The organism is Roseateles sp. P5_E4, assembly GCF_054049255.1.
Genome location: NZ_JBFUMS010000005.1, coordinates 222858 through 277795, shown reverse-complemented (window position 1 = coordinate 277795; position 54938 = coordinate 222858). Strand labels below are relative to the sequence as shown.

The window sequence follows — 54938 nt, the reverse complement described above, 5'->3', positions numbered from 1 at the left end:
TTCCTGAACGCCAGCCAGACGCTGGCCAGCGGCCTGGTGGCGGTCGTGTTTTCCAGCGCGGCGCTGTGGAACGCGCTGCTGGCGCGTCTTGTTCATGGCCGCGCCATCGTGCCCCAGGTCCTGGCGGGTGGCTCGCTCGGCCTGACGGGGCTGGTGCTGCTGTTCTGGCCCGAGATCCGTGGTGGCCACGCCAGCCTGGCCGGCCTGGCCTGGGCGCTGGGTGGCACGCTGTGCTTCTCGACCGGCAACCTGCTGTCGGCCGCGCTGCAGCAGCAGGGCCTGAAACCGGTGCAGACCAACGCCTGGGGCATGGCGGTGGGCACGGCGATCCTGACGGGCTATGCGCTGTTGGCCGGAGTGCCTTTCGCGTTCGACGCGAGCACCCGCTACCTCGGCGCGCTGCTGTACCTGGCTATCCCGGGTTCGGTCATCGGCTTCACGGCCTACCTGACGCTGGTGGGCCGCCTCGGTCCCGAGCGGGCCGCCTACAGCACGGTGCTGTTCCCGGTCGTCGCGCTGAACGTGTCGGCCTGGGTGGAGGGCTACGAGTGGACGGCGCCGGCGCTCGCCGGGCTGGTGCTGGTGATGGCGGGCAATGTGCTGGTGTTCAGGAAGCGGGTTGTTTCGGCTTGCGCTCCAGCAGCGCCATCGCCTCGCCCACCAGTCCGCGCCTGAAGGCCAGCACGCAGACGATGAAGATCAGCCCGGTGACGAGGCTGACAGATTCGCCCAGGCTGTTGAACCAGGCCACGCCGGTCAGCTCGCCCAGCCAATTGCCGAAGTCGCCGATCTTGTTCTCCAGCGCGATGATGACCAGCGCCCCCACCATGGGGCCGACCAGCGTGCCCATGCCGCCCACCAGCGTCATCAGGATGACGAGGCCTGAGGTGGTCCAGATCGCGTCGGTCAGCGTGGCGAAGCCCAGCACCAGCGTCTTGGTGGAACCGGCCAGGCCAGCCAGCGCGGCCGATAGCACGAAGGCCAGCAGCTTGAAGTGGCCGGTGTCGTAGCCCAGCGACGTGGCGCGGGCCTCGTTCTCGCGGATGGACGTCAGCACCTGGCCGAACGGCGAGTGGACGATGCGGTAGATCAGCCAGAAGGCGGCGATGAAGATGGCCAGAACGACGTAGAACAGCACCAGGTCGTTTTCCAGGTGCAGGCCCAGGAAGCTGCCGCGCGGCACCGACTGCAGGCCGTCTTCCCCGCCGGTGAAGGGGGTCTGCAGGAAGAAGAAGTACAGCATCTGCGCCAGGGCCAGCGTGATCATCGAGAAATAGATGCCCGAGCGGCGGATGGCCAGCAGACCGAACAGCAGGCCCACACCGGCCGCGCCCGCCATGCCGACGAGGATGCCCACCGGCGTCGGCAGGCCCCAGACCTTGAGCGCATGGCCGGTCACATAGGCCGCGGTGCCCAGGAAGGCCGCATGGCCAAAGGACAGCAGGCCCGTGAAGCCGACGAGCAGGTTGAAGGCGCAGGCGAACAGCGCGTAGCAGAGCACCTTCATCACGAAGACGGGGTAGACGCCGAACGCTGGCAGCAGTGCGATAGCGACGAAGAGCGCGGCGTAGCCGAGGACTTTCTTGTTCATTTTTCTTTGCCGAACAGGCCGGCCGGGCGAACGAGCAGCACGATGGCCATGACGACGAACACCACCGTGTTGGACGCCTCGGGATAGAAGACCTTGGTCAGCCCTTCAACGATGCCCAACCCAAGCCCGGTCAGGATGGAGCCGAGGATGGAGCCCATGCCGCCGATCACCACCACCGCGAACACCACGATGATGAGGTTGGTGCCCATCAGCGCCGACACCTGCAGGATGGGCGCAGCCAGCACGCCCGCGAATGCCGCGAGGGCCACGCCACCGGCATAGGTCAGCGTGACCATCAGCGGCACATTGATGCCGAACGCCTGCACGAGCTTGGGGTTCTCGGTGCCGGCGCGCAGCTTGGCGCCCAGCGACGTCTTCTCGATCAGCGCCCACACCGCGAAGCACACGATCAGCGACGCGACGACGACCCAGGCCCGGTAGTTGGGCAGGATCATGAAGCCCAGGTTGGTGGCGCCCTGCAGCGCGTCGGGCACCTGATAAGGCTGGCCCGACACACCGTAGACGCTGCGGAACACGCCCTCGATGACGAGGGTGATGCCGAAGGTCAGCAGCAGGCCGTAGAGGTGGTCCAGCTTGTAGAGCCACTGCAGCATCGTGCGCTCGATGACGATGCCGATGAGGCCGACCGCGAGCGGCGCGAGACCGAGCATGAGCCAGTAGTTCAGCCCCAGGTATTCCAGCCCCATCCAGGCGAAGAAAGCTCCCATCATGTACAGCGCCCCGTGTGCGAAGTTGATGATGTTGAGCATGCCGAAGATGACCGCCAGGCCCAGGGACAGCATCGCGTAGAACGAGCCGTTGACCAGGCCGAGCAGCAGCTGGCCCAAGAGGGCCGGCAGCGGAATACCGAAGATTTCTGTCATGGCAATCGTGTTCAGACCCTGGACGCCCGCCGGGCCGCTCCCAAGGGCGGCCAGGGCCGATGTCGATGCCGGCTCTCGCCGGCATCGATCGGCGTCCCCTCGGGGGACCGACCAGAAACGCGCGCGTCCAGCAGCGCGGGGCTGGGCGAGGGGTTCACGTTCACTTCTTCACCAGCGGGCACTTGCTGTCCGCGAGCTTGGTGAAAGCCTCGTCGCCCGGGATGCGCGTCACGACCTTGTAGTAGTCCCAGGGCTCGGTCGATTCCTTCACCGACTTGACCTGCATCAGGAACATGTCGTGGATGCCGCGGCCGTCTTCCTTGCGGATGGTGCCCTTGGTGTAGAAGTCATTGATCGGCGTGTCCTTCATCTTGGCCATGACCTTGTCGGCGTCGTCGGTCTTGGCGGCGTCGACGGCCTTCAGGTAGTGGGTCACAGCCGAGTAGTCCGCGGCCTGCAGCGACGAGGGCATGCGCTTCATCTTGTCGAAGAAGCGGCGGCTCCAGGCGCGGGCCTCGGGGCTCTGATTCCAGTACCAGGAGTCGGTCAGGTACATGCCCTCGGTCGTCTTCAGGCCCAGCGAGTGCACGTCGTTGATGAACATCAGCAGGCCGGCGAGCTTCATACCCTTGGTGATGCCGAACTCGTTGGCGGCCTTGATCGTGTTGATGGTGTCGCCACCCGCGTTGGCCAGGCCGAGGATCTGCGCGCCGGAGCCCTGTGCCTGCAGCAGGAAGCTGGAGAAGTCGTTGGCGTTCAGCGGGTGCTTGACGCTGCCCTTGACCGTGCCGCCGCTCTTCTGCACGACGGCGGCCGTGTCGGCCTGCAGGGCCGCGCCGAAGGCGTAGTCGGCGGTCAGGAAGAACCAGGTTTTGCCGCCGGCCTTGGTCACCGCGGCGCCCGTGCCGTTGGCCAGGGCCACGGTGTCGTAGGCGTAGTGGATGGTGTAGGGCGTGCAATTGGCATTCGTCAGGGCCGAGCTGCCGGCGCCGATGGAGATGAAGGGCTTCTTCTTCTCGGCGGCTACGGTGGCAATGGCCAGGTTGACGCCCGAGTTGGTGCCGCCCACCAGCAGGTCGAGCCCTTGCGTGTCCATCCACTCGCGCGCCTTGGCGGAGGCGACGTCGGCCTTGTTCTGGTGGTCGGCAAAGATCAGCTCGACCTTCTTGCCCGCGGCCACACCCTTGAGGTCGGCGATGGCCATCTTGATCGCCTCGACACCGCCGGCACCGTCGATGTCGGCATAGACGCTGGACATGTCGGTCAGGAAACCGATCTTGATGACGTCGCCCGAGATCTGGGCCTGGGCGGTAAAGCCGCAGGTGGCGAGCGCGGCGGCAATGAGGGTCTTTTTCATGGTTGTCTCCGGTGGGTTGTTTGGATTCAAACGCTGAGCAGCTCGTCCATCTGGGCCTGGTGGGCCGGCAGGTCGGCTGCGGGGAAGGACAGCACGACTTCGCCGTGCTCGATGACTAGAAAATGGTCGGCCAGGGGCGCGGCGAAGCGGAAGTTCTGCTCCACCATGACGATGGTGAAGCCCTGGCTCTTCAGCGTGCGGATCATGCGGGCCAGGGCCTGGACGATGACGGGGGCCAGGCCTTCCGAGATCTCGTCCAACAAGAGGATGTCGGCGCCCGTGCGCAGGATGCGGGCGACGGCCAGCATCTGCTGCTCGCCGCCGGACAGGCGCGTGCCGGGGCTGTTCTTGCGCTCGGCGAGGTTGGGGAACATCGCGTAGATCTCGGTCTCGCTCATGACCTTGCCGCGCTTGGTTTTCAGCGGCGGCGGCAGGCGCAGGTTCTCTTCGGTCGACAGGCTGGCGAAGATGCCGCGCTCTTCGGGGCAGTAGCCGATGCCGAGGTTGGCGATGCGGTGCGTGGACAGGCCGATGGTCTCTTCGCCGTGGATCTTGATGGAGCCTTTTCTTGCTCCCGTCAAACCCATGATGGCCCGCAGCGTGGTGGTGCGGCCGGCGCCGTTGCGGCCGAGCAGGGTGATGACCTGGCCGGGTTGGACTGACAGGTTGATGCCGTGGAGGATGTGGCTTTCGCCGTACCAGGCGTGGAGGTTTTGGATTTCGAGTGCGGGCGTTGCCATGGGTGTCACCTCGCTCGGTGCGGCAGGTTGCTCTTGCGAAGAGCGCGTGTGCTCGGTGGAATGCAGCGAGCAACCACGCTCTCAGCCAAGCAACCAACAACAGCGCGCAGCAGCACCATCAATGCGCCCCCTGCAACTCAGCAGCATCCGTGCCCATATAAGCCTCCAACACCGCCGGATGCTTCGACACCGTCGCGTAATCACCTTCGGCCAGAACAGCGCCACGAGCCAGCACCGTAATCCGGTCCGCAATGCTCGCCACCACCTTCATGTTGTGCTCCACCATCAGCACGGTCCGGCCCTCCGCCACGCGCTTGATCAACGCCGTCACACGGTCCACATCCTCGTGCCCCATGCCCTGCGTCGGTTCGTCCAGCAGCATCAGCTGCGGCTCCATCGCCATCGTCGTGGCGATCTCCAACGCACGCTTGCGGCCATAAGGCAGGTCGGCGGCCTTCACGGCGGCCATGTCGCGCAGGTCCACCAGCTCCAGCAGCGACAGCACCTTGGCGTCCAGCGTCTTCAGCCCTGTCAGCCCCTTCCAGAAATGAAAGCTCGTGCCGGTGAAGCGCTGCAAGCCGATGCGCACGTTCTCCAGCACCGTGAGATGCGGGAACACGGCGGAGATCTGGAAAGACCGGATGACACCGCGCCGCGCGATCTGCGCCGAGGTCTCGCCAGTGATGTCGGTGCCGGCGAAGACGATGCGCCCACGCGTCGGCGTCAGGAACTTGGTCAGCAGGTTGAAGCAGGTGGTCTTGCCGGCGCCGTTGGGGCCAAGCAGCGCGTGGATGTGGCCACGCTGCACTTGCAGGTTCACGGAGTCCACGGCGGTGAAGCCTTTGAACTCCTTGGTCAGATCCTGGGTCTCGAGGATGAATTCGCTCATGGACTTCCGGGTTAGCGGCCCGACTCTAGGCCTTGAGGCCGGGGGCAGGGTTACGGGCATTCACGGGGTCTGGTCCGCCGACAGGAAGCGTTCGATCAGGCCGATCTGTTCGGGCGTGTTCAAGGCCGGCGCATGGCCGCAGCCGGGGATGAGCGCCACCGCAGCACGCGGGCCGCGCTCGCGCATGGCCTGCGCCGTTTCGGCGGTCAACAGCGTCGAGTCCTCGCCGCGCAGGCAGAGCACGGGCAGGTCGAGCTGGTCCCAGGCCGCCCACAACTCGTAGTCGTCGGGATGGTGATCGAACTGCTGCACCAGGGCCGGGTCGTAATGCGTTGTCACGCGGCCATCGGGCAGGCGGCGCAGCGAGGTTTCGGTGAGGTGGCGCCATTGCGTGTCGGACAGATCACCAAAGCTCGCGTAGATCTCTCTGAAATAGACCTCCAGCTCAGTCACCGTTGCAAAGCTGGGCGGCTGCCCGGCGTAGGCCTTGATGCGTGTCAGCGCCGAGGCTGCCAGCTCGGGGCCGTTGTCGTTCAGCACAAGGCGCTTGATGCGGCCGCGCAGCTGGGTGGCTGCGCCGAGCGTGCCGATGGCGCCACCCATGGACGTGCCCACCCAATGCACCTTCTGCAAGCCCAACTGATCCAGCAGCGCTTCGGCTTGTTCGACATAGAACTCCAGGCAGTATTCGCGGGCCGGGTCCACCGCCCATTGCGAAAGACCACGACCCGGGGTGTCGGGGCAAACGACGTGCCAGCGGGCGCTCAGAGCGGCGGCGAGGTCGTCGAAGTCACGACTGCTGCGCGCGAGGCCGTGCCAGGCAACGACGGTGGGCGAGCTCGCGTCACCCCACTCGGTGACGTGCATCTCGCGACCCAGGCAGTTGACATAGCGCGATCTCATTTTTTGGCCCTCCCATGCGTCCAGGCCGCCAGCCGCAGCCGCCCGACGATGCCGCCGGGGAAGTGGTAGACGGCCAGTACGAAGAGCAGGCCCAACCACAGCAGCCAGCGGTCGGGCGAAATCAGCGTGCTCAAGACCGGCACGCCGTCGACCAGCGAGCCGGCGATCTTCAGCAGGGCCTGCAGGTAGTTCTGCGCGACGATGAAGAGCACGCTGCCAATGACGGCACCGTAGACCGTGCCCATGCCGCCGATGACGACGATGAGCAGCAGGTCCAGCATGATCTCCATGCTCATGGCCGTCTCGGGGCCGGTGTAGCGCAGCCACAGCGCCAGCAACGCGCCGCCGCAGCAGGCCAGCAGCGCGGCGATGACGTTGGCGCCGGTGCGGTAGACGACCGTGCGGTAGCCGATCGCCTCGGCGCGGAACTCGTTCTCGCGGATGGCCTGCAGCACGCGGCCGAAGGGCGAATTGACGATGCGCAGCAGCAGCGCGATCAACAGCGTCACCGCGACAAAGAGAACGTAGTAGGTCAGCAGTCGGCCGTCGAGCATGATGCCCAGCACGGGCTCTTCCATGAACTCGGTCGAGGGCCGCAGCGCTGAAGGCAGTTGGAAGTTCAGGCCGTCCTCGCCGCCGGTGAAGTCGCTCAGCTGCGAGGCCAGCGTCATGAAGGCCGAGGCGACGGCCAGCGTGATCATGGCGAAGAAGATGGCCTTCACGCGCAGGCTGGCCAGGCCCATCGCCAACGCCAGCACGGCGCTCAGCGCCAGCGCCGCGACGAAGCCGATGCCCAGCGACGTCCAGTCCGACCCCAACCGCGTCGACGCGATGGCGATGCCATAGGCGCCGATGCCGACGAACATCGTGTGCGCGAAGCTGACGATGCCGGTGTAACCCAGCAGCAGGTCGTAGCTGGCGACAAGCAGGACAAAGACGAGGATCTTGGCTGCAACGTTGAGCGCCTGCGTGCCGGGGAAGATGAAGGGTGCACCGAGCAGGCCGACGAAGCAGGCGATCAACAGCGCGCCGAGGATGCGGCTGCGCGGCAGGTCGTGTGAAAGCAGAGAACGAAAAACGGATGTCATCGGAAACCCCTCGCTTCGTTGCACGTGATCAACGATGCGAACGCCGAATGAAAAACCAAGCGACTGCCGTGGAACTGGCTTCGCCAGGTCACTGGCAGTGCCTCCTTGAGGGGGAGCGCGAAGCGCAACGGGGGTGGGCTCATTTCGCCCCCACCGGGTAGAGGCCTTGCGGGCGCCACAGCAGGATGGCGACCATCAGCCCGATGTTGGAGAACAGCGCCGCCTTGGGCGCAATGAAGCCGGCGTAGTTAGCGACGAGGCCCACCAGCAGCGCGCCGACCAGGCAACCCACCGTCGAGCCGAGGCCGCCGATGATGATGACGATGAACAGCAGCAGGTTGACCTGCGCGCCGATCTGCGGCGTGACGCCCTGCTGCACCAGGCCCCACAGCACGCCGCCCAGGCCCGCGAGCGCGGAGCCGGCGACGAACACGCCGACGAAGAGGCGTTTGATGCGATAGCCCAGCGCTTCGACCATCTCGCGGTCCTGCACACCGGCGCGGATCAGCAGGCCGATCTTGGTGCGGTTCAGCACGAGCAGCAGCGCGATGAGGACTGCCAGGCCGATGAGCATGGACAGCACGCGGAACTTCTCGACCGCCACATCACCGAACAGGAAGATGCCGCGCAGTGCGTCGGGCATGGGCAGCGGGATCAGCTGGGCGCCCCAGGTCGCCTTGATCAGCTCCTCGCCAATGATCATGCCGCCCATGGTGATGAGGATCTGCTTCAGGTGCTGGCCGTAAACGGGTCTGACCAATACGCGCTCAAACACCACGCCCACGGCAGCGGCGATGGCCATGCCGGCGAGGCAGGCGGCGGCGAGTGCGGCGAGGTTGCTTGCCACATCCGGTGAAGTGGCCCAAGGGGCGAGAGCTGCCAACACCGTGGTCGCCGTGAAGGCACCGAGGGCGATGAAGACGCCGTGGCCGAAGTTGAGGACGTCCATCAGGCCGAAGACCAGGGTCAGGCCGGAAGCGATGACGAAGATGATGAGGCCCATGGCGATGCCGGCCAGGGTCAGGTTGAGCCAGGTGCTGGGGCTGCCGGTGAGGGGGAGGGCGAGCAGCATGATGGCTGCCAGCAAGGCGAGTGGTCGTGGGTCGAGTTTCATGGGCTCGCGCGATGGGTTGGGTTGGCGCTGAGGCCCATGCCGGGAGTTCGCCCCGGCGGGCGACCTTCTTTTTGAGCGACCAAAAAGAAGGCAAAAAGTCGCCCCCGATCCGCCCGGCCCTTAGCTTCGCAGCGGGCTGCCCTGTGCTGCTCAGGCCTTGAGGGCCCGCGCAAAACTCGCGCCGCTACGCTCTGCTCAAACAGTTGCGCGGAATCAGTTCTTGAAGCGAGCTGCGCTCGCGCCCTCAATCCCTTGCGCTGCTCGGCGGGCTCAGAGGGGGGGTGATTGAACAGCCCGGTGGCGTCGGGCTTTCGGGTTTGGCTGTTGCGGTTGTTCGGAGCCTCCCCTTCTAAACCGCCGAGAAGCGCAGGAGCCCGGGGCGCGAGCGCAGCGAGCCTCAAGCTCTGACTTCGCGCCCCTTTGTCTGAACGCAGCGTAGCGAAGTGAGTTGGGCGCGGCCCCGGGCTGCGAGCATCGCAGGGGACCCCGACAGGGGCGGTTTTGCAGGGGAGAGCTTTTTGCCTACTTTTTGGCGGCGCAAAAAGTAGGTCGGCCGCCGGGACGAAATCCCGGCTGGGCGTGGGCGTCAACCAGAAGGTGGATCTCACTGATGCGCCCCCAACGACAACCCGAGAAGCCTCTGCTGCAACCCAGCGTCCTCGATCAACTCACGCATCGCACCACGATGCACGATCTTTCCGTCATCCATGACGGCAACCGAATCGCCCAACTCAGCCGCCACCCGAAAGTTCTGCTCCACCAGCAACACTGTCGTCTGCGAGGTCTTCTTGAGCTCGCGCAGCGCCGTGATGAGGTTCTGCACGATGGCCGGTGCCAGCCCCTTGCTGGGCTCGTCGATGACGAGCAACTCGCGCGGCTCGATCATGGCGCGGGCAATCGCCAGCATCTGCTTCTGCCCACCCGACAACTTGCCCGCCGGGTGCTGCCAGAACGTCTTCAGCGCCGGGAACAAGCCAAACAGCCAGTCCAGCCGCTGAGCATCCAAATCCGCCAACCGCTTGGCCGAGCGGGCCGCCAGCAGCAGGTTCTCCGCCACGCTCAGCTCGCCAAAGATGCCCATGGTCTCCGGCACGTAGGCGACGCCGCGCGACGCAATGTCCGGCGTCGCCAGCTTGGTGATGTCCTCGCCCTTGAAGTGCACCGAGCCCGCGCTCGCCGTCCACAGCCCCATCAAGGTCCGCAGCGTGCTCGTCTTGCCGGCGCCATTGCGGCCTAACAGCATCGTGACTTGACCAGCCGGCACGGCAAGATCCACGCCATGCAGGATGTGATACGCCCCGACGTGGGTATGAACCCCGCGCAACTCCAGAAGGTTCATGCCGCCACCCCCAGATAAGCCTCTTGCACGATGGGCGAGGCAATCACCGTGGCCGGGTCACCATCGGCCACCAGCTTGCCCTGGTGCAGCACGATGATGCGGTCCGCCAGCTCGCGCACGACGTCCATCTTGTGCTCCACCAGCAGCAGCGTGTGCTTCTTCTCCGCCTTCAGTGCGCGGATCAGGTCCAGCACCACAGGCACCTCGTCCACGCTCATGCCGGCCGTCGGTTCGTCGAAGAGATAGACCTTGGGGTCGAGTGCAATCAGCATGGCCACTTCGAGCTTGCGCTGGTCGCCATGCGGCAGGCTGGCGGCCAGATCGTCGGCGCGTGAGGCGAGCCGCACGCGGTCAAGAATGGCGCGCGCCTCGGCTATCAGCTCCTTGTGCGACAACCACACCGACAGCATGTGCAAGCCTTTGCCATGTCGCGCCTGCACAGCCAGGCGCACGTTCTCCAGCACGGTCAAGTGCGCGAACAGCTGTGTCAGCTGGAACGCCCGGCCCAGGCCACGGCGCGTGCGCACCGGCGCCGGCAGCTTGGTCAGGTCCTCGCCATCCAGCCAGACCTCGCCACTGCTCGCGGGCAGCTGACCCGAGATCAGATTGAAGTAGGTCGTCTTGCCCGCACCGTTCGGTCCGACGATGGCCGTCAATGTGCCGGGCTGGAAGGCGCACGACACGCCGTCGACGGCCACGTGGCCACCGAAGCGGATCGTCAGGTTCTTGGTTTCGAGCACAGGCCGCCCGCGTTCAACGCTTGTTGCGGATGGGCACGGCCATTTCTTCGGGTTTGATTTCCCTGACCAGCTCCGGCACGCCCCACGGGAACGCCGGGTCCACCTTGATCTTGAAGTGGTACATCGACTGCATCGCCTGGTGGTCTTCGGCGCGGAAGGTCATCTTGCCCTTGGGCGTCTCGAAGCTCATGCCTTCCATCGTCTTGATGAGCTTGTTGGTCGCCGTGTCGCCGCCCGTCTTCTTCAGCGCTTCCACCAGCGCAATCGCCGCGCTCATGCCGCCGGCCGTGAAGAAGTCAGGCGGGTTCTTGAACTGCTTGTAGTGGTTGGCCACCAGCCACTCGTTGACCGGGTTCTTCGGGATTCCGAAGTAGTAGTACGTCGCGCCCTCCATGCCCGGGAACTGCTTGTAGGCGGTCATGGCCGGCAGGATGTTGCCGCCCGAGCCGACGCCGATGCCGTAGCGCCTTTGCAGGTCCAGCGCTGCCAGCGCGCCGAAGGGCGGCGTGGCGCCGGCCCACACGACGGCGATGACCTTGGGACCTTGCTTGTCCTTCAGCGCGTCCACCAGGCGCTGGATGCCGGCGGTGAAGTCCGTCGTCGCCGTGGGCAGGTATTCCTCGTGGACGATCTTGGCCTTCTTCAGCGCTTCCTTGTAGGCCTTCACGGCGTCACGGCCAAAGGCGTAGTCCTGGGCCAGGATGCCGATGTTCAGGCCCTGGATGTCGGAGGCGACTGCGTTGCCGATGGCGTCTTGCGACGAGTTGCGGCCGGTGCGGAAGATGTATTTGTTCCATTTGTCGCCGGTGATCGAATCGGCCACGGCCGGCTCCACCAGCAGGATCTTCTTGTACTCCTCGGCCACGGGCAGCATGGCCAGGGCCACGCCGCTGGACGACGGCCCGACGGCGATGTCGGCCTTGTCATCCCCATAGGCGGCGGCCAGCAGGCTCTTGCCCACGTCGGGCTTGCCCTGGTCGTCCTTCTCGATGACGACGAGCTTCTTGCCCGCCACCGTCATGGTGCCGCCGGTGGCGTAGTCCAGGCCCATCATGAAGCCGGTCTGCGTCTGCTTGCCGTAGGCCTCCAGGGGGCCGGTCTTGCTGTAGACGTGGGCGATGCGGATTTCGTTGCCGGCAGCGAAGGCCAGGGTGGGCATCGCGAGGGTAGCGGCAGCGGCGAGGGCAAAGCGGCGCGTGGTGAGGCGCATGGGGCTTGTCTCCTGAAGTTCGGGTCTGCTCTGTCGGCAGACGGTGTCTTCCCTTTTTGCAAGGGCCGTGCCCGGCGGGGAAGGGTCGCCGGGGCGGTTTTCTCTTCGGGTTGCTACCAGGTTTTTGGTCGAAACCGCCAAGTTGAGTGTCCAGGATTTGGACGTCGCCTGAGATTCAGACTCTCCAGATCGAGCGTCAGAGCCTGGACAGGTCCACCTCGAATCGCTGCTTGTCGCGTCGCGTGGAATTCGCTGGCAACCCAAGCACGCTGTTGGCCCAGGCAATCAGCTGCGGTATGACCGTGGTTTCGAGGCGCTCGCGGGTCTCACGCGCACGAGCCGCGGGAACGATGCCGGCCGAGACGTGGAACCGTTCGTGAGCCACATTCGGATTCGGCAGCACGAAACGTGCAATGACGAAGCTGTTGGAGCTGGTGTGCCAGAGCGAGGTTTCGGTGCGAATTCCCGCGGCTTCGAACGCGCGTTCGAGCTGGCTGGAGCGAAGCACGAAGCTGTAGCCCTTCGGAAGCGGATCCTTGTGGATGTGCATGGCCGGGTCCGCGAAGCGCCTGTGTCAGGCCTCCTTACCTTCCAGCTCCGGCCACCTCGCCAGCCTTTCGTACAGCGACGCCCGCGAGATCTGCAGCAGCCGGGCTGCCGCCATGCGGTTGCCGCCAGTGGCCTGCAGCGCGCGGGCGATGGCGTCGCGTTCCAGGGCTTCGATCAGCTCGGGCAGAGGCGCAACGGCCTGGGCCGTGGTCATGACCGGGGCGGCGGGCTGAGGTACCGGCGCGGGCACGGAGGTCGGCAACGCCGAGCCGCCCTGGAAAGTGGCCGCCGTCAGCTGCATGTCGTCGCTCATGAGGCTGACCTGCTCCAGCGTGTTGCGCAGCTCGCGGATGTTGCCGGGCCAGGCTTGCTGCATCAGCCACTCGATGGCATCGGGGCTCAGCAGCTTCTGCGGCATGCCGCTGCGGCGGGCGATGTCTTCGCCCAGGGCCTCGGCCAGCGCCTCGATGTCGTCCAGGCGCTCGCGCAGCGCCGGCACGCGGATGGGCAGCACGTTGAGGCGGTAGTACAGGTCGGCGCGGAACTGGCCGGTGGCGACCATGCTTGCCAGGTCGCGGCTGGTGGCGGCAATCACGCGCACATCCACACGCAGCACGGTGTTGGACCCCAGCGGCTCGACCTCCTGCTCCTGCAGCACGCGCAGCAGCTTGCTTTGCAACGCCAGCGGCATGTCGCCGATCTCGTCGAGGAACAGCGTGCCGCCATCCGCCAGCTTGAACTTGCCGTCGCGGCCCTTGCGGTCGGCGCCCGTGTAGGCACCGGGCGCGACGCCGAAGAACTCGGCCTCCAGCAGCGTCTCGGGCACGGCGGCGATGTTGACGCCCACCAGCGGCCGGTGCGCGCGGCGCGACGCCGAGTGGATGGCGTGGGCCATCAGCTCCTTGCCGGTGCCGGTCTCGCCGAGCAGCAGCACCGTCGAGTCGGTCTGCGCCACGCGGCGGGCCTGGCGCTTGACCTCCAGCGCTGCGGGGCTGGTGCCGATGAAGCTGGCAATCGTGTACTTGGGCCGGCGCTGCGCGGCGAGCTGGCGGCGCGTGTCCTCCAGTTCCTGCTGCATCCGCGCGAACTTCTGGATCAGCGGCTGCATGGTCGTCTCGGGGTGATCCAGCAGCACCAGGCCCAGCGCGCCGATGACCTCGCCGGCGTCGTTGCGCAGCGGCAGGCGGCTGACGAGGAAGGTGCCGGCCTTGTTGGTCAGCAGATCCACCAGCACCGGTTTGCCGGTCTCCAGCACCTGCAGCATCTGCGTGTTGGGGACCACGTCCTCCACGCGCTTGCCGACGAACTCATGCTCGTCGGTGAACCCCAGCGCCGGCAGGAAGCGCTTGTAGCCGTCGCTGATCCAGACGACCCGGTGGTTGCGGTCGACGACCATCATCCCTTCGGTCGACCGGGCCAGCACGTCGAACATCGACTGGGCGGCCAGGCGCAACAGCCCGTCGACATCCTGCGGGATGCCAGCGGGCGCGGGTGTCTGGTTTTTGGACAGGGGCATGACGGCGGGAATGTAGCGCGGTGGCGCTGGTAGGTGCCATGACATGCTGGGTGCGGTCTGATGCGGTGGGTTGCGTTTGCGAAGCGTGCCGCTGATCGCTGCATTGCCGGGAGTCCGTCCCGGCGGCCGGGTAACTTTCTTCTGCGGGGCCAGAAGAAAGTCACCAAAGAAGAGGCCCTGAACCGCACACGAGCGCGACGCCGCCATCAGTGGCGCGCGAAAACAACCACCGACATTGCGACAAGAAGCGAGCCGCTGCGCTCTCGCACACGACTTGTCACCCGCGCAGCTCATCGCATCAGCGGCCCGTTCGACGCGCGGCTGCACGCCGGGCTCATCAAAACAGCCCAATGCAGCGTCGCTCGGGCGACGCGGCTGTTCGGTATTTCCTGATGAGCCCGGCGTGCAGCCGGCGTTAACTGGCTTGACGATCCGATCGCTGGCGCTCTTCACAAGTCGTGTGCGAGAGCGCAGCGGCTCGCTTCGTGGTGTGGCCCGGTTCGAGCAAAGCGAGCGCCTGATCCCGCTCGAGTGCGGATTGCATTGAGCGCTCCTCTTTTGGTGACTTTGCTCTGGCGCGTCAGAGAAAAGTTACCCGCCCTCGCGGGGCGGACTCCCGCGGCACTGCAACGAGTCGAAAGGCTCGTCGCAAGAGCAACCCAGCCCACCCCCTTCAGAACTTCAAGGTGCCACCCAACGTGAACGTGCGCGGCGGGCCGTAGTAGGCATTCAAAACGCTGAGTGCGGCGATGTTGTAGCCGTCGGTCTTGTAGGCCTTGTTGGTCAGGTTGCTGCCCTGCAGGAAGAAGCTCAGCTTGGGGTCCTTCTCCCAGATCAGGCCGGCGTTGACCAGCGTGTAGGCATCCTGTGCGAGCGCTTCGGACAGGTCGGTCGTCGGGTAGACCTTGCTGCGATGGGTGACGCCCAGCCGCGAGCGCAGCGTGCCCATGGCCAGCTTTGCGTTGTGCTCGATGTTCAGGCCCGCTTGGTATTTGGGCGTGTTGGTGAACTTCTTCTGGTCGGCCACGTTGACGCCGCGGTCGATGTATTCGTCGTACTTGGCGTCCAGCGTGGCCAGGTTGCCGCTGATGCGCCAGGCGGGGGTCGGCATCCACAGGAACTCGACCTCGGCGCCCTGCACGGTCGCCTTGCCGGCATTGGTGAAGTCGCCGAAGAAGCCGGGCTGGCCGTTGGCCTGGGTGTAGCTCGTGAACACCGAGAGCTGCACGTTCTTGTACTTGTTGTGGAACACGGCCGTGTTCAGCTCCAGGCGGCCGCCGTCCAGGATCATCTTGGCGCCCAGTTCCAGCGAGTCGAGCTTCTCGTCGGCGAAGGGCCTGCCCGAAGACGGGAACGCCACGGTGTTGGCGCGGATGTTGTAGCCGCCGCTCTTGAAGCCGCGCGAGGCTGTCGTGTAGAGCTTGATCTCCTTGCTGGCCCTGTATTCAAGGGACAGGCGCGGTGAGGTGTTGCTGACCGAGAGGCTCTTGTCGAAATTGGCCGGCACGGCGATGGGCGTGCCGCTGAACTGATCGTTGGCGAAGGCCTGGTTCAGCACGACGGCGCGCTTGTCCTCCTTGGTGTAGCGCAGGCCGGTGCTGACGCTGAAGGCCGGGCTCAGGCGCCAGCTCCAGTCGCCGAAGACGGCCTTGCCCTCGGTGTAGACCAGGCCGTTGGTCGTACCGAATGAGAGGTTGAAGAAATTGTTGCGCACCGTGCCGCCGGCGCGTCCGTCGAAGTAATAGACACCGACAACGCCCGAGCTGTTCTGGCCTTCGTAGATGGCCTGCAGCTCATGGCTCTGCGAGCTGTCGTGGTACTCGGCGCGCACGTCGGCTGTTCTGTTGGGCAGGCCGTCGAAGTCGATGGAGGTGCTGGTGTCAGAAGCGCGATGCGCCAGGATGTACTTCAGGCTCCAGGCCTCGCTGGCGCCCCAGTTCAACGTCAGTGATTCGCCCTCGCTGCTGGTGCCGTTGGCATTGGGCATGCCTGTCGCGATGTCGTAGCGGCCCGGGGTGGGCGGTGTCTTGGCGGGGTCGAAGGCGCTGACGTTCAGGCGCTGGAAGCCGCGCATGTGCGAGTCGTCGCCTGTGCGGTCCACCGAAACCTGGGCGTTGAAGCTCGAGCCGGTCGGGAACCAACCCAGGGACACGCGGCCGCTGGTCGTGGCCTGGTCGCTGACGGGGCTGCCGTCGGTCAGGTTCTTGCCGTAGCCCTCGCGGTTCAGGCTGGCGCCGGCGACACGGAAACGGATCTGGCCGTCATTGACGGCCGTGCCCACGCCGCCCTTGGCCGTCACCTGGCCATAGCTGCCGACCGCCAGCGTCACCGAGCCTTCGGTCGTCGTGGGGAGCGGCTTGGACACGTACTTCACCGCGCCGCCAATCGTGTTCTTGCCGTACAGCGTGCCCTGCGGGCCGCGCAGCACCTCCACGCGCTGCACGTCGTACACATCCAGCAGCGCGCCCTGCGGTCGGGCGATGTAGACGTCGTCGAAATAGATGCCCACGCCGGGGTCCACACCCCACAGCGGGTCGGCCTGGCCGACGCCGCGGATGAAGGTCGTGATGGTCGTGTTGCTGCCGCGTGCGGCGTAGATGGTCAGGTTGGGCACCTGGCCCTGCAGGTCGCCGAGATCCTTGATGGCCAGCTTGTCGAGTTGGTCGGCGGTCAGCGCCGTGACCGCCACCGGCACGTCCTGCAGCGACTCCTCCCGCTTGCGCGCCGTGACCTTGACGACCTCCAGCGTCGTCACCGCCGGCTCGACTGCGCTTTGTGCGGCTGCCGGCAGAGCGATCGTGGCGCCGAGTGCGGCGAGGATGGCGAAATGCAGCGGCGAGGGCGCCGGCAGGCGTCGGGTCATGGCTTGTCTCCTGGTTGTTGTGTTCGGAACCAGGAGAGAAAGCGCAAAAGCCATGCCCGCGCCAAGTCGGGGCGAGTTACAGGCAAACCCTTGCGAGCTAACCCGCGAATTTGCCGTCCGTGGCGCTGAGGCCGTCCGGATTCCAGTCGTTTGCCGGCGCGGACGGTGTCCAGTTTGCAGACAACGACCCTTGGGGCTGCAAGGGACGAAACCCGCAGCTATCCTGCGCCGCTTGCCCCAAATCCCTCGGAGACGACCCATGCTCAAACGCCTGCTTCCCGCCGCCATCGCCATTGGTTTCAGTGCCACCACAGCCTTCGCCGCCGGCCCGCAGCTCAAGGGCCAGGCGCCGGGCTGGTACCGCATGCAGCTTGGCGATTTCGAGGTCACGGCCCTGTCCGACGGCACGCTGGACCTGCCCGTCGACAAGCTGCTGCAGCAGCCCGTGCCCAACACGGTCAAGGCCCTGCAGCACGCCTACCTCGGCGTGCCGCTGGAGACATCCTTCAACGCCTACCTGATCAACACCGGGGCCAAGATCGTCCTCGTCGATACCGGCGCCGCTGGCCTGTACGGCCCGACGTTGGGCCGGGTATTGGCCAACCTCAAGGCTGCGGGCTATGCGCCTGAGCAGGTCGACGAAGTGGTCATCACGCATATGCACGGCGACCACATCGGCGGCACTGCCGTCGACGGCAAGGCCAACTTTCCCAACGCGACGCTGCGCGTGGACAAGCGCGACGCCGACTTCTGGCTGGCACCCGAACAGGTCGCCAAGGGCGACGGTGCCAAGGCCATCGCGGCCAACGTGAAGGCGTATGCCGACGCGGGCCGCTTCAAGCCCTTCGAGGGCAGCGCTGCGGGTGTGGAGATCGTGCCTGGCGTGAAGGCCTATCCGGCCTATGGCCACACGCCCGGCCACAGCAACTATGTCGCCGAGAGCAAGGGCCAGAAGATCATGTTCTGGGGTGACCTGATGCACGTCGCCGCCGTGCAGTTCCCGGAGCCGGCCGTGACCATGAGCTTCGACTCCGACCCCAAGGCCGCCGCGCCCGCCCGCGAGAAGGCCTATGCGGCTGCGGCCAAAGACGGCTACTACGTGGCGGTCACGCACGTGTCATTCCCCGGCATCGGCAAGCTGCGCGCCGACGGCAAGGGCTATGACTGGCTGCCGGTGAACTACTCGGCCAACCGTTGAGCCTGCACCAGCACCGGCGCGCGGGTCAGGTAGTTCTCGCGCCAGCCGGCGGCCCCTCGATCGCGAGCCAGGCCAACCGCGCCGCATCTCTGGCGGCCAGCGGCTGCTGCAACCCGCCCAACTCCACGCGCTGCGCCGCGTCGGCCAGACGCCGCAGGACTCGATCAGGGCAGGCGCGCGACATGAGCCGCATGGTGCCCCAAATGAAACGACTTGCGGCCTCAGCGAGGGTGGCGGCGCTTCCCAACGAAGCCCGCCAGCACCAGCAGGCCGGCCGCCATCAGCGCAGGCGACGGCAGCTCGGGCACCGGGGCCGACCAGGCGCTCAGGTAATTGAAGCCCGACGATGACATGACCTGCAGGTCGGCCAGCGCGAGCGGGTTGCCGGCGGCATCGAGGGCCCCTTGGATACCGTTCCAGGCGAAGGTGTGACTGAAGTCGGCGTAGGAGTTTCCCTCGGCATATAGCGCGGCGAAGCCACAACCGCGGCAACTCACGCCACCCTGCGCCGAGGCGCCCACCGAGGCCTCCATGGTCAGCACCGTCGGCACGCCGTTGCCGACCGTCGCCACGAAGCTCCTGAGGCCAGTAGCCACCGCGCTGCGGTCGATCAGGCCGTTGCTGTTGTATTCGCTTTCGCTGCGGCCGTCGGAGAGGTTGCCCAGCGAGACATGCCAGCGCATGTCGGTGACCGTGCCGTAGCCCGACAGGCCCTGGGCGAACTGGCCCATGCTGGAGATGCTGCCGGTGACATTGATCCCGAAGGTCAAGGTCAGCGGTGCGCCGACCGCCAGCCCGGGCACGGAGAAGGTCAGGCCGTCGCTGAAGCTGGCACCGGCGTAAGCGGTGCCGCGGCCGAGGATGCGCGCAAACCAGGCGTCGCCGGGCGACAGGAACAGCCCGTTGCCGGTGCCGGTGGCCTGCAGTTGAATGCCCCCCGCCGCCACCTGCGCCCAGCTGCTGGCGCCCCCGCCGGCATCGGCCGTACCCACCTGGGCATGTCTGCCAACGCCGACGCTGGCAGTGGCCGTTCCGCTGGCCCGCGTGTCGCGCTGCTGGTCGCTCGACCCCAACACGACCGGGGCGAGTTCGTTGACCGAGGCCTGGCCCAGCGCTTGGGCGTTGACCTCGGCGGTGGCGGTGTAGGCGGCCAGGCAGGCCGGTGCGAGTCCGATGCTCAACGTGAGCGCGGCAACCCAGGGCACGACACGGTTCATGAGGGGCTCCAGCCAGGTGAGGAGAAAGCCAGTCTAGCCGCGGCAGCGTCAGCGGAGCGTTATGCGGCGCGGCCGGCGGCCACCCGTTCAGGTACCCAGCAGCTCGCCGATGGGCTGCAGCCCCTCCACCCGGTCGCACACCGCCTTGACGCTGGCCAGGATGGGCACGGCGAGCAGCAGGCCCCACACGCCCCACAGCCAGCCGAAGGCCAGCACGCCGATGAACACGACGACCGCGTTCATGCGGCTGCTGCGGCTGCTCAAATACGGCATCAGCAGATTGCCCGACAGCGTGTGCACGCCCAGCGCGATGCCCGACACCAGCAGCGCCATGTCCATGTTGCCGAACTGCACGAAGCTCATCAGGCCCGCGCTGGTGGTCAGCACGGCGGCGCCGAGGTAGGGCACGAAGTCCAGCACGAAGGCCACCACGCCCCAGACGGCCGCGTGCTCCAGGCCCACGAGCAGGAAGGCCAGCCAGATGGTCAGGCCCACCACGGCGCTGGTAAACACTTGCACCAGCAGGTAGCGCTGGATCTGCGCACCGATCTCGTCCAGGGTCTGGACCGTCAGGCGCCGTTTGGCGAATGTCGGGCCGGCCAGGTGCACCAGCTTGCGCCGGAAGGTGTCGCCCGATGCCAGCAGGAAGAAGGCGATGAACACCACCACCATCACCGCGCCCACCGAGGCCAGCAGGCCCAGCGTGCCGGTCCAGAGATAGTCATGCAGGTTGAAACGCGGCCGTTCGACGACGACGCGTGTGATGCCGCGCGAGCTTGCTGTTGCCGGCCCCGGCGCGCCGGCCTCGGCCGCCTGCTCCAGCTGGGTGGCCGCCTTCTGCATCTGGACCAGGGCACTGCTCGATCCGGGCCGGTGGGCCGCCACGGCCGCGCGCACTTTCTCGGTGGCTGCGGGCAGTGATTCGAGCAGCTTGCCGGCGTCGTCGGAGAGCGCATAGCCCGTCCAACCAACAGCGCCCACCAGGCTCAGCAGCAGCATGGCTGCGGCCACCGCGCGCGGCAGCCGCAGCCGCTGGAGCTGTTCGACCACCGGCGCCAGTGCATAACTCAGCATCAGGCCGAGCAGCAACGGCACGAAGACCGCAGCGGCCACATGCAGGGTGAACAGCACGGCCACCAGCGCCAGCAGCGCCAGCGAGAAGCTGCGCACGTCCACCGGCATGTGCAGGCGCAACGGTTCGCTGGTGGGCGGTGCAGGGTCGGTGCTGTTGGGAAGGGCGCTCATGACGGAGCAGCGTACGCGCTGTTACACCCACCCGTGCTCGCTCTTGCACGCTTCACGGCGCCGTCCGACACGGGGGCGTTGTGGCGGCCGACAAGGCGGTGCGGCGCCGGTGGCCGACCCTGTGACATGCGCCTTTTCACTCAACAGTTTGCGCGCCAGACCGCCCGCGTGCTGCACAACCCCTGGGGCTTCGCCTGGCAGACGCTCAAATCCTTCCGCGCCAACCAGGGCCTGCTGCTGGCCGGTGCGGTGGCCTATTACGCGCTGCTGTCCATCGTGCCGCTGATGATCCTCAGCGTCATCGCGCTGTCGCACTGGGTCGACCCCGCGCGGCTGCTGCAGACGGTGGGCCGCTACCTGGAATGGCTGGTGCCGGGGCAGTCGGCCGCCGTGGTGGCCGAGCTGGCGCGCTTCCTGGCCCACCGCGAGGTGATGGGCTGGGTGCTGCTGGTCAGCATGCTGTTCTTCAGCTCGCTGGCCTTCTCCGTGCTGGAGAGCGCAATGTCGGCCATCTTTCATCACCGGCGCAAGCTCAACCAGCGGCATTTCCTGATCTCGGCGCTGATCCCCTATGTCTATATCCTCTGCCTGAGCGTGGGCCTGCTGCTGGTGACGCTGGTGGCCGGCCGCTTCCAGGCCCTGGGCCAGCGCGAGGTGGAGCTCCTGGGCTTCAGCTGGTCGCTGGACGGGGTGTCCGGCGTCATGCTTTATCTGCTGGGGTTTGCCGGCGAGGTTTTCGTGCTGGCCTCGGTCTACATGGTCATGCCGGGCGGGCGGCCGTCGCTGCCGTTGGCGCTGATCGGTGCACTGGCCGCCGCCCTGCTGTGGGAGCTGTCGCGCCATGTGCTGGTCTGGTACTTCGGCACGCTGTCGCAGATCGGCACCGTCTACGGCTCCCTGACCACGGCCATCGCCGTGCTGTTGAGCCTGGAGGTCGCGGCCACGCTGCTGCTGTATGGAGCCCAGGTCATTGCGGAGTTCGAGCGGCTGGGCGAGACCTGATCATCCTTGCGATGGTGGTCAGGTTGATGACCGCAATAACCACCTCCAGCGCCGTGCCGCCGATGGAGCCTGCGATCAGGTTGTTGGCGATCCACAGCCCGGTGCCACACAGCATCAGCAGCCGCATCGGAATGCCCTGCAGCGTGAAGAGGGCAATCGTGCCCAGGCAGGACGCCGTCAGCGGCAGCCAGTCGCTGGGCCTGTGGGCCAGGCCCAAGCCAGAACCGAGGTTGACCGCCACGATGACGACGGCCACCCACACCGAACGCGTATGCAGCGACAACAGCGAACGCAGCATGGACAGAGATGAACTCACCACCGCCGTCGGGTTGCCCAGCAGCGCGAAGTGGGCGACATAGGCAATGCACTCGCCCGTCATGAACCACTTGAAGCGGCGGTCATCGGTCTGCAAGAAGCAGCCGACGCCGAGCACAAAGGCGACATAGCCGAAGAGTTGAGCGGGCGAGAACCAGTCGGCGATGGGCATGCGGGCGGGGACGCGGAGGTCGTCGACCCCCGAGAACTAGGGAGGCGCGGCGGTGGGCCGGAGATTGTCCCGCTGACGCCAGGAAAGCCCATCTTCGTGCATGGCAGGGCGCATTCCAGGCGGTTATGCCGCCCGCTTGAATTGGCAGGGCATTGCCGGACTAACCCGCTGGTCGCTGCACAGTGGTTTTGCAGACCATGCGACCCGCCCTCAGTTCACGCGACGCCGTCGCCCCGCCCATGACCAAGAAGACGCTGCTTGCCGGCCTGGCAATAACTGGTTTGCTGATCGGTGCAACGGCCCGCGCCGAATTGCAGCCGCGTGCCAACGGCGCCATGGTCTACGACACGCAGACCAACCTGACCTGGCTGGCCGATGCCACCACCGGCGGGCTGCGCACGCAGGCCGACGCGCTGCAATGGGCGGCTTCCTTGAGCTTTGGCGGCTTCGACGACTGGCGCCTGCCGGTGGTGGCGCCGGTCAATGGCAGCGCGCTGCAGCTGGACTATTCAGAGGACGGCTCCACCGACATCGGCATCAACAACAACGGTGCAAACAGCGAGCTGGGCCACCTCTTCTACGCCGGCCTGGGCAACACGGCCGCCGGGCCCACGCAGACCGGCTCGTTCAGCGGCCTCGTCGATCCGAACAGCCCGGTCGGGCCGGTGTTCTGGACGGGCACGGCCTCCGAACCCGGCTGGGCCTTGAGCTTCTTCATGGGCATGGGTCTGCAGGACCAGCTCGCCACCGACACCCTGGCCCAGGCCTGGGCGGTGCGCGTCGGCGACGTGGCCGCGGTGCCCGAGCCCGCCAGCGTGCTGCTGATGCTCGCCGGCCTGCTGGCCATCGCGGCACGCCGCCGTCAGGGCTGAGGAGGCCGCCATGAAAGCACTTGCTCTCTTCGCCCTGTGTCTTGGCCTGGCCACCACGGCCCATGCCGGCTACACGCCCACGCCCAACGACTGGGCCTGCACCAACAAGGTCGGTGGCACCTGGACCCATGGCCGCGCCCCTTCGGGCTGCGACGCCAACGCCTTCGGTCCCGACAGCTTCGTGCGCGGCAACTACACCGGCACCATCTTCAATGACGCGTCAGCCAACCTCGTCGACGAGCGCAAGCGCTACATGCAGGCCATGTACCCGGTCATCCGCGACGCGAGCGACCGCTACCTGCGCTCGCGCAAGCCGGCGGTGTCGGCGCGCGAGCTGGAAGCCTTCCAGCGCGGCACCTACGCAACGCTGCGCCAGGAGACCTTCTGGTCGCACTACCGCGACGCGCAGACCGCCGCCGGCCAGCCCTATGCGCTGAAGATGATGCGCGGCGACAGCGGTCACGGCCACGGAATGATGCAGGTCGACGACCGCTATCACTTCGTCCAGCTCCAGGAAGGCAAGGGCTGGAACATGATGCAGAACTTCAGCTACGCGATCGACATCTACTACGCGGCGTGGGAGGCCGCACCGGCTTCCTGCCTGGGTGGCGTGACGGTGCCGACAGGCACGACGGCCCAGGTCGACGAGTACTGGCGCGGCCGCGCGCGCTCGGCCTGGTCGGCCTACAACGGCGGCCCCACCAAGGTCTGCCGCTGGCAGAACGGGTCGGATGTCAACGTGGCCAAGGACAACGGCTACCGCGACAACTACGACGCGAAGCTCTGGCTGGTCGACATCGCCGACCTCAGCAAGGCCGCCGGCATCGACGTGGCCTGCCTGATGGACAACGGCCCCAGTTGCCCCGTGCCGGTGGGCGGCAACGTCGAGCCCGGCAAGCTGCTGCAGGTCGGCGCCGCCGCCTGCGTGCTGGCCGGCAACAACACGCTTGAGTGCGTGGACGACGTGCGCGACGCCGCCTGCCTGGCCGGCCGAGCCAGCTTCGACGAAGGCAGCATCACGCAGGTGTATGTCGCGCAGACGGCCAGCTACGCCCGCATCGACCATAACCGCCACCAGCTCTGCCGCGCCCAGGTGCCCGGCCTGCAGTCGCTGGCCAGCGCGATCGCCACGTTGCAGCCGCTGGACCTGCGCTCGGCGCCGGGCGGCATGGTGCTGGGTCAGGCGGCGGCGGGCACCTACCAGGTGCTGGATTTCATGGTCAGCGGCGCGCAGCAGCAGAAGCGCCTGTATCGCATCCGTGCCGACATCAATGGCGCGCTGACCGATGGCTGGGTCGACGCAGGAGATGCCGGCACGCATGCCACGCTGGCGGTAGGTGCCGCGCCAGCCGGCCCCGGCGCCATCGCCTATGCGGGCGACTGGGTCAAGGTCGTGCCCAACCTCAACATGCGCGCCACACCGGGCGGCGCCCTGCTCGTCGCCATCCCGGCCAACACCGCCGTGCAGGTCAAGGAGGTGTTCGGCACCGCCTCGGCCAACAACCTCTACTACCGCGTCGAGTACACGCACAACGACGGCGTGCTGCGCGAGGGCTGGATCTTTGCCGGCAACCTCTACCCGGCGTCCACGCTGGCCAGTTGGGCGCTGCCGACCGCCACGCCGTCGGCACAGAAGCACGCCCATTGCCCCAATGGCACGCGCTACGACAACCATCTGCGCCAGTGCATGAGCACCAGCTCCACCTACGGCCCCTTCACGGCCGCAGCGGTGCAGGCCTGCGTGGATGGCGCAGGCGGCGCGGTCTGCACGGCCAACCGTGCGACGGTCGTCGACGGCGTGGCGCTGGCGATGCCGATCTGGAGCAAGGCTCTGGCCGCCGCAGCCGCCGGCAATGGCGACTGCCCGCGGGGCGCGGCGCGCTCCATGGCGCACCGCTTCCATTGCACCGAGACCGTGACCCGCAACGGCGCCGCCGAGACCGACGTCTACGGCCCCTTCGGCACGGCCCTCGTCAACGCCTGCCTGGTGCGTTCCGGCAACGCCGCCTATTGCCGGACCAACCGCTGGCCGGCCGCGGCCTTCCTCGCGCTGCAGCCCTGAGTGGCGATGAAGGCACTGCTTGCGCTGGCCGCCGCCGCGGCCGTGGTGGCCGGGCTGTGGTGGACGCAGCGGGGCGACGCCGTGCCGGTCGCCGCCACCGCCCGGCCCGCTTCGCCTGGGGCGCTGGCGCAAGCCCCTTCCGCCAGCGCCTCGTCGCCAGCCGGGCCGCTGCCGGCTGCCACAGCCGCTGTCGAGCCCGCCGCGGTTGCATCGCTCGGCAGCGCGCCGCCGGCGCAGGCGCTGCGCACGCTGGTCCGCTGCCACGCCGCCGACAGCTGCCGCCTGACCCGCGGCGAAGGCCTGGACGAGCATTTCGAGGTAGTGCGCCTGCTGCTCGAGCAGCTGGACCGCCTCACCGCCCATGGCAGCCCCGCCGACCAGGCCGCGTGGGCGCGCGAGCTGCTGGCCTTCCCCGACGGCCATGTGCAGGCCGCGGCGCTGGCGCTCGCCGCTCGGCTGCCACCGTCGGCCGAGACCGCGGCGGCTGCCGTTGCGGCACTGGGCCGAACCTATGACGCCGTGCTGCTTGCCAAGGCCTATCCGGTTCTGCAGCAGTGGCAGCAGCTCGGCCTGTCCAGCGGCTACGACGACATGTTCGTCGGCCTCGTCCACACCGGCGGCTGGCAGGCCGCGCAGTCGGTGGCCGAGAACGTCGGGCCCTTCCTGAACGCCGGCAACGTGGGGCGCTTCGAGCAAGTGGCGCGGCAGCTGCAGCCCGGCGCGCGCCAGCAGGCGCTGCTGCGCTCGCTGCGCGACTACCAGCTGCAGCATGCGGGTGGCTGAGCGAACCCGCCGTCGTTGACGCGCTGGCCGCTGCGCTGAGCGACACACCCGAAGTCGCCACTGCCGCCGCCCAGTCCCTCACGGAGCTGAAGGACCCGCGCTCCGGCGAACGTCTGCTAGCCCATGCCGCCTCGCCCCGCCTCCACGCTCGGCAAGCTGCGCGCCACGGCCGCCGCCACCGCGCTGCGCGAGGCCATGGCCGACGACTACTGGCAGGTCCGCCTGCGCGCCGCCCGTGCACTCGGCCGCATCGGCGACGTGCGAGCCGTACCCGAGCTGAGCGAGGCCCTCATCCACCCCGCCGGCAACTTGCGCAAGGAAGCGGCCATCGCGCTGGGCGACATCGGCGACGCGGCGGTAGTGCCCGCCCTGCAAGCCGCCGCCGCCGACCCGGACCCCGAGGTCCGCAAGGCCGTGCGCCTGTCGCTGCAGCGCCTGGGTGCGCCGGCCGGGGTGGATCGATGAGTGATCTCCCGCAAGCCGTCGAGCTGACACCCGCCGCGCTGCAGCTGCGCTGGCCCGACGGCGCGGCCGAGCTGCCAGCCGCCCGGCTGCGCGCCGTCTGCCGCTGCGGCGGCTACCGTGCTCGCGCCGAGCGCGGCGAGCCCGCACCCGCACTGGCCGAGCTGGTCGATGCCGTGCCGGTGGGCCGCTACGCCCTGAACCTCATCTTCAGCGACGGCCACGACCGCGGCATCTACCCCTGGACCTGGCTGAGGGAGCTGGGGCCTGTCAACGCCGCGACGTAGGAACCCGTCCGCCGCGGAAGGCGGCCCCGTCCGACAGTCCCTGCGCGCCGCAATTCCATACTCGGCCCATGCGCTTTGAAGACTATTACCGGGTCATGGGTGTCGCCGCCGATGCCGATGCGGCTGCCATCAAGCAGGCCTACCGGCGTCAGGCGCGGCTGCTTCACCCCGACGTGAACCAGTCCGCCGATGCGCATGCGTCCATGGCCCGCATCAACGAGGCCTACGACGTGCTGGCCGACCCGCAGCGCCGCGTCGCCTATGACGGCGTGCGCCGGCGGCACCAGGCGCTGCAGCAGGCGACCACTGGCGCCGGCAAACCCGCCGAGCCCGAGCTCCCCAGCGACTGGCAGCAGGGCTTCACCTATGAAGGCGGGGCGACCGCCGGGCGAGGTGGCCAGGGCTTCAGCGACTTCTTCACCAGCATGTTCGGCCGCGATGCCAAGCCCGAGCCGCCGGACGCCAAGCCCGAACGCGGGACCGATGAGCACGTCAAGCTGGTCATCGACGCCTCAGACGCCATCGACGGCGCCGTGCGCTCGGTCAACGTGCGTGGCCTGGCGCCGGACGAGCAGGGCCACCGTGCCGTCGTCGTGCGCAACGTGCAGGTCCGCATCCCCAAGGGCATACGCGCGGGCCAGCACATCCGCCTGCCGGCACAGGGCTCGGCGGGCCGTGGCGGCGGCGCGAGCGGCGACCTGTACCTGGAGATCCAGTTCAAGGACGTCGCCCGTGAGAAGAGCCGTGACGTACATGAACAGCTGCCGCTGACGCCCTGGGAGGCCGCGCTGGGCGGCGACGTGAGCGCCGCCACGCCTGCCGGCACGGTCAGCGTGACCGTGCCACCGGACACACCGCATGGCAAGCGCCTGCGCTTGAAGGGCCGCGGTCTGGCAGGTGAGCCGGCAGGCGACATGGTGCTGGAGGTCGAGGTCGTGCTGCCGCCCTCCACGCTGCCGGGCGCGCGTGCCGCCTACGAGGTCATGGCCGCTGCCGTCGGTCGTGACTTCCACCCCCGCGCAGAAGGCGAGCCATGAACGACGGTGATGTGCTGGTCGGCGTGGTCATCGACGAGCAGACGCTGACGCTCGAAGAGCTGGCCTGCGCCTGCGGCGTCAGCGTCGACTGGCTGAGCCAGCGGCTGGATGCCGGCCTGCTGGGCTGCCACAGTGGCGACGGCGAAAGCCGGCGCTTCGCCAGCCCGCATCTGCACCGCGCCGGCCGGCTGCTGGCCATCGAACAGGACTTCGACGCCAACCAGGAACTTGCGGCGCTGGTGGTGGACCTGATCGAGGAGATCCACCGGCTCAGGGCGGGCGGATAGAACGATCAAGCCTCCTGCGACGGGAACAGTTCCGTCCGGCCGTCGGCGTGCCGCGCAAAGCGGCCGGCCTCGTCGCCATGCACGGGCGCCGGGTCGCTCCAGGGCCAGCCGCCGAACTGGGTGCGGCGGTAGTCCTCGAAGGCCTGGTGCAGCTCCTGCTGCGTGTTCATGACGAAGGGGCCGTATTGGGCGACGGGCTCGCCGATGGGGCGGCCCTGCAGCATCAGCAACTCGGCTGCTGTTTCTCCGCCATTGACGAGCGTGACCGCGGCGCCGGCTCGCAGCTCGATCGCGTGCCGCGTGGCCACGGCATGGCCATCGACGGTGATCCGTGCGCCGGCAAAGAAGTAGAGCTTGCGGCGCGTGTCCGCGCCCGTCGCTGGCGGCAGCACCCACTGCGCACCCGGCGCCAGGCGCAGGGTCCAGATGGCCACGTCTGCCTGCTCGCGCGAGGCCCAGGAATCAGGCGGCGGCGCCAGCGGCTGGGTCACCCCGGCGGGCGTTGGCAGGGCACCGGCGATGCAGACGACGTCGGTCGCGTGCCCGGCATCGTCGACGAAGCGGTGCCGCGGGATCTCCTGCGACCAGAACATCGTGAAGTGCGGCGCCACCATCTTGCTGGCGGCCGGCAGGTTGAGCCAGATCTGGAACAGCTCCAGCGGGTTGGGCTTGTCCGTGTGCAGCAGCGGGAACATCTCCGCGTGCACGATGCCCTGGCCAGCGGTGAGCCACTGCACGTCGCCGCCCCCGAATCGCGCGCCGGCGCCCAGCGAGTCGGCGTGATCGATGCGGCCCTGGCGCACGATCGTCACCGTCTCGAAGCCGCGGTGCGGGTGGGCCGGGAAGCCGGGCACCTGCTCGCCGTGATACATGCTCCAGCCGCCCTGCCCTGAGAAGTCCGAGCCGATCTGGCGGCCCTTCAGCAGCGCCGCATCCGGCCCGTAGCGGCCGTTGCCGGGTGGGTAGGCGTCGTCGTGGTGGACGCAGAACAGGAAGGGGTCGAGCGTCTCCCAGGGCATGCCCAGCGGCGAGATGGAGACGATGGCGGGTGGCGAGGCGGCGGTGGTCATGGCGGCATCCTGAAGGGCGCCAGCCTAGCGCGTGTCGGGTGAGCTTGAAGAAGCGCGGGCTTCTCTACACTGGCGGCCGGCCACGCTGGCAGCCACCAGGCTTTCGACGCGGCCATCCGCTGGGGGTGTTGGCACGACCGCAAGGTGCGCGCCGACTGAGAGAGTCCCTTTGAACCTGATTGAGGTAATCCTCGCGCAGGGAAGCATGTTCAGGGGCCTGCCGGCTTTCACTTTCTTGCGCCGGCATTGCGGTCCCGAACGCTTGCCGACCTGCCATCTGCATGAGTTGCACATGGCACATCCATCGTTCTCACATTTGCGTCGTTTCCGGCTTTCGTTCCTGTCGCTGTCGCTCCTGGCCAGCGGCGCGGCGTGGGCGCAGCAGCCACCAGCCGGCACATGATTGCCGAGATCCAGGTCATCCCGCGGCCGACCGGCACGGCAGACGACCGCTACAAGCATGTCGACGCCGCCATCGCCGTCATTCAGGCCTCCGGCCTGCACTACGAGGTACACGCCATGGGCACGGTCGTCGAAGGCCCGCCCGAGAAGATCTGGCCACTGCTGCAAGCCGTCCACGAGGCCACCCTTGAAGCCGGCGCCGAGCGCACGCTGAGCATCATCAAGGTCTCCGGCGCAGCCCAGGCCGGCGGGCCTCGCGTCGACGACCTGGTGCGCAAGTTCCGGAAGTAAGGCGACCCAAAGCGGAGATAGGCGAGCCCCTGGCAGATCGCCAGAAAGCGGGCGCTCAACGTCTGAATTCAGCGGACCAGCCAGCGCAGCTGGCGCAGGTCGGCTGCAATGAATGGTTAAGCGTCATGCCACGGCTCGCCTTGAATGGACGCGCGTTCCATGAGGACTGCTCGGCCGGCCGCATGAACCGATTCGAATTCCAAGTTTGTAGCTGTGAGCTTATGCGCCGGTGCAGCTGGACCAACCTCGAACATTTCCCCCTCCTTGTACTCTTCTCCGTACTCGACGAAGTCGTAGTCCTCGCACTCACGGACGGTGACTGCCGCCCGTTCATTGCTTCCGCCCGGCATGCAGAAGGAGAACGAGACGCGCTTGCGCTGAATCAGCTCATTGGCGAGGCTGCTCAAAGTGGCGCTCATCGAATCTCCATCGTCCTGACGCTCAACGTGAAGATGACCGGCGACCGAGAAAGGGTGCGCGCGCAGAGCGCGGACGATCTTGGGCGTCCGTGTCGATCGACAAGTTAGGTGGCAACGACCCTCGCGCGCTCTCAATCACGAGTGACCTCCTCCACTGATTCGGCCCAGAATTCAAAATACTGCGATTCGTCATTGAAGAATCCCACCCGGACCTTCTGCTTCTCGCGTTGAGCGAAACGACCGTCGTAGACCACAACGTCACTCGGATTCTCAGTGACCAATGCAACGGCAGCCGCGAGCGGATACGGATTTGTGAAACGCAACCTGAGTTCGCCGTCATCGACAACCAGTGAAGCCTTCAAATGTTCTGGGGCCTCTCCTTTGAGGAATTGGACGCGGAAGTCTGCGAGCTCACAGGGGTCTCGAAACCTGAACAACACCGGGTCATTTGCCATCGGCGCGCCTTGCCACCTAACGAGGCTGGGCAATAACCCGATTTCTGCGATGCCCGCAGCGGCTGATCACCGTGGATGCTGAGGAATTCTTCGTCGTTTGATGCATCGAGGCGCCGGCCCGATTGGATTGGACCTTTTGAATGCCCTGCGTGGCGCTTCTGGCGCCTTGCTCGCGTTGCGCACCTTTCCCATTCCTCATGATCGTTCGCCTCTGTTGGCGATTTTCTCGATGTTGTGCACCAGGCAGAACAGCCGCCACTGCGTGCCGACCTTGTCCTTGCCGCGCAGCGTGAAGCGGCTCAACCGCTTGTTGTGGCGCAGGTTGGCGAACACCGGCTCGACGGTGGCGATGCGCTGGCTGTATAGCCGGCGACCTCGGGGACTGTCGATGGCCTGGCGCATGCGGTGCAGCGGGTCTTGAGGATCGTCAGGCATTCGGGTGTGCAGCGCCACCGTTCTGCGCGCGGCGTCTGGCTTGCGGATGCATTGAGCGCGCTGCGCGCAGCTCATGCAATCGCTGGCGCTGGCCTTGAAGTCCTGCCGCAGGTACAGCCCCACCTTGTACAGCGCGCCACTGCTTCGCAACGTGCAGCCCGCCGGGCATGTGCAGGTGTTGTCGCCGTGGAAGACGAAGTCGCCTGTGCCGAAGAAGCCCTTGACCTTCGGATTGGGGCTTTCGCCTCGCGCTCGCTTGTCAGCGAGCACTTCGCCCTTCGCCTTGTGCTTGGCCTGCTCGGCGAAGCGCTCGTCGCGCTGGCGCATCGCGTTGTCGGCCACGAGGGCCGGGATGGCGGCCTCGCACAAGGCCTGGACGTTGTCGTTGGAGTGGTAGCCGGCGTCTGCGGTGATCAAGGTGTCGGGCGCGCGCACCGCAGCCGTCGCTTCGATCATGGGCAGCAGCATGTGCTGTTCTGAGCCTGATCCCGTCACCTCAGCGGCCACGATGATCTGGTTCTCGCTGTCCACCGCCGCCTGCGCGGCGTAGCCCTGCATCACGCCTTTGCCTGTGGCCATCTTGGCGCTGTCGGGGTCGGTCACGTTGCTCTTGAGCTCCTGGCCACGGTCGTTGCGCCGTGGCTCGTTGCGGGCCACGAAGTCGCGCGTCGCCTGGGCTTCACGGCGCAGTTCATCGATGCGAGCCTGGCGCTTGGCGTCAAGCGCTTGCGCGCCTTCGCCGCCAGCGTCCTGCGCCTGATGGAGTTCCAGGATCTTGTCGGCCGCCTTGTCCAGCCTCAGCGCCCGATGCTTGAGCTCCTCATGCGTGCCGCTGCGCTCCTTGCTGGCATTGCTGGGCAGCTTGACCCCGTCGATGGCGAACATCTGCCGCCCGATCAAGCCCATGCGGTCGCAGGTGAGCAGCACCTGCGTGAACAGCGGCTGGATCTGCTCCTTCAACTCGCGCACGACCTTGGCGATGTGGGTGTAGCTGGGCTGGCTGTCGCCGCTGATGGCGATGAACTGCACATGGCGCAGGCAGGCATGCTCGATGCTGCGGCTGGAGACCAGGCCTCGGCTGTACGCCAGCAGCACGATCTTGAGCATCACGCGCGGGTCGTAGGCGCTGGCGCCGACTTCATCGTTGCTGAACTTGGCATCCAGCGCGCTCAGGTCCAACTCATGATCGACCAGATGATCCAGCGCGAACTCGAAGGTGCCGGGTTGAATCTGCTCGGCCAGCACAACAGGCAGAAAGCGGGGACTGCGATCTACGAGCTTGTAGCGTGGCATTGGCTTCATCCGGCTGCAGCGTGATGACTGCGATCGTGCCGACACGCCTGCGTCGGTGACAGTCGGATTTACCGCATGTCGTTGGGTTATTGCACAGCGTCAACGTCTGCGCTCAGCGGGCGGCGAAGCCGTCCGCTGTAGAAATTGGTTAGGCCACGCACCGGCGGCAAGATGAGTGGTGGCTGGCCTCATTGCGCTTCCGTGATGCTGATCGTTCGCGCCAGAACGGCAACGGTCATTTCTTGACCTTGAACGACATAGTGTTGAATCGGCGACGCGACCGGAAGGAGCTTGGTTCCGAAGCGTTGGACGTACTCGGCTAGCGATTGTTCTCTCCAGGGACTTTGCTCGACGGTGCGAATCGGGTTCTCAGGACTGGCAAGGCGATCACTGGGATCGTCTACTCGAATGCCAGCGACGCCAGCAAACTCGACCTTGAGGCGCACCTTCGTGCGGGCAAGCCCAACCACCCCATGAATTGCCACAACGAACCCACCGGCTTCTGAACCGGAGAACTCGACGTTGGTGCCGGCGGCACAGAAGGCGACCTGGCTGGGTTCGAAGGATCGCTGCATAGGTTCGTGGGATTGCTGCTTTCTCGGCCTAACGTCAACGCTCAGCGGGCGGCGAAGCCGTCCGCTGCAGCACAGGGTTAGGCGTCGGCTGCGGCCGAGTAGCTTGCGAGCGAAACCGCTCGACGAAGTGCTTGGCTTCGGCCAACGTTCGCGGGTACTGAGCGCGCTTGGACGCGTTCGGGGAGGTCATTTCCTGTACCGAATAGAAGAGGAAGCCGTTCTCAACGAGATAGCGCACCTTCTCCCATTGCTGAAGATCTGATGCCTTTGGAGCAGCAAACTTTCGGCTTAGTCGGGTCATTGGGCTCCGACATTGCGGACACAGACGAGCGGCACTCTGCATCGGAAGCTTGAATGACTTGCGGCAACTGAAGCAGACGTGCGGAAAGCGGAAGCCCTGGATTTGCTTTGCCTTTGGAAATGCCGAATGGTGCTTGAACTTTGACATGCGACTTCGATGCCTAACTACTAGTTTATCCAGCACGTTGTGCTGCATAACTCCGCTGGCTGCTGCTTAACCAAGTCGGTGACAGCCACGGTAAGTCCTTGTGCAGTAAAGAGAAGTTTTCCGGCACGTCCGGAAATCAGCTCCATTAAATTGATGTGAAAAGCGGCATCCATCGACACGACTCTGCCAGCCGCTCAATCCTGGCGCAACGGTGGAAATTCCCGGACAGCGACCCGCCAACCAAGCCCTGCCGAGCGACCATGGTGGCTGCCGCATAGCAGCCACACACCGGTGACCGCCCCTGGCCGCAAGCCGACCTTTCCCACTTACTCGCTCCCCTTCACTCCCTTCTCCTCGCTCGCCTCGGCCTTCGCCACCTTCGCCGGCCACGCCCCACCCACGCTGAACGCGGCCCAGGCCCAGCCCACCCAACGCAGCAGCGACACGGCCAGCCACAGCGCCCAGGCCAGCATGGCCGCGCGGTAGAGCCAGACCGGCGCACTCAGTACCCACGCGCCGGCCGTGTGCTCGGTGAAACGGTCGCTCGTCCAGTTCAGCAGCGTGCTGCTCGACCCCGGCCCGGCGACGAGTAGCTCCGGGTAGCCCAGCAGGCCGGTGCGCAGCACCTCCAGCAGCGCGCCCACGGCCGCCAGCGTCAACAGCACGAGCAGGACCTGTACGGCGATGCGCATGCCGCGCCGGCCGAGCTGGCCCCAGCGGCGGCGGGCCTCCAGCGCGCCGAACCAGCCGGCCAGTACGGCCAGCGCGCTCAGCGACACCGGCGCCACGCCCAGCGCCAGCACTACCCAGGCCGGCCGGCCCATCAGCCCCGGCAGGCCGCGCGGCGCCAGCCAGGCCAGCACGAGGACGACGCCGAGGGCGCCCCAGATCAGCACGGCCGGCCCGATCAGCGGGCCGCCCACGGCGAGCACGATGCGGTCCTCGGGTACGTGCAATGTCAGCGCGTCATTGACGCCGGGCAGGCCCAGGGCGAGGCCCTCGTGGCGCCACAGCACCCCCATGCCGGCGGGCTCGCGCCAGTGGATGTCGACAATCTGCGGGCCCGGCGTCAGCGGCAGGCTGAGCACGCTGTCGCGTGGCTGCAGGGCCAGCTTCTGGCCGTTGATCTGCACGTCCAGCAGTTCGGCGCCGGCCGGCAGCTTCAGCGCGTGCGTGCCGCCGAGGCTGGTGCGCAGGCGCATCGACAGCTCCACATCGCTGCTGCGCTCGCCGGGCTTGATGGTGGTGCGCACATCGTCCAGCGTCAGCGTCTGGCCGCCCACGCCGGCGGGCTTGGCGATAGCCAGCTTCAGCGTCTCGCCGGGCCAGGGCCGCCACTCGGGCAGCCAGTCGCCGCCCTGCTGCAGCGCCGTCGCCGGCAGGCCGCTGGCGTCCACGTGCCACTGGGCCGATGCGGCCAGCGTCCAGCGCTCGACCTGGTGAGGCTCCTTGCCTGCCACCAGCGTCAGCGCGTCGCCCGGTGGCAGGCTGCTGGCCACCTCGACGGTGTCCTCGCCGCCGAGCTGCAGGCTGGCCACGCCGCCGTCCACCGTCACGCGTGCGTCACTGACCGCCTCGCCCGGCAGCAGCGCCCAGCGCACGCGCAGCGGTGCCCGGCTCGCGGCCAGGCGCTCGATGCGCGTGTGCACCTGCCAGCGCAGGCCCAGCGCCAGGCGACGGTCCACGCGTACCAGCGGCGGCAGCGCGTCGCGCTGGGTGCCGGCGTCCTCGGCACGCCGGCTGCCGGCCACGGCCTCGCGGCTCAGCGTGATCGCGCCCGTGCTCTGGCCATTCGGGTCCAGGCCCGCCAGCGTCCAGCCCTTGAGTTCGGTCTGCAGCGTGCGCGGCGGCAGCGGCAGCGCGATGTCCAGGCCGCTGGCGCTGCCGACGTCGGCGGCGAGCAGGACCTGGTGCACGCCGGCCGGCACGGCGATCAGCAGGCGGCCCTCGTCGTCGCGTCGCGTTGCGGCGGGCTGGCCGTCCAGCAGCACGCTGCCCGGCTGCCAGCCCGTGCCCTGGCCGGGCAGCGGCACGGCCACCAGCGCCAGCGCGTGGATCTCGGCGCGCAGCTGCACAGCCGAGCCCGACGCACTGATGAGCAACCGCGCCAGCTCGGCGCAGCGCGGCAGGCAGTCGGGCGGCGCGGCGAGCTTGCCGCGCAGCGCCTGCAGCTGCTCGTCGCTGGGCCACGGTGCCGAGGTAGAAGCCTGGGCTTCGCTCGGTTGGGGCGCTAGCGCCAGCGCCAGCAACAGGGCTGCGGCCGCCACACCGCCGGCCCGCTGCAAGGACGGCAGGCGCGGCAGCTTCCAGCCCGCCACGCCGGCCAGCGCCAGCGCGAGCAGCGCCACGCCGGCGAGCTTGAGCAGCGCCGTCGCCCAGGGCGGCAGCAGCCACAGATTCAGCGTCTCCTCGGGCGTGACAGGGCCGCTCCAGCTGAGCCGATGGGCGCGCCAGCTCCAGGTCGGCAGGCCAGGGCCGGTCTGCACGCGCGCGCCGGGGTCGACGCGGCTGAGGTCGCTGCTGGCGTACGCGTCCTTGCGGACCTTGCCGCCCGAGACGACGACGGACTCCAGCCGCTGTTCGGCAGCGGGCATTCTTCGATCAGGCGGCGCAGGGGCGGCCACCTGGAATTCGGGCGGCGGCACCACCTTCTCCTCGATGATCTGCACCTCGCTTGGTGCTGCCACCTCCTTGGCCATGCCCCAGGCCATGCCGTTGTGCTCCAGGCTCGGATAGATTGCCTGGCGCAGCTCGGCCACCGCGAACACCAGCAACACCAGCGCCAGCATGGCGGCCACCGCCAATCGGCCACGCGCGAACGCGGCCCGCGCCCGCCCCGCCGGCAGCACGCGCGCCAGCGCCGTCAGCGCCAGCAGGCCGAACCACAGCGCCGCCGGCGGGCTGCCGGGCGTGTGCCAGGTCAGCGCAAGCGCCGCGCCCAGCAGCAGGCCCGTGCGCCAGCCCAGCAGCCGGTAGGCGGCCAGCGCCGCCAGCAGCACGAAGAAGAAATCCCACAGCGTCCACATCGACACCCAGGCACCGTCGGCGCGGCTGGGGCCTTGCGCGTGCAGCAGGCGCCAGCCGGGCGGCAGCTGCAGCGTGGCGCTCAGGCTGTCCACGCTCGCGCTCCAGCCGCTGGCGGGCAGGGCGCCGTTGCGCGGCCAGCGGCTGTCGGCTTCGATGCGGGCGTTGCGCTGGCGCACCTCGAAGCCGGCGGGGCCGTCGGCGGCCAGGCGGGTGATGGGCTGGTCCTGCCCGCCCAGCGCCGCGCGGCCGAGCTGGCCGGGCGCGGGCATGGCCAGGCGCGAACTGGCCGACAGCTGGCCCTCGAACCTGTCGCTGGCCGTCAGGCCGCGGCCGTCGAAGTCCAGCCACAGCCGGCGCGCCAGCGTCAGCGTGTCGGGCGCGGGCTTGGTGTTGCCGCGCTGCAGCTCGGTCAGCTTCAGCGTCTCGCCGGGCTTCAAGCGAAAGGCCGGCAGCGCGCGCCAGGCCTCGGGCATCTCGACCTGGCGCGGGTCCACGCTGGCCGGGCCTTCGGGGCGGATCAGCCGCAGCGCGGGTTGGGCCTTGACGACCCAGACCTCTTCGTCCGCTGCCGTGCCGGGCAGCGTCAGCGCCTGCACCGGCGCGCTCAGCCGCGCGCGCAACTCGACATGCCAGTTGCCGGGCCGCGCCTGCACGACGAGGCGGCCGTCCTCCGCCAGGCGAGCCGGCAACGGGCTGTCCAACTGCATGGCGCGCAGTCCCGGCAGCAGGGCCAGCGGCAGCTCCACGGCGCGGGCACGGCCGGCCACGCGCAGCTCGAAGACGGTCGTCACCGTCAGCGGCAGGTCGTCGTCGACGAGACGCGTGGTCTGCACGCTGACGCTGTCGCTGGCCTCGGCCGGGCTGGCGACGGCGCGCAGCCACAGCCGCCCTTCGCCGTCCGGCGCGCGGGCCTGCGTGGCGCCATCGCTGGTCACGACGATGGCCGCCAGGCCGGCCGGCACGGCGAGGTTCTGCGGCATCTCCGTCCAGGCGATGCGGCCTTCGACGACATGCACGCCCGGCGCCAGCCAGACGGCGGGGTGCTCGTCGGCCTCGACGACGGCCAGCGCCGTGCCGCCGGCCTTCACGTCTTGCGGCCACGCGCCGGCCTCACCGGGCAGGGCCACGCGCGCCGGAGCGCCGAAGACCCGCACCTCCAGCCTGAAGGTCGCGTCACGCGGCCCGGCACCGAGCTGCAGCCGGCCCGGCCATACGCAGACGGCCGGCTCGGCGACATCCATGGGTGTCGGGCAGCCCAGTGGCGGCTGGCCTTGCTGGGCCCAGGGCAGCCAGTCGCGCGCGGTGGCGGGCAGCTCGGCGGTGGTGAGCGGGGCGGCCTGGGCCGAGATGGCGGCGAGCGCCAGCAGCGCGGCGCGGATCGAACGTGCGAACGGAGCATTCGGCGGCATGAGCCCTCCCTGGGTTCAGGGCCGCATGCTCGCAGAAGTACCGGTGTGTTCGACCTAGGGTGTGCGAGGCCTTGGCCGCAGCATCATGGCCTGGTTGCGGGCGCGGCTCAGGGCTTCACCCGCACGATGCGGCCGTGTGCTTCCAGCACCAGATAGAGCAGCCCGTCCGGCCCCTCGCGCACGTCGCGCATGCGGCCGGCGTCGGGGAAGAGGCGTTCCTGCTCGGCGGGCCGGTTGTCGGCATCGAGCTTCACGCGTTCCAGGTGGCCGAACTTCAGCGAGCCGATGAAGAAGCTGTTCTGCCAGGCCGGGCCGTACTTGGCGCTCTTGAGCCGCACGAGGCCGGCGGGCGCGATGGACGGCACCCACTTCACGATGGGCTGCTCCATGCCGGCCTTGGCGGCGATGCCGTCGCCGATCTTGCCGCCGCCGTAGTTCTCGCCGTAGGTGATGACGGGCCAGCCGTAGTTGAGCTTGGGCGTGATGAGGTTGAGCTCGTCGCCTCCTTGCGGGCCATGCTCGTGTTCCCACAGCCGGCCTTGCGCGTCCAGCGTCAGGCCCTGCGAGTTGCGGTGGCCATAGCTCCAGATCTCCGGCAGGGCGCCGGGCGTGTTCACGAAGGGGTTGTCGGCCGGCACGCTGCCGTCCTTGCCCAGGCGCACGATCTTGCCGAGGTGGTTGTCCAGCGTTTGCGCGCTCTGCATGCCGCTGAAGCGCTCGCCCAGGCTCAGGAAGAGCTTGCCGTCCGGCGCCTCGGCGATGCGGCAGCCGAAGTGATGTTTGCTCTCGACCTTGGGCTTCTGGCTGAAGATGACCTTGACGTCGGTGAGGCGCTTGGCGTCTTCGCTGAGGCGCGCGCGCGCCAGGGCCGTGCTGTTGGTCTTCCTGTCGGCGCCGGGTTCGGCGTAGCAGAAGTAGATCGTGCGGTTGCGGGCGAAGTCGCTGTCCAGCTGCACGTCCAGCAGGCCGCCCTGGCCGACGGCGTCCACAGCCGGCACGCCCGCGATGGGGGCGCTGGGCTTGCCGCCGGGTTGGGCCGTTCGCATCGCACCGTCACGCTCGGTGATCAGGAGCTGGCCGCCGGGCAGGAAGGCGACCGCCCAGGGGGTCTTGAGGCCTTCGACGACGGTTTCGAGTTCTGGGGCGGCCTGGGCGAGGGTGCAGCTCAGGGCCGCAACAAGGGGGACAAGGCGCTTGCTCATCGGCTCTGTGGGGCTGGAAGGAAAAGCACATCATCGCAGCGCCCCGCTCGCCTCGCAGCCCATGAATGGCATGCCCCGCCGGCACGCTGCTTGCCAGTCCTCCACCGTGAAGATGCAGCGCTATGCCAACCGCGAGGGTGACTCGGGCGTGGTGGCCTTTGCCACTGGCCCGGCGGGCATTGCCGTGCAGTTCACCAACGGCTCGATCTATGTCTACGACGTGGAGCACCCGGGGCGCGAGGTCGTGTCGGACATGAAGCGGCTGGCCCTTGCCGGCCGCGGGCTGTCGACCTACATCAGCCAGCACGTGCGCGACAACTACGCCAAGAAGCTGCGGTGAGCCGGGTTCAGCGGCGCATCACGACCAGCAGCCCATCGACGGCTTCGTCGCTTTCCTTGCGGATGGCGCAACGTGTCGATGATTCGACGGTGAAGCCATGGGCGGCAGCCAGGCGCTGCAGATAGGGCAGCGAATGGGCGTAGCGCCGCTTGGTGCCGAGGGCGAAGTCACCGCTTTCGCAAGCCTCGACCGAAAAGGCGAACAACCCGCCCGCGCGCAGCGCGGCCGCGGTGGCGGCGAACACAGCTTCCAGGTCGCCGATGTAGACGAACACGTCGGCGGCAATGGCGATGTCGAAGCGCTGCGGCGGCCCCTGCAGCGCCGCGACGATGTCGCCCTGCACCAGTTCGTCATACAGGCCCAGCTCGCGCGCCTTTGCCAGCATCAGGCCGGACAGGTCCACGCCGGTCAGCCTTCGGCTCACCGGGCGCAGCAGCGGCCCGCACAGGCCGGTGCCGCAGCCGAGGTCGATGACCTCGCCACCGCTGGGTGGATCGGCGCGCTGCAGTTCCGCGACCAGCAACTCGGGTGTGCGGTAGCCGAGGGTCTTGACGAGGTGGTCGTCGAAGTTGTGGGCATACATGTCGAACAAGGCCTCGACATAGCCGGCGGGCGCCGTGGGCGGCGCGGGTTCGATGCCGAGAGCGGCCAGGGCATAGCGGATCTGGTCGACGTCCTTGCCCAGGGGCAGGGCCTGCTGGAAGGCTTCGATGGCTTGCGAGCGGCGGTGCAGGGTCAACAGGCATTCGGCGCGGCCGATCAGCGCCTCAGGGTAGCTGGGCTGCAGGGCCAGGGCGGCGTCGAAGCTGGCCAGCGCGTCGACGGGCCGCTCCAGCGCGCGCAGGCTGGTGCCGCGGTTGCGCAGCGCCTTGGCGTCTTCAGGACGCACCGCCAGTGCGCGCTCGAAGGCCTGCACGGCCTCCTGGTGGCGGCCCAGGCTGCCCAGGGTGTTGCCCAGGTTGTTCAGCGCCGGCGCGCTGCCGGGGCGCTGGGCCAGGGCGCGGTGCAGCAGGTCCAGCGCCTCGTCGAAGCGGTCGGTCTGGCCGCAAATGACGCCCAGCAAGTGCAGCGCGTCGAAATGCCTCGGTGCCGTGCGCAGCACGCGGCGGTACAGCAGCTCGGCCTCGGTGAGCCGCCCTTGCTGGTGCAGGGCCAGGCCCTTGTCGAAGTCGCTGGGCATCCGTCGTCCTTCAGTCATCCCACAAGCTGCTGACGAGGGTGAGGCCCACAGCGAACAGATCCACCGCCAGACCTGCGCCGGTGAGCCTGGCGTCGGCCGGCCAGACGTCGAGGCGCCCCGTGCGCGAGCGCTCGCGCGTCATCGCGACCAGGGCGTCTGCCACAGCGGTTGCGGGCGCAGCATGAGCGGATGGCGCCTTGGCGTAGTTCTGCAACGCCTTCTCCACGGCCTCCGGGTCCAGCAGCGACAGCGCCGAGCGGCAGTGCGAACAACTGTCTTCCTTGCGCAGGTCCACCGGCGCGCCGCAGTTGCTGCAATTGATGACGCCAACCTTTTTGGCGATGTCGGCGATCTCGGGCTTGGTGAGCTGGCGCACGAAGCCCTTCTCGATCATGAAGGACGAGAAGCTGCTGAAGCGGCCGTGGCGGTTCTCGCAGCGGTGGGTGATGAAGCGGCCGCTGCGCACGACGTCGAAGCCTTGTGCGAGGCCGCCACGGCATTGGGGGCAGCGCAGCCGGCCGGCGAGCGGCGCATGCGGCGCGTCGCGGTGCCGATGCATCTCCTTGAACATCGTGGCCACCGCGGCGGGCGCCAGCTTGAGGTTCTCCATGCTGTCGAACCAGATGCCCTGGCAGCCGAAGCAGAAGTCGATCTCCACCCGGCTGTCGTACTGGCCGGGCAGCTCATGCACCTGCATGGCGTCGTTGCAGGAGGGGCAGGGGCGGGATGAGGGCGTAGGCATCGTTGAAGTGAGTGGGATTGCCGCTGGCGCATTTTGGTGCCTGAGCTGGCGTCACTGACGCGGCCGCAGCGTGACTTGCAACCGAGGGATGTCGCCGTCTCGCTCGAACTGCTGCAATGCGCGCCTTTTGCTAGCCTCCCGGCCGACATCCATGTCCCAGCTTCGTCCGATCCGTCTCAGCGTCCTGCCGGCCGCGTTGTCCCTCACCCTGTTCGCGGGCGCCTGCGGCGCTGCGCCCATCCTCGAGGTCAATCCCGGCCTGTGGACGTCCGAAAGCGAGATCTGGATCAACGGCCAATCCATCAAGCCCGGGGTGCAGACGCTGCGGGCCAAGCTGCGCAGCCGTCTGACCGATGCGCAGAAGGCGGAGATGGACCGCCAGCAGGTGGCTGAAAAGCAGGCCTGCCTGAGTCCGCAGCAAGCGAAGATCGACCTGGCCGCCTATCTGGAGTCGGCGCTCAGTGGCAGCGGTCCCTGGAAATGCGAGCTGAGCGCCACCAAGATGAACACCAGCGAGGCGACGGGCAAATACGTCTGCCGCACCGGCGGCGGCGGGCTGACGCAGGGCAGCTTCGCGGCCACCTATGGCCCGAGCAGCTACCGCATCGAACTCAAGGGTCGGGGTAATGCGGTCGATGGCCGCAACGGCAATGCGGTGGGCACCGAGGAGGTGGACCAGCGCATGCTGTCCACCGGGCGCTGGCTGGGCTCGTCCTGCTGACGAGCCTCAGCCGTCCAGCCTTTGCTGGAACACCAGCCCCGCGTGCTCGCGCAGTGCGTGGAACTTGATCTTGGGCCAGTTGCTCTCGATGGCGCGCAGCTCGGGGGCGTACTCCACCAGCACCGTGGGCGCGTCGACCGCGTCATAGGCCATGCGGTGATCGTTGGCGTCGATGAAGCGCTTCAGCTCCGCCGGGTCGTCGCAGGTCACCCAGCGTGCCACCTGGAAGCGGCTCGGCATGATGCGGGCCTTGCAGCCGTACTCGTGTTCCAGCCGGTGGGCGACGACTTCGAACTGCAGCTGGCCGACGGCGCCAAGCAGCAGCACGCTGCCGGCAATGGGGCGGAAGACCTGGATGGCGCCCTCTTCGCCGAGCTGGGTCAGGCCGGCGCGCAACTGCTTGGTCTTCAATGGGTCAGCCACTTCGACGGCGCGGAACATTTCCGGCGCGAAGAAGGGCAGGCCGGTGTACTGCAGCGCCTCGCCTTCGGTGATGGTGTCGCCCAGCTGCAGCACGCCGTGGTTGGGGATGCCGATGATGTCGCCCGCAAAGGCCTCGTCGAGCAACTCGCGGCGCTGGCTCAGGAACGACACGACGGTGTTGGGCCGCAGCTCCTTGCCCGAGCGCACGACCTTGAGCCGCATGCCGCGCTCGAAGTGACCCGAGGCCACGCGCAGGAAGGCGATGCGGTCGCGGTGGGCCGGGTCCATATTGGCCTGGATCTTGAACACCACGCCGGTGAACTTGGGCTCATCGGGCTGCACCGTGCGCTGCATGGCGACGCGCGAGTCCGGTGCGGGGGCCAGCTCAACGAGGGCGTCCAGCACCTCCTGCACGCCGAAGTTGTTGACGGCCGAGCCGAAGAACATCGGCGTCTGCTTGCCGGTCAGGAAGTCGTCGCGGTTGAACTCCGGCGCGGCCTCGCGCACCAGCTCGATCTCGCCCTTGGCCTGGTCGTACTGCATGCCGAAGCGCTCGGCATAGCCGGGGTTGTCCAGGCCTTCCAGCACTTCCTCGGTGCCCGCGGCGCGGTCCTCGCCCGGGGCGAACACGCGCATGCGTTGCTGGCGCAGGTCCATCACGCCATGGAACTGCTTGCCCATGCCGACCGGCCAGGTGAACGGCACGACCGTCATGCCCAGTTCGGCCTCGATCTCGTCCATCAGCGCCAGCGGGTCTTTCACCTCGCGGTCCATCTTGTTGACGAAGGTCAGGATGGGCGTGTTGCGGGCGCGGCAGACCTGCAGCAGGCGGCGGGTCTGCGGCTCCACGCCGTTGGCGGCGTCGATGACCATCAGCGCCGCGTCCACGGCCGTCAGTACGCGGTAGGTGTCCTCGGAGAAGTCCTGGTGGCCCGGGGTGTCCAGCAGGTTGATGACGCAGTCGCGGTACTCCATCTGCATGACGGACGACGCCACCGAGATGCCGCGCTGCTTTTCGATCTCCATCCAGTCCGACGTCGCATGCCGCGTGGCCTTGCGCGCCTTCACCGACCCGGCGATCTGGATGGCGCCGGAGAACAGCAGCAGCTTCTCCGTCAGCGTGGTCTTGCCGGCGTCGGGGTGGCTGATGATGGCGAAGGTGCGGCGGCGGCGGACTTCCGTCTCGATGCGGCTGGCGGTGGTTTCGGACATGGAGTTCTGGAAGCAGGCTAGCCCGGGATTATCCGTGGGCCTCTTGCTTGAGACCCTCCCCAGCTACATGCCCTTGAACCGCCCCCGGTGCGCACGGCTCACAGGCAGCGCCTGGGCCAGCCCGCGCAGGTGCACCCACAGCTCGCCGTCGTCGCGCCGCTCGATGCGCTCGATGGCCCGCGCGTTGACCACCGAACCACGGTGGATCTGCCAGAAAAGTTGCGGGTCCAGCTCCTTTTGCAGCTCGCCCAACGAGGTGCGCAGCAGCAGCTGTTCACCGCCCTGGCTCAGCGCCCGCGTGTGGCGCAGCTCCGAGCGCAGCGCGGCGAGGTGGTCCACGTCCAGCAGCTTCATCGTGTTGCCGGTCCAGGCCTGCAGGAAGCGCAGATCCGACCGCTGGGGTTGAGCGGCCTGCAGTCGCTGTACCGTGGCCGCCAGCCGGGCGGGCGTGACGGGCTTGTGCAGGTAGTCCACCGCCGCGCGCTCGAAGGCAGCCAGCGCGTGCTCGGCATGCGCCGTGACGAAGACCAGGCGGGTGGCCGGCGGCGCGAGCTGGGCCAGGCCGAGGCCGTCGATGCCGGGCATGCGGATGTCGAGGAAGGCGATGTCGGGGCGCAGCTCGTCCAGCAGCCGGCGCGCCTCGGTGCCGTTGCGGGCCTGGGCGACGATCTCCAGCTCGGGCCAGGCCTCTCCCAGCAGTTGCTGCAGCTCTTCAAGCAGCTGGGGTTCGTCGTCGGCGATCAGCGCAGTCGTCATGGCATCGGCAGGATGAGCGTGGCCTCGGTCAGGCCGTCAGCGTTGGTGGCGAGGCTCAGGCCGGCGAGGTCGCCGTGCAGGGCTTGCAGGCGCTGGCGCAGGTTGACCAGGGCCAGGCCGTGGCCTGCGGTCGCGTCTGCCGTCAGCGCGCAACCGTTGTTGATGACCTTGAGCCGCAACTGCCCGTCGGCCCGTTCGGCTTGCAACAGCACCTGCCCGCCGCTCTCGCTGGGCTCGATACCGTGCTGGATGGCGTTCTCCACCAGCGGCTGCAGCATCAGCGGTGGCAGGGGCAGGTCGTGCAGCTCGGGGTCGACCTCGACGCGGTAGCTCAGCCGCTCGCCCAGCCGCAGTGCCATGATGGCCAGGTAGTGCTCGACGATCTGGCACTCCTGGCCCAGCGTCGAGTCCTCGGCCTGGCGCACCCGCTCCAACGTGGTCTCCAGCAGGCCGCTGACGGCGTCCAGCAGGGGCAGCGCGCGCTCCGAGCCCTGGCGCACGAAGCTGCGCAGCGTGGCCAGCGTGTTGAACAGGAAGTGCGGCTCGATCTGCGCCTGCAGCATCTGCAGCTCGGCGCGCAACCGGGCGCGCTCCTGTTCCACGCGCTGCACGGCGCGTTGGCGGCGCAGGCCTTGCAGCAGCGGCAGGCCCAGCAGCAGGGCGCAGAAGCTGAAGTGCAGCCAGGCACGGGTGATGCGGTCATTGCCGCTCAGCAGCTCGCGCGTCAGGCCCTGCTCGGCGGACCAACCGGACATCGCGCCCAGCAGCAGGGCCAGGAACAGCAGGCCAGGCAAGGCGCCGTGGTGCTCGGGCCGCATCCGCCGGGCAACCAGGCCGCACAGGCCATCGGTGATGGCGTGGCCCAGCCACAAGCCCAGGGACAGCGCCCAGGCGCCGTGATCGCGCAACCAGGGCGCCGCCAGTGCAAACAGCGCGACGCCGGCCAGCAGCGGGCCGGGCCGTTGCCAGCCCAGCCTTTCCTCTCTCAGGGCCTGGGCCAGCTCGCCGCCCAGCGTGCGCGCGGTGCGGTTCAAGGCGGGGTCAGGTTGCCGGCCTGGCGCGGCAACACCTGGATGGGGCCCTGGCCGGTCGTCGGCGTGCTGGCGGGCACGACGTCCAGCTGGAACTGCGTGGCCTGCAACTGGCCGGTGCCTTCCAGCAGGAAGCCGAAGCTCAGCGTCGTTGCGTCGGCGGGAATGTCCAGTACGACCTGCGCGGTCTGCCAGCCGAAGCTGCCGCGCAGCGGCCGGTCGTTCATGTTGTCGAACGCGGTGCCGGGCCGCTGGCCGCTGTCGGCGCGCATCCACAGGCCGGCCCACGCAGCGATCTGGTCGCCGTGGACCTGGGCGGTCAGGCGCACACGCTTGCCGGCATAGTCGGCGCTGCCGATCTGCTGCATCAGTGTCGAGAAGCCCTCGGTGTCTGGCTTGCACTCGATGTTGAAGACCTTGGCGCTAGGCGCGCCGTTGGCCGGCACCACCGAGCCTTCGCAGGTCTTGGCGCTGCCGGTCTGCAGCCAACCCGAAGGCAGGCCTGTGGGCTTGGCAAGGGCCGTGGCGAGCACGCCCACCCCGATGGCGGCAACGATGGCTGAGGCTTTCATCAATCAATCTCCCGTGACGGACACGAATCGGTCCGCACGCAGACTAGGTGGGTGAGGCCCGACTCGCCGGGCAAAGGGGGCGAACGGTCGCCGGGCGCGCGGCAAGGCGTCAAAAGTCGACATCAACGGATACCGCTCGTCCGGAAAACATGGAGCACGGATTGCCGCTGAATTATCGTGGGCGGGTTTTGCAAGACGAGAGCACGATGGATAAACAGGTTGACATGAAGCGGGTGCAGGAGCTGGTGGCCGACCTGCGCGAGCCCAACCAGGCGCATTACTTCGCCGACCTGCTGCTTTGCGCCGCCGTGGGATGGGTGGCCTTGGTCGTCGCCGTGCTGCCGGGGGTGCCGCTGCTGCGCACGCTCGCCTTCGTCGCGGCGGTGCTGCTGCTCTACCGCACGCTGGCCTTCATCCACGAGATCTTCCACCAGCAGGGCATGAAGGCTTTTCGCCTGACCTGGCATGCGGTCTCCGGCGTGCCGCTGCTCATCCCCTTCATGCTCTATCTGCCCATCCACCAGGGCCACCACAACAAGGCGACCTATGGCACCCGTGAGGACGGCGAGTACGACCAGTTCCAGGGTCGCGCCGGCCTGGCCAGCGCCAAGCTGTTTGCGCTGAACTTCGCGCTGCCGCTGGCGCTGTGGGTGCGCTTCGCCGTCCTGACGCCGTTGGCCGCCGTGCTGCCGCCCATCCGCGAAAAGATGATCCCGGAGTTCGTCCACATGGCCCTGCGTATGCCGTTTCGTGCGCCGGCCATCAAGGAAAGCGCCCGCGCCGAGGCGATGGCGGTCGAGTGGTGGTGCTGCGCCTGGGGCTGGGCGCTGGTGGCCATCGGCGTCTTTGCGGGCTGGGTGTGGGTGGCGGCCTGGGCGCTGCTCGTCGTGCTGATTGCGACGCTGAACACCATCCGCGCGATGGGCGGCACGCATCTCTACGTCGAGGAGCTTGAAGGCCGCGATGCGCGCGGCCAGTTGCTGGACTCGCTGAACGTCGACTCCAACGGCCCGATCTCGGTGCTGCTCTGCCCCGTGGGCCTGCGCTTCCACGCGCTGCACCACGTGGCGCCCTACCTGCCCTATCACGCGCTGCCGACGGCCAACCGCCGGCTGATGGAGCAGCTGCCGGCCGACTCTGAATACCACCAGGTGAGGGTGGGCTCCGTCGCCGAGGGCATCGGCCGACTGCGGCAGGCGACGCGGGCGGTCAGGCCTGCGGCAGGAAAGGTTTGACGACGCCGATCAGGCGCTCCACGTAGGCGTCCTTCTCGCCGACCGGCGCTGCGTAATGCAACGCGCTGCGCGCGGCGTCCAGCCCGGCGCGCGAGGCCATGACCCACGCGGCCAGGTATTGCGAGGCCAGGCAGCCGCCGGCCGTGGCGATGGGGCCGCGGGCATGAAAGGGCTCCTCGACGACGCGCACGCCGGCCTCGACGACCCAGGGCTTGGTGGTCGAGTCGGTGCAGGCAGGCATGTCCGCCAGCAGCCCGAGGCGGGCCATCAGCAGCGTGCCCGAGCACTGGCCGCCGATGAGCTGGCGCACCGGGTCGAGCTGCAGCCGGTCCAGCAGCGCGCTGTCGTTGGCGATGGCGCGGGTGTGGATGCCGCTGCCAAACAGCACGACGTCGGCCTCGTTGGCGAACTCCAGCGGCTGCTGGGCCGTGACGACCACGCCGTTCATCGACGTCACCTGCGCGCTCGGGCTGGTGATGGCGGCCGACCAGCCCTGGGCAAAGAGCCGGTTGATCAGGCCCAGCGCGATGAAGCTGTCGAGCTCGTTGAAGCCGTCGAATGTGAGGACGGCGACTTTCATCACTCCTCCAGCAGGCTCCGGAGCATCCATGCGGTTTGCTCGTGCACTGTCAGTCGCTGCGTCAGCAGGTCGGCGCTCGGCTCATCACTGGCCTTGTCGACCAGCGGGAACAGCGCGCGCGCCGTGCGGGCGACGGCCTCGTGGCCCTGCATCAGCACCTCGACCATCTTCATGGCCTTGGGCGGCGTGGCGGGCGCGTCGGGCAGGCCGCTGAGCTTGGCGAACTGGGCATAGCTGCCGGGCGCCGGGAAGCCCAGAGAGCGGATGCGCTCGGCGATGGGGTCGACCGCATTCCACAGCTCGGTGTACTGGGCCATGAACATCGCATGCAGGCTGTTGAACATCGGGCCCGTGACGTTCCAGTGGAAGTTGTGCGTCGTCAGGTAGAGCGTGTAGGTCTCGGCCAGCAGCTTGGACAGGCCGGCGGCGACTGCGGCGCGGTCTTTCTCGCTGATGCCGATGCTGATGGACGGGGCGGCGGACTTCTTGGCCATGCGGGGGGCTCCAAAACGGTACGGGGTGAGCCTAACGGATTCGGCCCACCCCGGGGTCAACGGGGTCGTGACGTCAGCTTGCGGGCCGAGCGCAGGGCCGCTCCCAAGCCGGCCCGCCTTGGGCGATGTGCTTGCGGCTCGATGCCGCGAGCATCGCCGTCCCCGCGGGGGACCGGTCAGCCACGCTCGCGTTCAGCGATGCGGGGCTGGACGAGGGGCTCACTGGATGTCAAAGCGGTCCAGTTCCATGACCTTGGTCCAGGCGGCGACAAAGTCCTTGACGAACCTGGCCCTGCCGTCGGCGCTGGCATAGACCTCGGCATAGGCGCGCAGCACGGAGTTGCTGCCGAAGATGAGGTCGGCGCGCGTGCCGGTGTACTTGACGGCACCGCTCTTGCGGTCGCGGCCTTCGAAAATCTCGGCGCTGGCGTCCGTCGGCTTCCAGACCGTGCCCATGTCGAGCAGGTTGACGAAGAAGTCGTTGCTCAGCGTGCCGGGCTTGTCGGTCAGCACGCCATGACTGCCGCCGTCGGCATTGCTACCGAGCACGCGCAGGCCCCCAACCAGCGCGGTCAGCTCGGGCGCGGTCAGCGTCAGCAACTGGGCGCGGTCGATCAGCAGGGCTTCGGTGGATGCGCCCAGATTGCCCTTGCTGTAGTTGCGGAAACCGTCGGCCAGGGGTTCGAGCACGGCGAAGGATTCGACGTCGGTTTGTTCCTGGGTGGCATCGACACGGCCCGGCGTGAAGGGCGCGTCCACCGCCACACCCGCGGCCTTGGCGGCCTGCTCGATGCCGACGGCGCCGGCCAGCACGATGACGTCGGCGAGTGACGCCTTGCCCGAGGCCTTCTGGATCTCGGCCAGCTTGGGCAGTGCCTTCACGGCGGCTGCGTTGACGGCCCAGTCCTTCTGCGGTGCGAGTGCCAGGCGGGCGCCGTTGGCGCCGCCGCGCTTGTCGCCACCGCGGAAGGTCGAGGCCGACGCCCAGGCGACGGCGACGAGGTCAGCGACGGACAGGCCCGAGGCGGCGATCCTGGCCTTCAGGTCGGCGATGTCGCCGGGGGTGGGGTGATGGCTGGGCGCGGGCAGCGGGTCCTGCCAGATCAGGTCTTCCTGCGGCACCTCGGGGCCGAGGTAGCGCGCCTTGGGGCCCATGTCGCGGTGGGTCAGCTTGAACCAGGCGCGGGCGAAGGCGTTGGCGAAGGCCTGCGGGTCGTCGCGGAAGCGCTGGGAGATCTTGCCGAACTCGGGGTCGAAGCGCAGCGTCAGGTCGGTCGTCAGCATGGTGGGCTTGTGGAACTTGCCCGGGACGTGAGCGTCGGGGATGTCCTCGGGCGCGTTCTTGGCCACCCATTGCTTGGCGCCGGCCGGCGAGGTGGTGGCCTCCCACTCGTACTTGAACAGGTTGTCGAAGAAGTGGTTGCTCCACTGCGCGGGGGTCTGGGTCCAGGTGACTTCCAGGCCGCTGGAGATGGTGTCCTTGCCATGGCCGCCGCCGAAGCCGCTGGTCCAGCCCAGGCCCTGGGACTCGATGCCGGCACCCTCGGGCTCAAGGCCCTTGTGGTGCTCGGGTGCCGCGCCATGGGCCTTGCCGAAGGTGTGGCCGCCGGCGATCAGCGCGACGGTCTCCTCGTCGTCCATGGCCATGCGGCCGAAGGTGGCGCGGATGTCCTTGGCCGCGGCCAGGTAGTCGCCGCTGGCGTTGGGCCCCTCGGGGTTCACATAGATCAGGCCCATGTGGGTCGCGCCGACGCTGGCGACGAGGTTGCGGTCGCCCTCGAAGCGCTTGTCATCGGCCAGCCACTTGGTCTCGGCGCCCCAGGCCACGTCCATGTCGGGTTCCCAGACGTCCGCGCGGCCGCCGGCGAAGCCCAGCGTGCGAAAGCCCATCGACTCCAGCGCCACATTGCCGGCCAGGATGAAGAGGTCGGCCCAGGAGATGGCCTGGCCGTATTTCTGCTTGATGGGCCACAGCAGGCGGCGACTCTTGTCGATGTTGACGTTGTCGGGCCAGGAGTTCAGCGGCGCGAAGCGCTGCTGGCCGCGCCCGCCGCCGCCGCGGCCGTCGGTGGTGCGGTAGGTGCCGGCCGCGTGCCAGGCCATGCGGATCATCTGCGGGCCGTAGTGGCCGAAGTCGGCCGGCCACCAGTCCTGGCTGTCGGTCATCAGCTTGACGAGGTCGGCCTTGAGCGCCGGGTAGTCGAGCTTGGCGAAGGCCTCGGCGTAGTTGAACCCGTCGCCGAGCGGGTCGGACTTGCTCGAATGCTGGTTCAGCAGGTCGACGCGCAGCTGGTTGGGCCACCAGTCCCGGTTCGTCGTGCCGCTGCCGGCGGCGTGGTGGAAGGGGCACTTGCCTTCGCTCTTGGAGGTCGGGTCGCTCATGTCAGCTCCTGGTGTCTTGGGGGGAGACCGAAGCTTAATGATGACTATTGAGTTTTGGATTTGAATAGAACTAATCTACCAATAGCCAAAATCATCATCAAGCGCCGCGCGGGCGGCGCCCGATGTTGCACCGTCTCGCCCTAAACGCCCAGCCGCGCCAGCTCGCTCTCCACCAGCGCCAGCCACACGCGCAGGCGCTGGCGCTCCAGCAGGCCCAGCTTGGCGCCTTCGCCGCTGGACGCGGTTCGGGCCGACCAGAAGCTCGCGTCCGCCGCGTCGATCTTGCGCAGCACGGCGTCCTGCAGATGCTTGAGCGGCATGGTGCGGGCGCCCAGCCCTTCAGCGCGGGCGAGCTGGCCGGAGCGCTCCAGCTGCGAGAAGTCGTCGCCGCGCAGCTGGTTGAGCACCAGCACATAGCGCAGCCGGTCGCCGAAGCGGTCGAGCAGACGGGCCAGCAGGTCCACCGAGTCGCGCCCGGCGTCCATCACATGCCAATAGTGCACAGCCACGCCGGCCTCGGCCGCCAGCTCCAGCACACCGGACTCATCCATCCAGCGCGCCAGCGGCTCGTGCGTCTGCGCAGCCAGGTCCACCAGCACGCGCCGGCCCGGCTCGGCCAGGGCGCTTTCGACGATGGCGTCCAACGCCTCGAAGTTGTCCACCAGCGCCGGTGAGGCGTAGTCGGCATAAAAGCGCAGCAGCGCGCCGTGGGAGCGGTCGGTGTCGAAGCCGGTGAAGGGGATGCCGCGGTCGATCATGTATTGCGCCAGCAGGCGCGACAGCAGCGACTTGCCGACGCCGCCCTTTTCACCGCCAACGAAATGGATGGCGCCAGCCGTGGTGTCAGCGGGAGGGGTGCTCATGGTGAAGGCGGATGTGAAGATGATGCGCAGTAGAACATTGTGCGGCGCAGCATGGCTGTATCAGGCCGTCACTGCGACAGCCGGGTGACCCCGTCCAGCTGGCAGGCGTAGATGGCATTGCGCAGCGCCGCAATGGCCTCGTAGCGCGTGAAGCTGCGCCGCCAGGCGAGCACGACGCGGCGCGTCGGAATGGGCTCACTGAACGGCACGAAGCGCAGGTGCCGGCTCGGCTCACGCGGCACGCTGAGTGCGGGCACGACGGTCACGCCCATGCCCGAGGCCACCATGTGCTTGATCGTCTCCAGCGACGAGCCCTCGAAGCTGCGCCGTATGCCCTCGGCATCGCTGGAGAAGCGCGCGAACTCGGGGCAGACCTCCAACACGTGGTCGCGAAAGCAGTGGCCGGTGCCCAGCAGCAGCATGGTCTCGCGCTTGAGTTCCTCGGCGCTGATGGCCTCGCGCGTGGCCAGCGGGTGCACGGCCGGCAGCGCGACGACAAAGGGCTCGTCATAGAGCTGGGCCGTGGCCAGGCCCGCCTCGGGGAAGGGCTCGGCCATGATGGCGCAGTCCAGCTCGCCGGTGCGCAGCATCTCCAGCAGCTTCACCGTGAAGTTCTCCTGCAGCATCAGCGGCATCTGCGGGTAGAGCTCGATGGTGTGCTTGACCAGCTCGGGCAGCAGATAGGGGCCGATGGTGTAGATGATCCCGAGGCGCAGTGCACCGGCCAGCGGGTCCTTGCCGCGCTTGGCGATCTCCTTGATGGCGCCGGCCTGGTCCAGCACCGACTGCGCCTGGCGCACGATCTCGTCGCCCAGCAGCGTGACCGACACCTCGTTGCCGCCGCGCTCGAAGATCTTCAGGTCCAGCTCTTCTTCCAGCTTCTTGATGGCCACCGACAGCGTCGGCTGCGACACGTGGCAGGCCTCGGCCGCGCGGCCGAAATGCCGCTCGCGGGCGACGGCGACGATGTAGCGCAACTCTGTGAGGGTCATACAGGCCTTGCCCCGGCAGCTGACCGCTCGCCATTGCTCGAAATGCTTGTCACATCAAAACCTCATGTCTTTGTCGGCGCTCACCACTCCGATCCGAAGCGCTGCATGGCCGCTGGTCTGGCGCTTCGAGCCGCTGGGGGTGTTGCTCCGCCTCGTGGGCACAAGCCCACATTCGTCGTCGCGCCTACCCAGCGGCCCGCCTCGCCAGTCCCTCGGCCATGCTCAGCCACCGGAGCAAGGCCCGAACGCTACACTGCGGCCGCCTCGGGGGTGGCCCCAGGGTTTTCACTGAGAGGTGGCCATGATTGACCGCAAGCCCATGACCTTGCCGCGCCTGGCGCAGATGCATGCCAGCGGCGAGAAGATCGCCATGCTGACCTGCTACGACGCGGCCTTCGCCAGCCTGCTCGATGAAGCCGGTGTCGACATCCTGCTGATCGGCGATTCCCTGGGCAATGTGCTGCAGGGCCGCGGCTCCACGGCGCCGGTCAGCCTGGAGGACATGGTCTATCACACGTTCTGCGTGTCGCGCGGCCACAAGTGGGCCTGGATCATTGCCGACCTGCCTTTCGACAGCTATCACGTCAGCAAGGAAGAGGCCTGGAAAAGCGCTGCGGCCTTGGTGAAAGCCGGTGCCCATATGGTCAAGCTCGAGGGCGGCGGCTGGACGGCCGAGACCGTGCGCTTCATCAGCGAGCGCGGCATCCCGGTCTGCGCTCACCTGGGCTTCACGCCGCAGACGGTGAACGCTTTAGGCGGCTTCAAGGTCCAGGGCCGCGACGAGGCCGGCGCGGCGCGCATGAAGCGCGAGTCGCGGGAACTGGTGGACGCGGGCGCGGCCATGCTGCTCTACGAGATGGTGCCGGCCACCCTGGCCGCCGAGATCACCGCCGAGTCCCCGGTGCCCGTCATCGGCATCGGCGCGGGTGTGGGCACCTCGGGCCAGGTGCTGGTGCTGCACGACATGCTCAACATCACGCCGGGCAGGAAGCCGCGCTTCGTCAAGGACTTCATGGCCGGCAAGGACTCGGTGCTGGCCGCCGTGAAAGGCTATGTGGACGAGGTGAAGGCCAGGACCTTCCCGGTGAACGAGATTCACGGGTTCTGACGATGCAAGTCATCCGCACCATCGCTGAGCTTCGCGATGCCCTCGCCATCCACCGCCAGCGGGGCTTCGTGCCGACGATGGGCAACCTGCACGACGGCCACTTGCAGCTCGTCAGACAGGCGCGCGAGCTGGTCGGCCCGGCGGGCGCCGTCGTCGCCAGCATCTTCGTCAACCGGCTGCAGTTCGCGCCACACGAGGATTTCGACACTTACCCGCGCACGCTGGAGCGCGACTGCGCGCTGCTCGAAGGCGCGGGCTGCGACATCGTTTTCGCGCCGTCGGAGAAGGAGCTCTACCCCGAGCCGCAGGGCTACAAGGTGCAGCCACCGACCGAACTGGCCGACATCCTCGAAGGCCATTTCCGCCCCGGCTTCTTCACGGGGGTTTGCACCGTCGTGCACAAGCTCTTCAACATCGTGCAGCCGACGCTGGCGGTGTTCGGCAAGAAGGACTACCAGCAGCTGATGGTGCTGCGCCGCATGACGGCGCAGATGGCCCTGCCCATCGAGATCCACGGTGGCGAGACGCGCCGCAGCGAGCAAGGCCTGGCGCTGTCTTCGCGCAACGGCTACCTGAGCGAGGCCGAGAAGACCGAGGCGCTGCGGCTGTCCCGAACGCTGAAAGAGCTGATCGCCCGCTGGCACGCCGGAGAGCGCGACTTGGACGGGATGGAAGCCCAGGCGCTGCAGTCGCTGCGCGATGCGGGCTGGGCGCCAGACTATCTGACGCTGCGCCGGCAGCACGATCTTGGGCCAGCGGTGCAAGGTCAGCCGCTGGTCGCGTTAGGAGCTGCGAAACTAGGCAGCACCCGTTTGATCGATAACCTTGAAACTTGAAATGACAAAGATTCGACTGCGCCGCCGCCCGCTGCTGGCCCTGGCCGCCACTTCCCTTGTGCTGACCTTGGCCGCCTGCGGTGGTGGTGGCGGCAGCAGCGGTGACCCTGTCACCCCGCCGCCGCCCTCGACGCCGGTCACCCTGACCGTCACGCACAAGGTCAAGATCACGACCTCCATGGGCGACATCGAGCTGGGCCTGGACCACAACCACGCGCCCATCAGCGTGGACAACTTCCTGAAGTATGTGAACGACGGCTTCTACAAGGGCACGGTCTTCCACCGCGTCATCAGGGATTTCGTCATCCAGGGCGGCGGTGTCACGCGCGGGCCGGACGGCCTGCGGGACAAGACGCCGACCTACGCGGCCATCAAGCTGGAAAGCCAGAACGGCCTGTCCAACCTGCGCGGCACGCTGGCCATGGCCCGCACCTCGGTGCCCGACAGCGCCACCAGCCAGTTCTACATCAACACCGTGGACAACACGAGCCTGAACTACGCCAGTGCCGCCAACCCTGGCTATGCCGTGTTCGGCCAGGTGACGGCGGGCATGGACATCGTGGACAAGATCCGTGCGGTCAACACCAATGCCTCGGACGTGCCGCTCGTCGACATCACCATCACCGATGCCAAGGTGATTCCGTAACAAGCTGCGTCCGCTGTCGTCCAGACGGCGGGCCGCTTCGTTAGGCAGGCCCCTTCACCTCGCGGGTGTCCTGCCAT

General features: G+C 67.9%; 54 protein-coding genes (2 of these 54 cut by a window edge). 19 read left to right on the top strand and 35 right to left on the bottom strand.

All coding sequences use genetic code 11. The annotated features are described in order from the left end of the window. Window positions 1-675: the 3' portion of a DMT family transporter gene (locus ACXJLH_RS12375; RefSeq protein WP_457324819.1), read on the top strand. The gene continues 237 nt to the left of window position 1, outside the view; only the last 675 of its 912 coding nucleotides appear in the window; its start codon lies beyond the left edge, outside the window; the stop codon is at window positions 673-675. On the opposite strand, the gene ACXJLH_RS12370 is transcribed toward ACXJLH_RS12375, so the two are convergent. The 14 genes from ACXJLH_RS12370 to ACXJLH_RS12305 form a co-directional block, all read right to left on the bottom strand. Further along, on the bottom strand, window positions 608-1591 hold the full coding sequence (locus tag ACXJLH_RS12370) for a branched-chain amino acid ABC transporter permease (RefSeq protein WP_457324818.1): 984 nt from the start codon (window positions 1589-1591) through the stop codon (window positions 608-610). The genes ACXJLH_RS12375 and ACXJLH_RS12370 overlap by 68 nt on opposite strands. After that, window positions 1588-2475 carry a branched-chain amino acid ABC transporter permease gene (locus ACXJLH_RS12365; protein WP_056200980.1) on the bottom strand — a complete coding sequence of 296 codons (888 nt, stop codon included), beginning with the start codon at window positions 2473-2475 and terminating at the stop codon, window positions 1588-1590. Before ACXJLH_RS12365 ends, ACXJLH_RS12370 begins: the two co-directional genes overlap by 4 nt. A gap of 160 nt (window positions 2476-2635) precedes the next feature. Further along, window positions 2636-3832 carry an ABC transporter substrate-binding protein gene (locus tag ACXJLH_RS12360; protein ID WP_457444377.1) on the bottom strand — a complete coding sequence of 399 codons (1197 nt, stop codon included), beginning with the start codon at window positions 3830-3832 and terminating at the stop codon, window positions 2636-2638. A 26-nt stretch (window positions 3833-3858) separates the two neighbouring features. Next, complete coding sequence (locus ACXJLH_RS12355) at window positions 3859-4572, bottom strand: ABC transporter ATP-binding protein (protein ID WP_056200976.1); 714 nt, start codon at window positions 4570-4572, stop codon at window positions 3859-3861. A 118-nt stretch (window positions 4573-4690) separates the two neighbouring features. Further along, window positions 4691-5461, bottom strand: a complete 771-nt coding sequence (locus tag ACXJLH_RS12350) for an ABC transporter ATP-binding protein (RefSeq protein ID WP_457352088.1) — start codon at window positions 5459-5461, stop codon at window positions 4691-4693. A 60-nt stretch (window positions 5462-5521) separates the two neighbouring features. Continuing rightward, window positions 5522-6364: an alpha/beta fold hydrolase gene (locus tag ACXJLH_RS12345; protein WP_457444375.1), complete on the bottom strand. Its 843-nt coding sequence runs from the start codon at window positions 6362-6364 to the stop codon at window positions 5522-5524. Next, window positions 6361-7452 carry a branched-chain amino acid ABC transporter permease gene (locus ACXJLH_RS12340; protein ID WP_457444374.1) on the bottom strand — a complete coding sequence of 364 codons (1092 nt, stop codon included), beginning with the start codon at window positions 7450-7452 and terminating at the stop codon, window positions 6361-6363. Before ACXJLH_RS12340 ends, ACXJLH_RS12345 begins: the two co-directional genes overlap by 4 nt. Before the next feature lie 139 nt (window positions 7453-7591). Then, on the bottom strand, window positions 7592-8566 hold the full coding sequence (locus tag ACXJLH_RS12335) for a branched-chain amino acid ABC transporter permease (RefSeq protein ID WP_457322202.1): 975 nt from the start codon (window positions 8564-8566) through the stop codon (window positions 7592-7594). Between the two features lie 604 nt (window positions 8567-9170). Next, entirely contained in the window at window positions 9171-9905 is a 735-nt protein-coding gene (locus tag ACXJLH_RS12330; protein ID WP_457322204.1) for an ABC transporter ATP-binding protein, read from the bottom strand. After that, on the bottom strand, window positions 9902-10645 hold the full coding sequence (locus tag ACXJLH_RS12325; RefSeq protein ID WP_457444372.1) for an ABC transporter ATP-binding protein: 744 nt from the start codon (window positions 10643-10645) through the stop codon (window positions 9902-9904). The genes ACXJLH_RS12330 and ACXJLH_RS12325 overlap by 4 nt, the downstream gene beginning before the upstream one ends. Before the next feature lie 13 nt (window positions 10646-10658). Then, complete coding sequence (locus ACXJLH_RS12320; protein WP_457444370.1) at window positions 10659-11855, bottom strand: substrate-binding domain-containing protein; 1197 nt, start codon at window positions 11853-11855, stop codon at window positions 10659-10661. Window positions 11856-12051: 196 nt separating this feature from the next. Next, a complete protein-coding gene (locus ACXJLH_RS12315) occupies window positions 12052-12405 on the bottom strand; it encodes a hypothetical protein (RefSeq protein WP_457444368.1) in 354 nt (117 codons plus the stop codon). Window positions 12406-12429: 24 nt separating this feature from the next. Continuing rightward, on the bottom strand, window positions 12430-13920 hold the full coding sequence (locus tag ACXJLH_RS12310; RefSeq protein WP_457444367.1) for a sigma-54 interaction domain-containing protein: 1491 nt from the start codon (window positions 13918-13920) through the stop codon (window positions 12430-12432). Window positions 13921-14593: 673 nt separating this feature from the next. After that, window positions 14594-16783 carry a TonB-dependent receptor gene (locus ACXJLH_RS12305; protein WP_457444365.1) on the bottom strand — a complete coding sequence of 730 codons (2190 nt, stop codon included), beginning with the start codon at window positions 16781-16783 and terminating at the stop codon, window positions 14594-14596. A 259-nt stretch (window positions 16784-17042) separates the two neighbouring features. On the opposite strand from ACXJLH_RS12305, the gene ACXJLH_RS12300 reads away from it, so the two are divergent. After that, on the top strand, window positions 17043-17981 hold the full coding sequence (locus ACXJLH_RS12300) for an MBL fold metallo-hydrolase (RefSeq protein ID WP_457444363.1): 939 nt from the start codon (window positions 17043-17045) through the stop codon (window positions 17979-17981). 221 nt (window positions 17982-18202) lie between these two features. Here ACXJLH_RS12300 and ACXJLH_RS12295 read toward each other — a convergent pair whose 3' ends face one another. After that, a complete protein-coding gene (locus ACXJLH_RS12295) occupies window positions 18203-19198 on the bottom strand; it encodes a hypothetical protein (protein ID WP_457444361.1) in 996 nt (331 codons plus the stop codon). An 87-nt stretch (window positions 19199-19285) separates the two neighbouring features. After that, complete coding sequence (locus tag ACXJLH_RS12290) at window positions 19286-20443, bottom strand: AI-2E family transporter (protein WP_457444359.1); 1158 nt, start codon at window positions 20441-20443, stop codon at window positions 19286-19288. A gap of 126 nt (window positions 20444-20569) precedes the next feature. On the opposite strand from ACXJLH_RS12290, the gene ACXJLH_RS12285 reads away from it, so the two are divergent. Continuing rightward, window positions 20570-21445: a YihY/virulence factor BrkB family protein gene (locus ACXJLH_RS12285; RefSeq protein ID WP_056200922.1), complete on the top strand. Its 876-nt coding sequence runs from the start codon at window positions 20570-20572 to the stop codon at window positions 21443-21445. Here ACXJLH_RS12285 and ACXJLH_RS12280 read toward each other — a convergent pair. Further along, on the bottom strand, window positions 21411-21932 hold the full coding sequence (locus ACXJLH_RS12280; RefSeq protein WP_457444357.1) for a YgjV family protein: 522 nt from the start codon (window positions 21930-21932) through the stop codon (window positions 21411-21413). The two genes, ACXJLH_RS12285 and ACXJLH_RS12280, sit on opposite strands and share 35 nt — an antisense overlap. Window positions 21933-22171: 239 nt before the next feature. Here ACXJLH_RS12280 and ACXJLH_RS12275 point away from each other — a divergent pair, with 239 nt between their 5' ends. From ACXJLH_RS12275 to ACXJLH_RS12245, 7 genes are all read left to right on the top strand, one after another. Beyond that, window positions 22172-22804 carry a PEP-CTERM sorting domain-containing protein gene (locus ACXJLH_RS12275; protein WP_457444355.1) on the top strand — a complete coding sequence of 211 codons (633 nt, stop codon included), beginning with the start codon at window positions 22172-22174 and terminating at the stop codon, window positions 22802-22804. A gap of 10 nt (window positions 22805-22814) precedes the next feature. Continuing rightward, window positions 22815-24866 carry a hypothetical protein gene (locus ACXJLH_RS12270; RefSeq protein WP_457444353.1) on the top strand — a complete coding sequence of 684 codons (2052 nt, stop codon included), beginning with the start codon at window positions 22815-22817 and terminating at the stop codon, window positions 24864-24866. 6 nt (window positions 24867-24872) lie between these two features. Beyond that, a complete protein-coding gene (locus ACXJLH_RS12265) occupies window positions 24873-25649 on the top strand; it encodes a hypothetical protein (RefSeq protein WP_457392096.1) in 777 nt (258 codons plus the stop codon). A 123-nt stretch (window positions 25650-25772) separates the two neighbouring features. Next, on the top strand, window positions 25773-26114 hold the full coding sequence (locus ACXJLH_RS12260; protein WP_457444351.1) for a HEAT repeat domain-containing protein: 342 nt from the start codon (window positions 25773-25775) through the stop codon (window positions 26112-26114). After that, window positions 26111-26398 carry a DUF971 domain-containing protein gene (locus tag ACXJLH_RS12255; RefSeq protein ID WP_457444350.1) on the top strand — a complete coding sequence of 96 codons (288 nt, stop codon included), beginning with the start codon at window positions 26111-26113 and terminating at the stop codon, window positions 26396-26398. Before ACXJLH_RS12260 ends, ACXJLH_RS12255 begins: the two co-directional genes overlap by 4 nt. Before the next feature lie 68 nt (window positions 26399-26466). Next, on the top strand, window positions 26467-27435 hold the full coding sequence (locus ACXJLH_RS12250) for a DnaJ C-terminal domain-containing protein (protein ID WP_457444348.1): 969 nt from the start codon (window positions 26467-26469) through the stop codon (window positions 27433-27435). After that, window positions 27432-27722 (top strand): MerR family transcriptional regulator, encoded by a 291-nt coding sequence (locus ACXJLH_RS12245; RefSeq protein WP_457321279.1) that lies wholly within the window; start codon window positions 27432-27434, stop codon window positions 27720-27722. Before ACXJLH_RS12250 ends, ACXJLH_RS12245 begins: the two co-directional genes overlap by 4 nt. A gap of 5 nt (window positions 27723-27727) precedes the next feature. Here ACXJLH_RS12245 and ACXJLH_RS12240 read toward each other — a convergent pair whose 3' ends face one another. Next, window positions 27728-28792 carry a pirin family protein gene (locus ACXJLH_RS12240; RefSeq protein WP_457444346.1) on the bottom strand — a complete coding sequence of 355 codons (1065 nt, stop codon included), beginning with the start codon at window positions 28790-28792 and terminating at the stop codon, window positions 27728-27730. 169 nt (window positions 28793-28961) lie between these two features. On the opposite strand from ACXJLH_RS12240, the gene ACXJLH_RS12235 reads away from it, so the two are divergent. Further along, entirely contained in the window at window positions 28962-29195 is a 234-nt protein-coding gene (locus ACXJLH_RS12235; protein ID WP_457444344.1) for a hypothetical protein, read from the top strand. After that, window positions 29192-29485, top strand: coding sequence for a thiamine-binding protein (locus ACXJLH_RS12230; protein WP_457444342.1), 294 nt, complete (start codon window positions 29192-29194; stop codon window positions 29483-29485). The genes ACXJLH_RS12235 and ACXJLH_RS12230 overlap by 4 nt, the downstream gene beginning before the upstream one ends. A 116-nt stretch (window positions 29486-29601) precedes the next feature. Here the strand turns inward: ACXJLH_RS12230 and ACXJLH_RS12225 are convergent, their stop codons facing one another. The 6 genes from ACXJLH_RS12225 to ACXJLH_RS12200 form a co-directional block, all read right to left on the bottom strand. Continuing rightward, window positions 29602-29904 carry a hypothetical protein gene (locus ACXJLH_RS12225; RefSeq protein ID WP_457444340.1) on the bottom strand — a complete coding sequence of 101 codons (303 nt, stop codon included), beginning with the start codon at window positions 29902-29904 and terminating at the stop codon, window positions 29602-29604. 131 nt (window positions 29905-30035) lie between these two features. Further along, window positions 30036-30266, bottom strand: a complete 231-nt coding sequence (locus tag ACXJLH_RS12220; RefSeq protein WP_457444338.1) for a hypothetical protein — start codon at window positions 30264-30266, stop codon at window positions 30036-30038. 288 nt (window positions 30267-30554) lie between these two features. After that, window positions 30555-32087, bottom strand: coding sequence for an IS1182 family transposase (locus ACXJLH_RS12215; protein WP_457444337.1), 1533 nt, complete (start codon window positions 32085-32087; stop codon window positions 30555-30557). A 188-nt stretch (window positions 32088-32275) separates the two neighbouring features. Then, entirely contained in the window at window positions 32276-32662 is a 387-nt protein-coding gene (locus ACXJLH_RS12210) for a hypothetical protein (protein WP_457444335.1), read from the bottom strand. A gap of 774 nt (window positions 32663-33436) precedes the next feature. Continuing rightward, a complete protein-coding gene (locus tag ACXJLH_RS12205; RefSeq protein ID WP_457444333.1) occupies window positions 33437-37546 on the bottom strand; it encodes a hypothetical protein in 4110 nt (1369 codons plus the stop codon). 107 nt (window positions 37547-37653) lie between these two features. Beyond that, window positions 37654-38748 carry a PQQ-dependent sugar dehydrogenase gene (locus tag ACXJLH_RS12200; RefSeq protein WP_457444332.1) on the bottom strand — a complete coding sequence of 365 codons (1095 nt, stop codon included), beginning with the start codon at window positions 38746-38748 and terminating at the stop codon, window positions 37654-37656. Between the two features lie 112 nt (window positions 38749-38860). Here ACXJLH_RS12200 and ACXJLH_RS12195 point away from each other — a divergent pair, with 112 nt between their 5' ends. Next, window positions 38861-39088 (top strand): hypothetical protein, encoded by a 228-nt coding sequence (locus ACXJLH_RS12195; RefSeq protein ID WP_056201345.1) that lies wholly within the window; start codon window positions 38861-38863, stop codon window positions 39086-39088. Window positions 39089-39095: 7 nt separating this feature from the next. On the opposite strand, the gene ACXJLH_RS12190 is transcribed toward ACXJLH_RS12195, so the two are convergent. Both ACXJLH_RS12190 and ACXJLH_RS12185 read right to left on the bottom strand, forming a co-directional pair. Beyond that, window positions 39096-40286 carry a tetratricopeptide repeat protein gene (locus ACXJLH_RS12190; RefSeq protein ID WP_457444330.1) on the bottom strand — a complete coding sequence of 397 codons (1191 nt, stop codon included), beginning with the start codon at window positions 40284-40286 and terminating at the stop codon, window positions 39096-39098. Continuing rightward, window positions 40279-41010: a zf-TFIIB domain-containing protein gene (locus ACXJLH_RS12185; protein WP_457444328.1), complete on the bottom strand. Its 732-nt coding sequence runs from the start codon at window positions 41008-41010 to the stop codon at window positions 40279-40281. The genes ACXJLH_RS12190 and ACXJLH_RS12185 overlap by 8 nt, the downstream gene beginning before the upstream one ends. A gap of 151 nt (window positions 41011-41161) precedes the next feature. Between ACXJLH_RS12185 and ACXJLH_RS12180 the strand changes: the two genes are divergently transcribed. Beyond that, window positions 41162-41731, top strand: a complete 570-nt coding sequence (locus ACXJLH_RS12180; protein WP_457444326.1) for a DUF3617 domain-containing protein — start codon at window positions 41162-41164, stop codon at window positions 41729-41731. A 6-nt stretch (window positions 41732-41737) separates the two neighbouring features. On the opposite strand, the gene ACXJLH_RS12175 is transcribed toward ACXJLH_RS12180, so the two are convergent. From ACXJLH_RS12175 to ACXJLH_RS12160, 4 genes are all read right to left on the bottom strand, one after another. Beyond that, window positions 41738-43366: a peptide chain release factor 3 gene (locus ACXJLH_RS12175; protein ID WP_457444324.1), complete on the bottom strand. Its 1629-nt coding sequence runs from the start codon at window positions 43364-43366 to the stop codon at window positions 41738-41740. Between the two features lie 63 nt (window positions 43367-43429). Continuing rightward, window positions 43430-44122: a LytR/AlgR family response regulator transcription factor gene (locus ACXJLH_RS12170; protein WP_056200869.1), complete on the bottom strand. Its 693-nt coding sequence runs from the start codon at window positions 44120-44122 to the stop codon at window positions 43430-43432. Then, window positions 44119-45156 carry a sensor histidine kinase gene (locus tag ACXJLH_RS12165; protein ID WP_457444322.1) on the bottom strand — a complete coding sequence of 346 codons (1038 nt, stop codon included), beginning with the start codon at window positions 45154-45156 and terminating at the stop codon, window positions 44119-44121. The genes ACXJLH_RS12170 and ACXJLH_RS12165 overlap by 4 nt, the downstream gene beginning before the upstream one ends. Then, on the bottom strand, window positions 45153-45725 hold the full coding sequence (locus ACXJLH_RS12160; RefSeq protein ID WP_056200862.1) for a hypothetical protein: 573 nt from the start codon (window positions 45723-45725) through the stop codon (window positions 45153-45155). Before ACXJLH_RS12160 ends, ACXJLH_RS12165 begins: the two co-directional genes overlap by 4 nt. Before the next feature lie 206 nt (window positions 45726-45931). On the opposite strand from ACXJLH_RS12160, the gene ACXJLH_RS12155 reads away from it, so the two are divergent. Continuing rightward, window positions 45932-46960, top strand: a complete 1029-nt coding sequence (locus tag ACXJLH_RS12155) for a fatty acid desaturase family protein (RefSeq protein ID WP_457444320.1) — start codon at window positions 45932-45934, stop codon at window positions 46958-46960. Here ACXJLH_RS12155 and ACXJLH_RS12150 read toward each other — a convergent pair. The 5 genes from ACXJLH_RS12150 to ACXJLH_RS12130 all read right to left on the bottom strand — a co-directional run bounded on the left by ACXJLH_RS12150 (window position 46935) and on the right by ACXJLH_RS12130 (window position 52271). Then, window positions 46935-47540 (bottom strand): AraC family transcriptional regulator, encoded by a 606-nt coding sequence (locus ACXJLH_RS12150; RefSeq protein ID WP_457444319.1) that lies wholly within the window; start codon window positions 47538-47540, stop codon window positions 46935-46937. The two genes, ACXJLH_RS12155 and ACXJLH_RS12150, sit on opposite strands and share 26 nt — an antisense overlap. Then, the gene (locus ACXJLH_RS12145; protein WP_056200854.1) at window positions 47540-48034 is read right to left on the bottom strand and encodes a Dps family protein; all 495 of its coding nucleotides are present in this window, start codon (window positions 48032-48034) and stop codon (window positions 47540-47542) included. Before ACXJLH_RS12145 ends, ACXJLH_RS12150 begins: the two co-directional genes overlap by 1 nt. A 219-nt stretch (window positions 48035-48253) precedes the next feature. Beyond that, window positions 48254-50416, bottom strand: a complete 2163-nt coding sequence (gene katG, locus ACXJLH_RS12140) for a catalase/peroxidase HPI (protein ID WP_457444317.1) — start codon at window positions 50414-50416, stop codon at window positions 48254-48256. A gap of 140 nt (window positions 50417-50556) precedes the next feature. Beyond that, window positions 50557-51279 (bottom strand): mobilization protein, encoded by a 723-nt coding sequence (locus tag ACXJLH_RS12135; protein WP_457444315.1) that lies wholly within the window; start codon window positions 51277-51279, stop codon window positions 50557-50559. Window positions 51280-51347: 68 nt separating this feature from the next. Beyond that, window positions 51348-52271 (bottom strand): hydrogen peroxide-inducible genes activator, encoded by a 924-nt coding sequence (locus ACXJLH_RS12130; protein ID WP_457319959.1) that lies wholly within the window; start codon window positions 52269-52271, stop codon window positions 51348-51350. Window positions 52272-52572: 301 nt separating this feature from the next. On the opposite strand from ACXJLH_RS12130, the gene panB reads away from it, so the two are divergent. From panB to ACXJLH_RS12110, 4 genes are all read left to right on the top strand, one after another. Then, a complete protein-coding gene (panB, locus tag ACXJLH_RS12125) occupies window positions 52573-53379 on the top strand; it encodes a 3-methyl-2-oxobutanoate hydroxymethyltransferase (RefSeq protein ID WP_457444313.1) in 807 nt (268 codons plus the stop codon). A gap of 2 nt (window positions 53380-53381) precedes the next feature. Next, entirely contained in the window at window positions 53382-54215 is an 834-nt protein-coding gene (gene panC, locus ACXJLH_RS12120; RefSeq protein ID WP_457444311.1) for a pantoate--beta-alanine ligase, read from the top strand. 1 nt (window position 54216) lies between these two features. Continuing rightward, window positions 54217-54861, top strand: coding sequence for a peptidylprolyl isomerase (locus ACXJLH_RS12115; RefSeq protein ID WP_457444309.1), 645 nt, complete (start codon window positions 54217-54219; stop codon window positions 54859-54861). Between the two features lie 75 nt (window positions 54862-54936). Beyond that, window positions 54937-54938, top strand: partial view of a peptidylprolyl isomerase gene (locus ACXJLH_RS12110; RefSeq protein WP_056200835.1) — a 2-nt sliver only. It continues 700 nt past the right edge of the window; only 2 of the gene's 702 nt are visible here; only part of the start codon is in view: it crosses the right edge, with 2 bases visible at window positions 54937-54938; its stop codon lies beyond the right edge, outside the window.

Bases quoted from the DNA above. Each gene is read 5' to 3' on its own strand.
- panB (WP_457444313.1), top strand. From the start codon at position 52,573: ATGATTGACCGCAAGCCCATGACCTTGCCGCGCCTGGCGCAGATGCAT.
- ACXJLH_RS12160 (WP_056200862.1), bottom strand. From the start codon at position 45,725: ATGAAAGCCTCAGCCATCGTTGCCGCCATCGGGGTGGGCGTGCTCGCC.
- ACXJLH_RS12330 (WP_457322204.1), bottom strand. From the start codon at position 9,905: ATGAACCTTCTGGAGTTGCGCGGGGTTCATACCCACGTCGGGGCGTAT.
- ACXJLH_RS12215 (WP_457444337.1), bottom strand. From the start codon at position 32,087: ATGCCACGCTACAAGCTCGTAGATCGCAGTCCCCGCTTTCTGCCTGTT.
- ACXJLH_RS12170 (WP_056200869.1), bottom strand. From the start codon at position 44,122: ATGACGACTGCGCTGATCGCCGACGACGAACCCCAGCTGCTTGAAGAG.
- ACXJLH_RS12225 (WP_457444340.1), bottom strand. From the start codon at position 29,904: ATGAGCGCCACTTTGAGCAGCCTCGCCAATGAGCTGATTCAGCGCAAG.
- ACXJLH_RS12205 (WP_457444333.1), bottom strand. From the start codon at position 37,546: ATGCCGCCGAATGCTCCGTTCGCACGTTCGATCCGCGCCGCGCTGCTG.
- ACXJLH_RS12340 (WP_457444374.1), bottom strand. From the start codon at position 7,452: ATGACATCCGTTTTTCGTTCTCTGCTTTCACACGACCTGCCGCGCAGC.
- ACXJLH_RS12335 (WP_457322202.1), bottom strand. From the start codon at position 8,566: ATGAAACTCGACCCACGACCACTCGCCTTGCTGGCAGCCATCATGCTG.
- ACXJLH_RS12155 (WP_457444320.1), top strand. From the start codon at position 45,932: ATGGATAAACAGGTTGACATGAAGCGGGTGCAGGAGCTGGTGGCCGAC.
- ACXJLH_RS12360 (WP_457444377.1), bottom strand. From the start codon at position 3,832: ATGAAAAAGACCCTCATTGCCGCCGCGCTCGCCACCTGCGGCTTTACC.
- ACXJLH_RS12145 (WP_056200854.1), bottom strand. From the start codon at position 48,034: ATGGCCAAGAAGTCCGCCGCCCCGTCCATCAGCATCGGCATCAGCGAG.
- ACXJLH_RS12295 (WP_457444361.1), bottom strand. From the start codon at position 19,198: ATGAACCGTGTCGTGCCCTGGGTTGCCGCGCTCACGTTGAGCATCGGA.
- ACXJLH_RS12250 (WP_457444348.1), top strand. From the start codon at position 26,467: ATGCGCTTTGAAGACTATTACCGGGTCATGGGTGTCGCCGCCGATGCC.
- ACXJLH_RS12200 (WP_457444332.1), bottom strand. From the start codon at position 38,748: ATGAGCAAGCGCCTTGTCCCCCTTGTTGCGGCCCTGAGCTGCACCCTC.
- ACXJLH_RS12260 (WP_457444351.1), top strand. From the start codon at position 25,773: ATGCCGCCTCGCCCCGCCTCCACGCTCGGCAAGCTGCGCGCCACGGCC.
- ACXJLH_RS12285 (WP_056200922.1), top strand. From the start codon at position 20,570: ATGCGCCTTTTCACTCAACAGTTTGCGCGCCAGACCGCCCGCGTGCTG.
- ACXJLH_RS12190 (WP_457444330.1), bottom strand. From the start codon at position 40,286: ATGACTGAAGGACGACGGATGCCCAGCGACTTCGACAAGGGCCTGGCC.
- ACXJLH_RS12275 (WP_457444355.1), top strand. From the start codon at position 22,172: ATGACCAAGAAGACGCTGCTTGCCGGCCTGGCAATAACTGGTTTGCTG.
- ACXJLH_RS12310 (WP_457444367.1), bottom strand. From the start codon at position 13,920: ATGCCCCTGTCCAAAAACCAGACACCCGCGCCCGCTGGCATCCCGCAG.
- ACXJLH_RS12270 (WP_457444353.1), top strand. From the start codon at position 22,815: ATGAAAGCACTTGCTCTCTTCGCCCTGTGTCTTGGCCTGGCCACCACG.
- ACXJLH_RS12350 (WP_457352088.1), bottom strand. From the start codon at position 5,461: ATGAGCGAATTCATCCTCGAGACCCAGGATCTGACCAAGGAGTTCAAA.
- ACXJLH_RS12195 (WP_056201345.1), top strand. From the start codon at position 38,861: ATGCAGCGCTATGCCAACCGCGAGGGTGACTCGGGCGTGGTGGCCTTT.
- ACXJLH_RS12240 (WP_457444346.1), bottom strand. From the start codon at position 28,792: ATGACCACCGCCGCCTCGCCACCCGCCATCGTCTCCATCTCGCCGCTG.
- ACXJLH_RS12305 (WP_457444365.1), bottom strand. From the start codon at position 16,783: ATGACCCGACGCCTGCCGGCGCCCTCGCCGCTGCATTTCGCCATCCTC.
- ACXJLH_RS12150 (WP_457444319.1), bottom strand. From the start codon at position 47,540: ATGAAAGTCGCCGTCCTCACATTCGACGGCTTCAACGAGCTCGACAGC.
- katG (WP_457444317.1), bottom strand. From the start codon at position 50,416: ATGAGCGACCCGACCTCCAAGAGCGAAGGCAAGTGCCCCTTCCACCAC.
- ACXJLH_RS12320 (WP_457444370.1), bottom strand. From the start codon at position 11,855: ATGCGCCTCACCACGCGCCGCTTTGCCCTCGCCGCTGCCGCTACCCTC.
- ACXJLH_RS12345 (WP_457444375.1), bottom strand. From the start codon at position 6,364: ATGAGATCGCGCTATGTCAACTGCCTGGGTCGCGAGATGCACGTCACC.
- ACXJLH_RS12230 (WP_457444342.1), top strand. From the start codon at position 29,192: ATGATTGCCGAGATCCAGGTCATCCCGCGGCCGACCGGCACGGCAGAC.
- panC (WP_457444311.1), top strand. From the start codon at position 53,382: ATGCAAGTCATCCGCACCATCGCTGAGCTTCGCGATGCCCTCGCCATC.
- ACXJLH_RS12265 (WP_457392096.1), top strand. From the start codon at position 24,873: ATGAAGGCACTGCTTGCGCTGGCCGCCGCCGCGGCCGTGGTGGCCGGG.
- ACXJLH_RS12135 (WP_457444315.1), bottom strand. From the start codon at position 51,279: ATGAGCACCCCTCCCGCTGACACCACGGCTGGCGCCATCCATTTCGTT.
- ACXJLH_RS12185 (WP_457444328.1), bottom strand. From the start codon at position 41,010: ATGCCTACGCCCTCATCCCGCCCCTGCCCCTCCTGCAACGACGCCATG.
- ACXJLH_RS12315 (WP_457444368.1), bottom strand. From the start codon at position 12,405: ATGCACATCCACAAGGATCCGCTTCCGAAGGGCTACAGCTTCGTGCTT.
- ACXJLH_RS12280 (WP_457444357.1), bottom strand. From the start codon at position 21,932: ATGCCCATCGCCGACTGGTTCTCGCCCGCTCAACTCTTCGGCTATGTC.
- ACXJLH_RS12300 (WP_457444363.1), top strand. From the start codon at position 17,043: ATGCTCAAACGCCTGCTTCCCGCCGCCATCGCCATTGGTTTCAGTGCC.
- ACXJLH_RS12130 (WP_457319959.1), bottom strand. From the start codon at position 52,271: ATGACCCTCACAGAGTTGCGCTACATCGTCGCCGTCGCCCGCGAGCGG.
- ACXJLH_RS12290 (WP_457444359.1), bottom strand. From the start codon at position 20,443: ATGAGCGCCCTTCCCAACAGCACCGACCCTGCACCGCCCACCAGCGAA.
- ACXJLH_RS12370 (WP_457324818.1), bottom strand. From the start codon at position 1,591: ATGAACAAGAAAGTCCTCGGCTACGCCGCGCTCTTCGTCGCTATCGCA.
- ACXJLH_RS12175 (WP_457444324.1), bottom strand. From the start codon at position 43,366: ATGTCCGAAACCACCGCCAGCCGCATCGAGACGGAAGTCCGCCGCCGC.
- ACXJLH_RS12355 (WP_056200976.1), bottom strand. From the start codon at position 4,572: ATGGCAACGCCCGCACTCGAAATCCAAAACCTCCACGCCTGGTACGGC.
- ACXJLH_RS12115 (WP_457444309.1), top strand. From the start codon at position 54,217: ATGACAAAGATTCGACTGCGCCGCCGCCCGCTGCTGGCCCTGGCCGCC.
- ACXJLH_RS12210 (WP_457444335.1), bottom strand. From the start codon at position 32,662: ATGCAGCGATCCTTCGAACCCAGCCAGGTCGCCTTCTGTGCCGCCGGC.
- ACXJLH_RS12180 (WP_457444326.1), top strand. From the start codon at position 41,162: ATGTCCCAGCTTCGTCCGATCCGTCTCAGCGTCCTGCCGGCCGCGTTG.
- ACXJLH_RS12255 (WP_457444350.1), top strand. From the start codon at position 26,111: ATGAGTGATCTCCCGCAAGCCGTCGAGCTGACACCCGCCGCGCTGCAG.
- ACXJLH_RS12365 (WP_056200980.1), bottom strand. From the start codon at position 2,475: ATGACAGAAATCTTCGGTATTCCGCTGCCGGCCCTCTTGGGCCAGCTG.
- ACXJLH_RS12245 (WP_457321279.1), top strand. From the start codon at position 27,432: ATGAACGACGGTGATGTGCTGGTCGGCGTGGTCATCGACGAGCAGACG.